The 56,018-nt window shown below is 69.9% G+C and carries 54 protein-coding genes (2 of these 54 only partly in view); 31 read left to right on the plus strand and 23 right to left on the minus strand.

The genetic code is table 11. The features are described from left to right. The 5 genes from ACXIZN_RS07530 to ACXIZN_RS07550 form a co-directional block, all read left to right on the plus strand. Positions 1-717 carry the 3' portion of a TlyA family RNA methyltransferase gene (locus tag ACXIZN_RS07530; protein ID WP_457953238.1) on the plus strand. It extends 99 nt beyond the left edge of the window, so 717 of the gene's 816 nt are visible here — the last part of the coding sequence; its start codon lies beyond the left edge, outside the window; its stop codon occupies positions 715-717. Beyond that, positions 714-1,625 (plus strand): NAD kinase, encoded by a 912-nt coding sequence (locus ACXIZN_RS07535; RefSeq protein ID WP_219150964.1) that lies wholly within the window; start codon positions 714-716, stop codon positions 1,623-1,625. Before ACXIZN_RS07530 ends, ACXIZN_RS07535 begins: the two co-directional genes overlap by 4 nt. A gap of 104 nt (positions 1,626-1,729) precedes the next feature. Further along, positions 1,730-3,526 carry a DNA repair protein RecN gene (recN, locus tag ACXIZN_RS07540; RefSeq protein WP_457953239.1) on the plus strand — a complete coding sequence of 599 codons (1,797 nt, stop codon included), beginning with the start codon at positions 1,730-1,732 and terminating at the stop codon, positions 3,524-3,526. 263 nt (positions 3,527-3,789) lie between these two features. Continuing rightward, complete coding sequence (gene steA, locus ACXIZN_RS07545) at positions 3,790-4,974, plus strand: putative cytokinetic ring protein SteA (protein WP_126736744.1); 1,185 nt, start codon at positions 3,790-3,792, stop codon at positions 4,972-4,974. Then, complete coding sequence (locus tag ACXIZN_RS07550) at positions 4,971-5,918, plus strand: copper transporter (protein ID WP_457953240.1); 948 nt, start codon at positions 4,971-4,973, stop codon at positions 5,916-5,918. The genes steA and ACXIZN_RS07550 overlap by 4 nt, the downstream gene beginning before the upstream one ends. Before the next feature lie 63 nt (positions 5,919-5,981). Here ACXIZN_RS07550 and ACXIZN_RS07555 read toward each other — a convergent pair whose 3' ends face one another. Together ACXIZN_RS07555 and ACXIZN_RS07560 are read right to left on the minus strand one after the other, a co-directional pair. Beyond that, entirely contained in the window at positions 5,982-6,692 is a 711-nt protein-coding gene (locus tag ACXIZN_RS07555) for an aspartate/glutamate racemase family protein (RefSeq protein ID WP_457953241.1), read from the minus strand. After that, complete coding sequence (locus ACXIZN_RS07560; RefSeq protein WP_457953242.1) at positions 6,692-8,134, minus strand: NCS1 family nucleobase:cation symporter-1; 1,443 nt, start codon at positions 8,132-8,134, stop codon at positions 6,692-6,694. Before ACXIZN_RS07560 ends, ACXIZN_RS07555 begins: the two co-directional genes overlap by 1 nt. 148 nt (positions 8,135-8,282) lie before the next feature. Between ACXIZN_RS07560 and ACXIZN_RS07565 the strand changes: the two genes are divergently transcribed. After that, positions 8,283-8,960: a GntR family transcriptional regulator gene (locus ACXIZN_RS07565; protein ID WP_457953243.1), complete on the plus strand. Its 678-nt coding sequence runs from the start codon at positions 8,283-8,285 to the stop codon at positions 8,958-8,960. Positions 8,961-8,983: 23 nt separating this feature from the next. Next, positions 8,984-9,919: an aminoglycoside phosphotransferase family protein gene (locus ACXIZN_RS07570; protein WP_257485879.1), complete on the plus strand. Its 936-nt coding sequence runs from the start codon at positions 8,984-8,986 to the stop codon at positions 9,917-9,919. Here ACXIZN_RS07570 and aroA read toward each other — a convergent pair. Next, a complete protein-coding gene (gene aroA, locus ACXIZN_RS07575) occupies positions 9,916-11,205 on the minus strand; it encodes a 3-phosphoshikimate 1-carboxyvinyltransferase (protein ID WP_457953244.1) in 1,290 nt (429 codons plus the stop codon). The two genes, ACXIZN_RS07570 and aroA, sit on opposite strands and share 4 nt — an antisense overlap. Positions 11,206-11,293: 88 nt before the next feature. On the opposite strand from aroA, the gene ACXIZN_RS07580 reads away from it, so the two are divergent. Together ACXIZN_RS07580 and ACXIZN_RS07585 are read left to right on the plus strand one after the other, a co-directional pair. After that, positions 11,294-12,994 carry a CTP synthase gene (locus ACXIZN_RS07580; RefSeq protein ID WP_257485881.1) on the plus strand — a complete coding sequence of 567 codons (1,701 nt, stop codon included), beginning with the start codon at positions 11,294-11,296 and terminating at the stop codon, positions 12,992-12,994. After that, on the plus strand, positions 12,991-13,617 hold the full coding sequence (locus ACXIZN_RS07585) for an NUDIX domain-containing protein (RefSeq protein WP_457953245.1): 627 nt from the start codon (positions 12,991-12,993) through the stop codon (positions 13,615-13,617). Before ACXIZN_RS07580 ends, ACXIZN_RS07585 begins: the two co-directional genes overlap by 4 nt. Before the next feature lie 174 nt (positions 13,618-13,791). Here ACXIZN_RS07585 and ACXIZN_RS07590 read toward each other — a convergent pair whose 3' ends face one another. Beyond that, the gene (locus ACXIZN_RS07590; protein WP_457953246.1) at positions 13,792-14,277 is read right to left on the minus strand and encodes a DUF1707 domain-containing protein; all 486 of its coding nucleotides are present in this window, start codon (positions 14,275-14,277) and stop codon (positions 13,792-13,794) included. A 117-nt stretch (positions 14,278-14,394) separates the two neighbouring features. Between ACXIZN_RS07590 and xerD the strand changes: the two genes are divergently transcribed. The 7 genes from xerD to ACXIZN_RS07625 all read left to right on the plus strand — a co-directional run bounded on the left by xerD (position 14,395) and on the right by ACXIZN_RS07625 (position 21,150). Next, on the plus strand, positions 14,395-15,297 hold the full coding sequence (gene xerD, locus ACXIZN_RS07595) for a site-specific tyrosine recombinase XerD (RefSeq protein WP_192742434.1): 903 nt from the start codon (positions 14,395-14,397) through the stop codon (positions 15,295-15,297). 92 nt (positions 15,298-15,389) lie between these two features. Beyond that, entirely contained in the window at positions 15,390-16,406 is a 1,017-nt protein-coding gene (locus ACXIZN_RS07600; RefSeq protein ID WP_126736754.1) for a ParA family protein, read from the plus strand. Then, positions 16,403-16,828 carry a hypothetical protein gene (locus tag ACXIZN_RS07605; protein ID WP_034322300.1) on the plus strand — a complete coding sequence of 142 codons (426 nt, stop codon included), beginning with the start codon at positions 16,403-16,405 and terminating at the stop codon, positions 16,826-16,828. The genes ACXIZN_RS07600 and ACXIZN_RS07605 overlap by 4 nt, the downstream gene beginning before the upstream one ends. Beyond that, the gene (locus ACXIZN_RS07610; protein ID WP_457953247.1) at positions 16,828-17,763 is read left to right on the plus strand and encodes a segregation and condensation protein A; all 936 of its coding nucleotides are present in this window, start codon (positions 16,828-16,830) and stop codon (positions 17,761-17,763) included. Before ACXIZN_RS07605 ends, ACXIZN_RS07610 begins: the two co-directional genes overlap by 1 nt. Beyond that, positions 17,760-18,446, plus strand: a complete 687-nt coding sequence (gene scpB / locus ACXIZN_RS07615) for an SMC-Scp complex subunit ScpB (RefSeq protein ID WP_457953248.1) — start codon at positions 17,760-17,762, stop codon at positions 18,444-18,446. The genes ACXIZN_RS07610 and scpB overlap by 4 nt, the downstream gene beginning before the upstream one ends. After that, complete coding sequence (locus ACXIZN_RS07620) at positions 18,436-19,188, plus strand: pseudouridine synthase (RefSeq protein WP_005153474.1); 753 nt, start codon at positions 18,436-18,438, stop codon at positions 19,186-19,188. Before scpB ends, ACXIZN_RS07620 begins: the two co-directional genes overlap by 11 nt. Before the next feature lie 93 nt (positions 19,189-19,281). Then, positions 19,282-21,150, plus strand: a complete 1,869-nt coding sequence (locus tag ACXIZN_RS07625) for a Xaa-Pro dipeptidyl-peptidase (RefSeq protein WP_457960473.1) — start codon at positions 19,282-19,284, stop codon at positions 21,148-21,150. A gap of 60 nt (positions 21,151-21,210) precedes the next feature. On the opposite strand, the gene ACXIZN_RS07630 is transcribed toward ACXIZN_RS07625, so the two are convergent. Then, a complete protein-coding gene (locus ACXIZN_RS07630) occupies positions 21,211-22,044 on the minus strand; it encodes a class I SAM-dependent methyltransferase (RefSeq protein ID WP_457953249.1) in 834 nt (277 codons plus the stop codon). 68 nt (positions 22,045-22,112) lie between these two features. Between ACXIZN_RS07630 and ACXIZN_RS07635 the strand changes: the two genes are divergently transcribed. Beyond that, positions 22,113-22,742, plus strand: a complete 630-nt coding sequence (locus ACXIZN_RS07635) for a TetR/AcrR family transcriptional regulator (RefSeq protein ID WP_457953250.1) — start codon at positions 22,113-22,115, stop codon at positions 22,740-22,742. Between the two features lie 64 nt (positions 22,743-22,806). On the opposite strand, the gene ACXIZN_RS07640 is transcribed toward ACXIZN_RS07635, so the two are convergent. From ACXIZN_RS07640 to ACXIZN_RS07650, 3 genes are read right to left on the minus strand one after another with little or no spacing between them, the layout of a single operon-like run. Further along, a complete protein-coding gene (locus ACXIZN_RS07640; protein ID WP_457953251.1) occupies positions 22,807-24,003 on the minus strand; it encodes a cation:proton antiporter in 1,197 nt (398 codons plus the stop codon). A 6-nt stretch (positions 24,004-24,009) separates the two neighbouring features. After that, the gene (locus ACXIZN_RS07645; RefSeq protein WP_457953252.1) at positions 24,010-24,492 is read right to left on the minus strand and encodes a cation:proton antiporter regulatory subunit; all 483 of its coding nucleotides are present in this window, start codon (positions 24,490-24,492) and stop codon (positions 24,010-24,012) included. 15 nt (positions 24,493-24,507) lie between these two features. Then, positions 24,508-24,900, minus strand: a complete 393-nt coding sequence (locus ACXIZN_RS07650; RefSeq protein ID WP_457953253.1) for a DUF4267 domain-containing protein — start codon at positions 24,898-24,900, stop codon at positions 24,508-24,510. Positions 24,901-24,991: 91 nt separating this feature from the next. On the opposite strand from ACXIZN_RS07650, the gene ACXIZN_RS07655 reads away from it, so the two are divergent. The 8 genes from ACXIZN_RS07655 to ACXIZN_RS07690 all read left to right on the plus strand — a co-directional run bounded on the left by ACXIZN_RS07655 (position 24,992) and on the right by ACXIZN_RS07690 (position 35,655). Next, positions 24,992-25,570, plus strand: a complete 579-nt coding sequence (locus ACXIZN_RS07655; protein WP_457953254.1) for a TetR/AcrR family transcriptional regulator — start codon at positions 24,992-24,994, stop codon at positions 25,568-25,570. 92 nt (positions 25,571-25,662) lie between these two features. Next, positions 25,663-26,367 (plus strand): (d)CMP kinase, encoded by a 705-nt coding sequence (gene cmk / locus ACXIZN_RS07660; RefSeq protein ID WP_457960474.1) that lies wholly within the window; start codon positions 25,663-25,665, stop codon positions 26,365-26,367. Next, a complete protein-coding gene (locus ACXIZN_RS07665) occupies positions 26,364-27,032 on the plus strand; it encodes a lysophospholipid acyltransferase family protein (RefSeq protein WP_457953255.1) in 669 nt (222 codons plus the stop codon). Before cmk ends, ACXIZN_RS07665 begins: the two co-directional genes overlap by 4 nt. A gap of 4 nt (positions 27,033-27,036) precedes the next feature. After that, positions 27,037-28,518: a ribosome biogenesis GTPase Der gene (gene der, locus ACXIZN_RS07670; RefSeq protein ID WP_378437381.1), complete on the plus strand. Its 1,482-nt coding sequence runs from the start codon at positions 27,037-27,039 to the stop codon at positions 28,516-28,518. Positions 28,519-28,764: 246 nt separating this feature from the next. Further along, positions 28,765-32,667, plus strand: coding sequence for a Pls/PosA family non-ribosomal peptide synthetase (locus ACXIZN_RS07675; protein ID WP_457953256.1), 3,903 nt, complete (start codon positions 28,765-28,767; stop codon positions 32,665-32,667). A gap of 20 nt (positions 32,668-32,687) precedes the next feature. Then, positions 32,688-34,094, plus strand: coding sequence for a M1 family metallopeptidase (locus ACXIZN_RS07680; RefSeq protein WP_457953257.1), 1,407 nt, complete (start codon positions 32,688-32,690; stop codon positions 34,092-34,094). Positions 34,095-34,303: 209 nt separating this feature from the next. Continuing rightward, on the plus strand, positions 34,304-35,290 hold the full coding sequence (locus ACXIZN_RS07685; RefSeq protein WP_457953258.1) for a hypothetical protein: 987 nt from the start codon (positions 34,304-34,306) through the stop codon (positions 35,288-35,290). Between the two features lie 74 nt (positions 35,291-35,364). Further along, a complete protein-coding gene (locus ACXIZN_RS07690) occupies positions 35,365-35,655 on the plus strand; it encodes a hypothetical protein (RefSeq protein ID WP_457953259.1) in 291 nt (96 codons plus the stop codon). Here the strand turns inward: ACXIZN_RS07690 and ACXIZN_RS07695 are convergent. The 9 genes from ACXIZN_RS07695 to ACXIZN_RS07735 are packed head-to-tail and all read right to left on the minus strand — an operon-like array spanning position 35,652 to position 44,590. Next, entirely contained in the window at positions 35,652-36,839 is a 1,188-nt protein-coding gene (locus ACXIZN_RS07695; protein ID WP_457953260.1) for an acyltransferase domain-containing protein, read from the minus strand. The two genes, ACXIZN_RS07690 and ACXIZN_RS07695, sit on opposite strands and share 4 nt — an antisense overlap. Before the next feature lie 19 nt (positions 36,840-36,858). Beyond that, the gene (locus ACXIZN_RS07700; RefSeq protein ID WP_457953261.1) at positions 36,859-38,475 is read right to left on the minus strand and encodes a (2,3-dihydroxybenzoyl)adenylate synthase; all 1,617 of its coding nucleotides are present in this window, start codon (positions 38,473-38,475) and stop codon (positions 36,859-36,861) included. A 5-nt stretch (positions 38,476-38,480) separates the two neighbouring features. Beyond that, positions 38,481-38,738 (minus strand): acyl carrier protein, encoded by a 258-nt coding sequence (locus ACXIZN_RS07705; RefSeq protein WP_457953262.1) that lies wholly within the window; start codon positions 38,736-38,738, stop codon positions 38,481-38,483. Between the two features lie 41 nt (positions 38,739-38,779). Next, a complete protein-coding gene (locus tag ACXIZN_RS07710; RefSeq protein WP_457953263.1) occupies positions 38,780-39,706 on the minus strand; it encodes a beta-ketoacyl synthase N-terminal-like domain-containing protein in 927 nt (308 codons plus the stop codon). Next, positions 39,703-40,830, minus strand: coding sequence for a beta-ketoacyl synthase N-terminal-like domain-containing protein (locus ACXIZN_RS07715; protein ID WP_457953264.1), 1,128 nt, complete (start codon positions 40,828-40,830; stop codon positions 39,703-39,705). The genes ACXIZN_RS07710 and ACXIZN_RS07715 overlap by 4 nt, the downstream gene beginning before the upstream one ends. Before the next feature lie 25 nt (positions 40,831-40,855). After that, positions 40,856-41,998, minus strand: coding sequence for an N-methyl-L-tryptophan oxidase (solA, locus tag ACXIZN_RS07720; RefSeq protein ID WP_457953265.1), 1,143 nt, complete (start codon positions 41,996-41,998; stop codon positions 40,856-40,858). Further along, positions 41,991-43,052, minus strand: a complete 1,062-nt coding sequence (locus tag ACXIZN_RS07725; protein WP_457953266.1) for an LLM class flavin-dependent oxidoreductase — start codon at positions 43,050-43,052, stop codon at positions 41,991-41,993. Before ACXIZN_RS07725 ends, solA begins: the two co-directional genes overlap by 8 nt. Before the next feature lie 31 nt (positions 43,053-43,083). Beyond that, positions 43,084-43,281, minus strand: coding sequence for a tautomerase family protein (locus tag ACXIZN_RS07730; protein WP_457953267.1), 198 nt, complete (start codon positions 43,279-43,281; stop codon positions 43,084-43,086). A 37-nt stretch (positions 43,282-43,318) separates the two neighbouring features. Beyond that, entirely contained in the window at positions 43,319-44,590 is a 1,272-nt protein-coding gene (locus ACXIZN_RS07735; protein WP_457953268.1) for a DegT/DnrJ/EryC1/StrS family aminotransferase, read from the minus strand. A 272-nt stretch (positions 44,591-44,862) separates the two neighbouring features. On the opposite strand from ACXIZN_RS07735, the gene ACXIZN_RS07740 reads away from it, so the two are divergent. Beyond that, positions 44,863-45,858, plus strand: a complete 996-nt coding sequence (locus tag ACXIZN_RS07740) for an ABC transporter substrate-binding protein (protein ID WP_457953269.1) — start codon at positions 44,863-44,865, stop codon at positions 45,856-45,858. Positions 45,859-45,866: 8 nt separating this feature from the next. Here the strand turns inward: ACXIZN_RS07740 and ACXIZN_RS07745 are convergent, their stop codons facing one another. Genes ACXIZN_RS07745 through ACXIZN_RS07755 form a run of 3 tightly spaced genes read right to left on the minus strand, consistent with a single transcriptional unit; the run spans position 45,867 to position 49,149 of the window. Then, the gene (locus ACXIZN_RS07745; protein WP_457953270.1) at positions 45,867-47,534 is read right to left on the minus strand and encodes an MFS transporter; all 1,668 of its coding nucleotides are present in this window, start codon (positions 47,532-47,534) and stop codon (positions 45,867-45,869) included. Beyond that, positions 47,531-47,737, minus strand: a complete 207-nt coding sequence (locus tag ACXIZN_RS07750; RefSeq protein ID WP_257485901.1) for a hypothetical protein — start codon at positions 47,735-47,737, stop codon at positions 47,531-47,533. Before ACXIZN_RS07750 ends, ACXIZN_RS07745 begins: the two co-directional genes overlap by 4 nt. Beyond that, complete coding sequence (locus ACXIZN_RS07755; RefSeq protein WP_457960475.1) at positions 47,734-49,149, minus strand: amidase; 1,416 nt, start codon at positions 49,147-49,149, stop codon at positions 47,734-47,736. Before ACXIZN_RS07755 ends, ACXIZN_RS07750 begins: the two co-directional genes overlap by 4 nt. A 333-nt stretch (positions 49,150-49,482) precedes the next feature. On the opposite strand from ACXIZN_RS07755, the gene ACXIZN_RS07760 reads away from it, so the two are divergent. The 5 genes from ACXIZN_RS07760 (at position 49,483) to asnB (ending at position 54,311) form a co-directional block, all read left to right on the plus strand. Next, positions 49,483-50,508, plus strand: coding sequence for a pyridoxal-phosphate dependent enzyme (locus ACXIZN_RS07760; protein WP_457953271.1), 1,026 nt, complete (start codon positions 49,483-49,485; stop codon positions 50,506-50,508). A gap of 1 nt (position 50,509) precedes the next feature. Beyond that, entirely contained in the window at positions 50,510-51,103 is a 594-nt protein-coding gene (gene epsC, locus ACXIZN_RS07765; protein ID WP_457953272.1) for a serine O-acetyltransferase EpsC, read from the plus strand. Further along, on the plus strand, positions 51,060-51,638 hold the full coding sequence (locus tag ACXIZN_RS07770) for a cupin domain-containing protein (RefSeq protein ID WP_257485905.1): 579 nt from the start codon (positions 51,060-51,062) through the stop codon (positions 51,636-51,638). The genes epsC and ACXIZN_RS07770 overlap by 44 nt, the downstream gene beginning before the upstream one ends. Positions 51,639-51,834: 196 nt before the next feature. Beyond that, positions 51,835-52,446: a mycothiol-dependent nitroreductase Rv2466c family protein gene (locus ACXIZN_RS07775; RefSeq protein ID WP_457953273.1), complete on the plus strand. Its 612-nt coding sequence runs from the start codon at positions 51,835-51,837 to the stop codon at positions 52,444-52,446. Positions 52,447-52,469: 23 nt separating this feature from the next. Further along, positions 52,470-54,311, plus strand: a complete 1,842-nt coding sequence (gene asnB / locus ACXIZN_RS07780; RefSeq protein WP_457953274.1) for an asparagine synthase (glutamine-hydrolyzing) — start codon at positions 52,470-52,472, stop codon at positions 54,309-54,311. Between the two features lie 15 nt (positions 54,312-54,326). Here asnB and ACXIZN_RS07785 read toward each other — a convergent pair whose 3' ends face one another. The 3 genes from ACXIZN_RS07785 to ACXIZN_RS07795 all read right to left on the minus strand — a co-directional run. Next, positions 54,327-55,058 (minus strand): FadR/GntR family transcriptional regulator, encoded by a 732-nt coding sequence (locus ACXIZN_RS07785; protein WP_457953275.1) that lies wholly within the window; start codon positions 55,056-55,058, stop codon positions 54,327-54,329. Between the two features lie 129 nt (positions 55,059-55,187). Continuing rightward, positions 55,188-55,928 (minus strand): metal-dependent transcriptional regulator, encoded by a 741-nt coding sequence (locus ACXIZN_RS07790; protein WP_457953276.1) that lies wholly within the window; start codon positions 55,926-55,928, stop codon positions 55,188-55,190. 35 nt (positions 55,929-55,963) lie between these two features. Beyond that, positions 55,964-56,018, minus strand: partial view of a MerR family transcriptional regulator gene (locus tag ACXIZN_RS07795; protein ID WP_457953277.1) — the 3' portion only. The gene runs 335 nt beyond the window's last position; 55 of the gene's 390 nt are visible here — the last part of the coding sequence; its start codon lies off the right edge, out of view — the gene reads right to left on this strand; its stop codon occupies positions 55,964-55,966.

A 56,018-nucleotide genomic window follows, 5' to 3' on the forward strand; every position in this document is an offset into this window, starting at 1 on the left:
GTGCGCGGCATGGTGGCCACCAAACCCGCGACCGGGGTCGAGTCCGGCGCGCCGATCGTGGTGCGAGACGGCGACGATCCCGGCTGGGCCTCCCGCGGCGCGCACAAACTGCTCGGCGCGCTCGAAGCCTTCACTCCGCAAGGTCTTTCCACCGAGGGAAAACGCTGTCTCGACGCGGGCGCCTCGACCGGTGGCTTCACCGATGTCCTGCTGCGCAACGGCGCCGCCACGGTGATCGCCGCCGACGTGGGCCGCGGCCTGCTGGACTGGCGCCTGCGCACCGACGACCGCGTGGTCGTCCTTGACAAGACGAACGTCCGCAACCTGACCCCGGAAGATCTCGGCGGGCAGGTCGACCTCGTGGTCGGGGACCTCTCGTTCATCTCGCTCAAACTCGTACTGCCCGCGCTGGCCGCCTGCGCGCGGGACGGCGCGGATCTGGTGCCGATGGTGAAACCGCAGTTCGAGGTGGGCAAGGACCGGCTCGGCAGCGGCGGCGTCGTCCGCGATCCGGAACTGCGCGCCGAATCGGTGCTCGGTGTGCTCGCCGAGGCCGAAAAGCTGGGCCTGAGCCTGCGCGGCGTCGTGGCGAGCCCGCTTCCCGGGCCGTCGGGGAACGTCGAATACTTCGTCTGGCTTACCCGCGGGGCGGGGGAGACCGCCGGCACCGACGCCGAGCGGCTCGTCCGGACCGCAGTCCTGGAGGGACCCCAATGAGCGATCGCGAGGTGCTGCTCGTCGTGCACCCGGACCGGGACGCGACCCGGGACGCGGCACGCGAGGTTTCGGCCCGTTTCGCCAAGGCGGGTGTGCGGCTCCGGGTCCTCGACGAAGACGTCCGGGAGATGCTGGAAGCCGACGGCGGGATCGGCGCCCCCTGCACGGTCATGGCGCCGGAGCAGGATCCGGCCGCCGGCACCGAGCTGGTGTTCGTGCTCGGCGGCGACGGCACGTTGCTGCGGGCCGCGGAGCTGGCCAGGCCGAACGGTGTCCCGGTCCTCGGTGTGAACCTCGGCCGGGTCGGCTTCCTGGCGGAGGCCGATTCGGACAAGCTCGCCGACACCGTCCAGCGTGCCGTCGACGGCGACTACCAGGTCGAAGAGCGGATGACCGTCGACGTCGTCGTGACCGTCGACGGCGAGGAGACCGTCCACACCTGGGCGCTCAACGAGGCCAGTGTCGAGAAGAGCTCACGTGAGCGCGTCCTGGACGCCCTCATCGAGGTCGACGGAAGGCCCGTGTCGTCCTTCGGCTGCGACGGCGTCCTGTGCGCCACTCCGACCGGCTCGACGGCGTACGCGTTCTCCGCGGGCGGGCCGATCATCTGGCCGGACGTCCAGGCCCTGCTGGTGGTCCCGAGCAACGCGCACGCGATGTTCTCCCGGCCACTGGTCGTCTCGCGGGACTCGGAGATCACCGTCGCCATCGATCCGGACGGTTCGCCCGCCGTCCTGACCTGCGACGGATCGCGGACCTTCGATCTTCCCGCCGGCGCGGCCGTGCGGGTCACCTGCGGCCGGGTGCCGGTGCGCCTGGTCCGGTTGTGGGAAGGCCCGTTCACCGACCGGCTGGTGCACAAGTTCTCGTTGCCGATCAAGGGCTGGCGGGAGCGACACGCCCGCTGACGGATGTCGTGAAGGGGCCGCTGAGGACAACTTTCGTCGTCAAGGCCCCTTTCATGACGTGCCGGGTGCGGGAATGGTCGGGGTGGGCCGCTACGGTGGGCGTCGTGCTGGCCGAGATGCGCATCCAGGGCCTCGGAGTCATCGAGGACGCCCTGCTGGAACTGCACGCGGGCTTCACCGTCGTCACCGGTGAGACGGGTGCGGGCAAGACCATGGTCGTCAGCGGGTTGCACCTGCTCTCCGGCGGCCGAGCCGAAGTGTCCAAGGTGCGGACCGGAATGCTGAAGGCCTTCGTGGAAGGCCGATTCGAGCTGGGCGGCGCCGAGGGTGCCACCCGGATCGTCACCGACGCCGGGGCGGAGGTCGACGAGGACGGCAGCGTCATCGCGCTGCGCGCGGTCTCGGTCGACGGCCGGTCCCGTGCCCACCTCGGTGGCCGTTCGGTGCCGGTCGGGGTACTGGCCGACCTGTCCGAACAACTGATCGCAGTCCACGGGCAGAACGATCAGCTGCGGCTGCTGCGGCCCGCCGAGCAGCGCGCGGTGATCGACCGGTTCGCCGGCGAGGCCGTCACCGAACCGCTCGAGCGCTACCGCGCGGTCCGGGACGAGTGGCTCGCCGTCGTCGCCGAGCTGACCGAGCGCTCTACCCGCTCCCGCGAGATGGCGCAGCAGGCCGACCTGTTGCGCCACGGCCTCGCCGAGATCGACGCCGTCGCGCCGGAACCCGGAGAGGACACCGAGCTCACCGAGCAGATCAAACGGCTCGCCGCGGTCGACGAACTGCGGTCGGCGGCCAGCGCGGCGCACGCCGCCGTCGCCGGTTCGCCGGACGGGGATCCGGACGCGCCCGGCGCGCTGGGGCTGATCGGGGAGGCGAGCCGCCACCTGACGGGTTCCGAAGACGCCGTGCTGCGTGAACTCGGGCCCCGGCTGGACGAGGCTTCGGTGCTGCTGTCCGAAGTGGGCACCGAGCTGGGCAGCTACCTCGAAACGCTCGACGCAGACCCGGCGCTCCTGGAGAAGGTGCTCGCGCGCCAGGCGGATCTGAAGCGGCTCACGCGCAAATACGCGGCCGATGTGGACGGCGTGCTCGCGTGGGCCGACGACGCCCGCCGCCGGATGTCCACGATGGACACCTCCGAAGAGGCGCTGGCCGAACTGGCCAAGCGCCGCGACGAACTCGCCGTCACGCTGGCGGAACACGCGCTCACGTTGTCGGAGGCGCGGGTCGAGGCCGCCGCCGAGCTCGCCGAGGCGATCACCGCCGAAATGTCCGGGCTCGCCATGGGACAGGCCGAGATCGAGATCACCGTCGAGCGGCGCACCGTGGACGAGAGCGACGCGCACGCGGTGAAGGTCGACGGCAGGCTCGTGCACGCCGGGCCCGACGGTGTCGACGATGTCGAGCTGCTGCTGCGGGCGCACAACGGCGCGCCGCCGCTTCCGGTGCACAAGGCCGCTTCCGGTGGTGAGCTTTCCCGCGTGATGCTGGCGATCGAGGTCGTCCTCGCGCACGCGGACACCGTGCAGACACTGGTGTTCGACGAGGTCGACGCCGGGGTCGGCGGCCGGGCCGCGGTCGAGATCGGCAGGCGGCTCGCGCGGCTGGCGCGCAGTCACCAGGTCCTGGTGGTCACGCATCTGCCGCAGGTGGCCGCGTTCGCCGACCAGCATCTGGTGGTGGACAAGGGCACCAGCGGCGGAGTCACCCGCAGTGGGGTGCGTGTGCTCGAACAATCCGAGCGGGTCGTCGAGCTCGCCCGCATGCTCGCCGGAATGGAAAGCACCGAGACCGGCCGGGCGCACGCGGAGGAATTGCTCGCCGTGGCCGAGGCCGACAAGAGCGCGCCGGACAAGCCCAAGGCCCGTCGCGGCGGAAAGCGAAAGAAGGCGAAGTAAGCTCCGCCTGCGTGAGTCCGTGAAGGCCTCCTTCCCTACCTTCAGGGTGGTGAAGGAGGCCTTCACTACTTCTCACGCTCTGGCCGGGCCGAGGTACTCAGGTGAGGGTTGCGAAAGCCACTTTCGCAACGCTGACGGTTGCGAAAGTGGCTTTCGCGACGTTCGTGGCGGGAGACCGCGGCCGAACCGGTGTGGGTTAATCGGCGTGTTTCCATCGGCGTGGCGGACACGGAAGGCCGCGCGAATTTGTCACTATCGGTCGCATGAAGCTCACCGGCTTGCTCTCGCGTAACCAAGAGACCCTCCCCGGGATCACCGGCGTCGCCAGGGTCGACCGGCGTACGCGCGAGCTGCTCCGCCGGCTGAGCCCTGGCGACATCGTCGTCCTCGACCAGCTCGACCTGGACCGGTCGACGGCCGATGCCTTGGTGGAGGCCGAAGTCGCGGCGGTGGTGAACGCCTCGCCGTCGATCTCCGGCCGTTTCCCCAACCTGGGCCCGGAGATCCTGCTCGAGGCCGGGATCCCGCTGGTCGATTCGGTCGGCGGCGAACTGCTGCGCAAGGTCAAGGACGGCACGAAACTCCGCCTGCACGAAGGCGTCGTCTACATCGGAGAGCGGCAGCTCGGCTCGGGTGTCCAGCAGACGCGGGAAAGCGTCGCGGACCAGATGATCGAGGCCAAGGCCGGGATGTCCACCCAGCTCGAGGCGTTCTCCGCGAACACGATCGAATTCCTCCGCCGGGAACGCAGCCTCATCCTCGACGGTGTCGGTGTCCCGGAGATCCGCGTTCCGCTCAAGGACCGGCACGCCCTCGTGGTCGCGGGCGGCAACGGGCACGCCGAAGACCTCAAGAAGCTGAAGAAGTACATCGGCGAGCACCGGCCGGTGCTGATCGGTGTCGACGCCGGCGCCGACACCCTGCGCGCGCAGGGGTACCAGCCGGACGTCATCGTCGGCGACCCGCACGGGATCGGCGCGGAGACGCTGCGCAGCGGCGGCGAGGTCGTGGTCCCGGCGCAGCCGGACGGGCACGCGCCGGGCGTCGAGCGCATCCAGGACCTCGGGATCGGCGCGGTCACCTTCCCCGCGACGGGCAACGCCGAGGACCTGGCGCTGCTGCTGGCCGACGCGCACGAGGCGAGCCTGGTGGTCACCGTCGGTTTCCAGGCGACCCTGCGGGAGTTCCTCGACCACGGCCGGTCCGGTTCGAACCCGTCGACGTTCCTCACCAGGCTCAAGCTCGGCACGAAACTGGTCGACGGCAAGGCGGTCGCGACCCTGCACCGCAGCCGGGTGTCCATCGGCGCGATCGTCCTGCTGGTCGTCGCGACCCTGGTGGCCGTCGGGGCCGCGCTGCTGGTGTCCGACGTGGGTTCGGTCTATCTCGACTGGATTCGCGACACCTGGAACTCGTTCATCGCCTGGGGCAAGGGACTCTTCACGTGATTTCACTGCGGTACCACATCGTTTCCATCGCCGCCTGCTTCCTGGCGCTCGCCATCGGGGTGGTGCTCGGGTCCACGGCGCTGAACGGTGCGCTGCTTTCGGGTCTGGCCGGCCAGAAGGAGGATCTGGGTTCCCAGGTCGCGGATCTGGAAGCGCAGCGCAACACGCTCAACGCCAGGCTCGGCGACGCGGACGCGTTCGCCGGCGCGATGGGGCCGAAGGTCGTCGCCGGGCAGCTGGACAAGCGTTCGGTGGTACTGGTGACCACAGAGGACGCGAAGCCGGCGGACCGTGACGCGCTCAAGCAGCTCGTCGGTCAGTCCGGTGCCGCCGTCACCGGGGAGATCCAGCTGACCGAGGCGTTCTCGGACCCGATGCGCTCCGATCAGCTGCGTGACGTCGTGTCGCGTCTGCAGCCCGCCGGTGTCCAGTTCCCGACCGCGGGTGACCCCGGCACCCTCGCGGGCGCGCTGATCGGCTCGGTCGCGTTGCTGAACAAGGACAACGCGCAGCCGCAGTCCACGCCGGTGGAGCTGGCGGCCGCGCTCGGCGGGCTCACCGACGGCGGTTTCCTGAAGACCGGCGGGGAGGTGAAGCCCGCGCAGCTCGCGATCGTGCTCACCGGTTCGAAGTACACCGGTGACGGCGCCGGTGACCGTGCCTCGACCATCGCGCGGTTCGCCGCGCAGCTGGACCGCTCCGGCGCGGGCACCGTGCTGGCCGGGGGCGCGGGATCCGCCGACGGCACCGGCGCGATCGGCGTCGTCCGCGCCGACACCTCGTCGACCTCGATCCTGTCCACTGTGGACAACGCGGAGACCGCGGCGGGCCGGGTCACCACGATCTTGGCGCTGCGCGAGCAGCTCGAAGGCGGTGCGGGCCGCTACGGCATCGCGGGCAACGCCCAGGCACCTGCCCCCGGTATCGCCGCCGACGGCAACTAGCCCCCTTACGCATTTAGTCCTCTGGATGCGGTACTTGCGTGTGCAACTACCGCATCCAGAGGACTAAATGCGGGGCCAGAGACGGGTTTTCGGGAGCGGGCGGGCGTAGGAGCCGACCCGGCTGGTCTTGAGGCCGAGAGCGACAAGGGATTCGGCGAGGCGGACGGCGGCGGCGACGCCGTCGATCACCGGGATGTCCAGCATCGCCGAGATCCGTCGATCGAGTCCCGTCATTCCCGCGCAGCCGAGGACGAGGACTTCCGCTCCCGCGTCGCGGGCGCGCCGTCCGGCGGTCAGCAGCGCGGATTCCGTCCGGCGCTCGTCGGTCAGTTCGAGCACGCCGAGCCCGGCACCGAGGACGCCGACGCAGTTCTGTGCGACGCCCGCGGCGTGCAGGCTGTCTTCGATGAGCCCGCACGTCCGGTCCAATGTGGTCACGACGCCGTAGCGTCTTCCCAGCAGACAGGCCAGATGCGCGGCGGCCTCGGTGATGTCGACGACCGGGACGTCGAGCAGTTCCCGCGCGCCTTCCCGTCCGTGCTCGCCGAAACCGGCCATCACGAGCGCGTCGAACGGCTCGTCCAGCCCGTTGAGAAGGTCGAGGACGGCCGCGGCGCTGAGAAAGCTGTCCAGCCAGCCTTCCGCGGATTCCGGGCCCCACAAAGGGGTTCTGGCCAGGATTTCGGTGCCGGGACTCGCCGCGGCGCGGGCGCCGGCCTCGATCTCCTTCGTCATCGCCTCGGTGGTGTTGCAGTTGGTCACCAGGATCCGCATCACACGACCCGCTGCTTGCGCGTCACCACGAAATAGAGGGCCGCGGCGGATGCGGTGCCGATGAACCAGGAGTACGGCGCGGCGGGGGCGAAGAACGGCACCAGCGCGATGATCGCGGACAACGCCGCCGTGGGCAGGAAGGTGATCATCGCGCGCGGGTTGAACCCGCGTTTGTAGTGGTACGGCGAATCGGGTCCGGCCACGAACAGCTTGTCCACGTCGATCCGGCCGCGTTTGACCAGGTAGTAGTCGACGATCATGATGCCGAACAGCGGGCCGAGGAAGGCGCCGAGGCCACCGAGGAAATAGTTGACCACCGCGGGGGAGGAGTACAGCTTCCACGGCAGCACGCACAACGCCGCTACCGCGCTGATCATCCCGCCGATGGTGAAGGTGATCCGTTTCGGCCAGATGTTGGCCAGGTCGTAGGCGGGGGAGACGAAGTTCGCGACGATGTTCACGCCCATGGTGGCGATCGCGAAGGTCAGCGCTCCGATGATCAGCACGGGGGTGTTGTCGATGCGGGCCAGCAGTTCGGCGGGGTCGGTGATGGCTTCGCCGAACACCTGGAGGCTGCCCGCGGTCACCAGCACCGACAGCAGCGCGAACGCCGTCGAGTTGATCGGCAGACCCCAGAAGTTGCCGCGTCGCACCGTTTTCTGGTTCGGGGCGAACCGCGAGAAGTCGCAGAAGTTGAGCATCAGGGTGCCGTAGATGGACAGGATCAGGCCGACCGCGCCGAACCACTGCCGTACTTGCTCCCCTGTGGACAGTGCCTTCGGGTTGCTGGTCAAGGAGATGTTCCAGTCGGCGGCGGCGAGGATCCACACGGCGAGCGCGATCATCACGACCCAGATACCGGGACCGCACCAGTCCTGGAACTTGCGCACGGCCTCCATACCGCGGGTGAGCACGAGCGCCTGGGCGAGCCACAGCGCGATGAAGCAGATCCAGCCGAGGGCGTGCAGGCCGAGGAAACCCACTTCCGTCAACGGTTTCAGGCCCGGATCGATCGCGAGCACGAGCAGCGTGATGGCGACGGAGGCGAGGTAGGTCTGGATGCCGTACCAGAAGATCGCGATGATCGCGCGGATCAGCGCGGGCAGGTTCGCGCCGAAGGTGCCGAAGCTGATGCGGGCGACGACGGGGAAGGGGACGCCGGTCTTCTGGCCGATCCGGCCCATCAGGTTCATGCCGAAGTAGATGAGCACGAAGCCGGTCAGCAGCGCGGTGAACACCTGCCAGGCCGAGAGCCCGAGGACGAACAGGCCCGCCGCGAAGGTGTAGTTGCCGAGGTTGTGCACGTCCGACATCCACAGCGCGAAGATGTCGTAGACCTTCCAGCGGCGTTCCTTCGCCGGGGCGAGGTCTTCGTTCCAGAGCCGGGGATCGGCGTTCTCGGTGGTAGGCGCTTCGGACCGGGTTGCTGGTGCGGCGGTCATGCGGGCCTCCGATCGACGGGGACGTCCGGTCGATTTGGTATCCCAAAATTTGGCATCCCAAATATCACCCCGCAGTGGCCCGTCGTCAAGGTTTCTGCCGATAAACTCGGTGTTACAAGCTGTTACAGCGGTGGTGAAGGGGGCTCAGGTGGCCGAGGAAGGACCGCGTCAGCCGCTGGCCGCGACCCGGCAACGGGTCCGCGACGAGCTGCGTGAACGTATCCTCGCCGGACGGCTGAAGCCGGGGGACAGGTTGGTCGAACGCGAACTCGCCGAAGACCTCGGCGTCTCCCGGGTCCCGGTGCGCGAGGCCATCCGGAGCCTGGAGGCCGAAGGTTTCCTCGCCGTCCAGTCGCCGCGGCGCATCGTCGTGCGCCAGCTGGCCAAGGCCGACGTCGAGGAACTGTTCGACGTCCGCGAGGCGCTCGAAGGACTCGCCGCCGGCCTGGCCGCCGAACGGGCGGGCAAAGCGGAACTCCGCGCGCTCGAACGGCTGCTCACCGACGCCGCCCGCGCGACCGAAAGCGGCGACCCGGCCCGGATCACCCTGCTCAACACCCGCTTCCACGACCAGATCGTGGCGGTCGCCGGCAATGTGCTGCTGCACGAGATCCTCCGCCCGCTCGAAGGCAGGCTGCGCTGGCTGACCAGCCAAAACGAACACTGGGGCGAACTGCTCGACGAGCACCGCCGCCTCTACGACGCGATCGCGTCGGGTGACGCCGACCGCGCGCGGGCCCACGCCGTCGAGCATGTGCGGGTGAACCGGGAGGTCACGCTGAAGGCGCTGTTCCCCGAAGACGGCGGAGAACGCTCCGCCGGGTGAACCGGACATGCCAGACTCGCGACATGATCACCGACGAACAACGGGCCGCCCGCACCGCGCGGGCGGTGGCCGCCGCGGTATCCGCGGGCCGCGACCTCGGACTGTCCTTCGACGAGCCGGAAATCCTGTACGACGTCTTCTCGGTCATCGTGCGCTTGTCACCCCTGCCGGTGGTAGTGCGCGTGCCGACCGTGCTGCCGCGCACGACCACGCTCGAGACGCAGCTGATCGACCAGCGGCGTGAGCTGGCCGTCACCGGCTGGCTCGCGAGCCGCGGCCACCCGGTCGTCCCGCCGAGCCCGCTCGTACCCGCGGAACCCGTACAGCGCGACGGTTTCTCGATGACGTTCTGGCAGTTCGTCGAGCACGACAAGGAAGCCGAGATCAGCCCCGAACGCGGGGCGGGGATCGTCGCCCGGTTGCACGCCGCCCTCCGCGAGTACGACGGCGACCTGGCCTTCATGGGCGGTCTGATCCCGTTCGTCCCCGACGGCCTCGACCAGCTCGCGGACCGCCCGGATCTGCTGGAACCGGCCGACCTGGACCGGGCCCGGCGCGAATGGGACGTCCTCCGGCCGTTGTTCGAGTCGGAAGCGGCGTTCACCCGGGCCTTCCCCGGCGCGACGGTCCAGCCGGTACACGGTGACGCCCCCGGGTACAACCTGATCGCCACGCCGGACGGCGAACTCTGCTCGGACTTCGAACTCGTCAACCGTGCCCCGATCGAACTGGATCTCCCGGCCATGGGAGCCGAGGGCGTCGCGGCCTACAACGCCGCCGCCGAGCAGCTCGGGCTGCGCGAGGCGGACGAACGAGTACTGAAGGCACTGGGCGCGCTGGCCATGCTTCAAGGGGTGGCCTGCTTGGCGATGGCGCCGGAGCTGCCGATGCTGCTGGAAGGTTTGAAGCCGATGATCGAACAGTGGCGGGAGACCCCGTTCGCCGGCGGGCTCGCCTAGGCGACGAGCATCGAGGTCCAGGCCTCGGCGAATCCGGGGAAGGTCTTCCCGACCGTCCCCGGATTCTCCACCTCGACCCCTTCGACCTTGAGGCCGAGCACCGCGGCCGCCATCACCAGCCGGTGGTCGTCGTAGGTGCGGAACTTCCCGCCGTGCAGCGGCGCCGGCGTGATGCGCAGCCCGTCCTCGGTCTCGCGGACGTCGCCGCCGAGCGACGACAGTTCGGTGGCCAGCGCGGTCAGCCGGTCGGTCTCGTGGCCGCGAAGATGCGCCACCCCGGAGATGACCGACGGTCCCTCGGCGAAGCACAGCAGCGCCGCGATCACCGGCGTCAGCTCGCCGACGTCGTGCAGATCCAGCTCGACGCCGGGAATCGTGCCGCTGCCGGTGACCGTCAGGCCCGCCGCGTCGAGTTCGGCGGTGGCACCCAGTACGGGCGCCAGGCTGCGCAGCCAGTCCCCGGGTTGCGTCGTCCGCTGCGGCCAGCCCGCGACGCGCACCGTGCCGCCGGTCGCGATCGCGGCGGCGACGAACGGCGCCGCCGTCGAAAGATCCGGCTCGACGATGTACTCGGGGCAGGAAAGCCGTGTCGGGGCGACGTGGAACTCGGCGCCCTCGCGGTCCACAGTGGCCCCGAACCGGCGGAGCATCTCGACGGTCATGGCGATATGCGGCTCGCTCGGCACCTGGCCGCCCACGAGGCGCACGGTGACGCCCTGCTGGAACGACGGCCCGGCGAGCAGCAGCGCCGACAGGAACTGGCTCGACGCCGAGGCGTCCAGGTCGACCCTGCCGCCCCGCAAGCCGCCTTCGCCGTGGACGGTGAAGGGCGGCGCGTCGCGGCGGTCGTCGTCGATGCGGGCGCCGAGGTCGCGCAGCGCCTTCAGCAGCGGCCCGATCGGACGGCGGCGGATCGCCTCGTCGCCGTCGAACAGCGCCGGGCCCGTGCCCAGTGCGGCGAGCGCGGGGGTGAACCGGGCGACCGTGCCCGCGTTGCCGAGTTCCACCCGGACTGTCTCGTCGGGATGGACGCGGCCGGGGCCGAGCGGGTGCACGAGGTAGCCGCCGATGCTGCCCTGCGAGTGGGCGCCGAGGGCGTAGATGGCGCCGAGCATCAGGCGCGCGTCCCGGGAGTCGAGCGGGGTTCGCACCCGCGTCGGCGCGCTGGCGAGCGCGGCGAGGACGTAGGCCCGGTTGGTGATCGACTTCGAACCGGGGACGCGGATGTCCGCGTCGAGCGGGCCTTCCGCGACCGGTGCGGTCCAGGTGTCGTGCGCGTCTGTCACGTCGCGAGGGTAGCGGTTTTCCACTCCATCGGACGCTTGCGGCGTGGCCGGTGAGCGCCCCGGCGGGCGTGCGATAAGGTGGAAGCCCGTGGGACTTCAGTCGCGGGCTACCAAGTATGTCTTTGTCACCGGAGGCGTTGCCTCCTCTCTGGGTAAGGGACTCACGGCTTCCAGCCTGGGTCAGCTCCTTACCGCACGTGGGCTCCGGGTCACGATGCAGAAGCTGGATCCGTACCTCAACGTCGATCCGGGCACGATGAACCCGTTCCAGCACGGTGAGGTGTTCGTCACCGACGACGGCGCCGAGACCGATCTGGACATCGGGCACTACGAGCGTTTTCTCGACCGGGCTCTCGACGGCAAGGCGAACGTCACCACCGGGCAGGTGTACTCCGAGGTCATCGCCAAGGAGCGCCGCGGTGAGTACCTCGGCGACACCGTGCAGGTCATCCCGCACATCACCGACGAGATCAAGGCGAGGATCACCGCCGCGGCGGGCGCCGACGAGGACGGGAACAGCCCGGACGTCGTGATCACCGAGGTCGGCGGCACCGTCGGCGACATCGAGTCGCTGCCGTTCCTGGAGGCCTGCCGTCAGGTCCGCCACGACGTCGGCCGCGACCAGTGCTTCTTCCTCCACGTCTCCCTGGTCCCGTACCTCGCCCCGTCGGGTGAGCTGAAGACCAAGCCGACCCAGCACTCGGTCGCCGCGCTGCGCAACATCGGTATCCAGCCCGACGCGCTCGTCTGCCGCGCCGACCGCGAGCTGCCGGAGGACCTCAAGCGCAAGATCGGCCTGATGTGCGACGTCGACACCGAAGCCGTCATCGCCTGCCCCGACGCGCCGTCGATCTACGACATCCCGAAGGTGCTGCACCGTGAGGCGCTCGACGCCTACGTGGTGCGCCGTCTCGGGCTGCCGTTCCGCGACGTCGACTGGACCGTGTGGGGCGACCTGCTCGACCGCGTGCACAACCCGTCGGAGACGGTGCGGGTCGCGCTCGTCGGCAAGTACATCGACCTGCCGGACGCGTACCTGTCGGTCACCGAGGCGCTGCGCGCGGGCGGGTTCGCCCACCGCGCCAAGGTCCAGATCTCCTGGGTCCCCTCGGACTCCTGCGAGACCCCGGCGGGTGCGGCCGCGGCGCTGTCCGATGTGGACGGTGTGCTGGTGCCGGGCGGCTTCGGCGTCCGCGGTATCGAGGGCAAGGTCGGCGCCATCGCCTACGCCCGCACCCACGGGCTGCCGCTGCTGGGCCTGTGCCTCGGCCTGCAGTGCATGGTGATCGACGCGGCGCGGAACCTGGCGGGTATCAAGGACGCGAACTCGGCCGAGTTCGAGGACGGCCCGAACCCGGTCATCTCCACGATGGCCGACCAGCGTGACGTCGTCGCCGGCGAGCGTGACATGGGCGGCACGATGCGGCTCGGCGCCTACGTCGCCAAGCTCAAGCCGGGTTCGCAGGTCGCGAAGGCGTACGGCAGCACCGAGGTCTCCGAGCGGCACCGCCACCGCTACGAGGTCAACAACGCCTACCGCAAGCGCCTTTCCGACGCCGGTCTGGTGTTCTCGGGCACCTCGCCCGACGACCACCTGGTCGAGTTCGTGGAGCTGCCCGCCGACAAGCACCCGTTCTTCGTCGGCACCCAGGCGCACCCGGAGCTCAAGAGTCGCCCGACCCGCCCGCACCCGCTGTTCAGCGCGTTCGTGAAGGCCGTCGTCGACCGTAAGGTCGCCGAGCGGCTGCCGGTCGAGCTGCCCGAAACCGCCCAGACGGCGGCCCGGTGAGCGAGCCCGGTAAGCACGAGTTCACCGTCGCGTCCACAAAGGACGTCCACATCGGACGGGTGGTGGGGCTGCGGGTCGACGAGGTCGTGATGCCCGGCGGCGGCACCGCCCGCCGGGAGGTCGTCGAGCACCTCGGCGCGGTCGCCGTCGTCGCGCTCGACTCGGACGGCATGGTGACGCTGATCCACCAGTACCGCCACCCGATCGGGCGGCGGCTGTGGGAACTGCCCGCCGGGCTGATCGACAAGGCGGGGGAGGACCCCGTCGAGGCGGCCAAACGCGAGCTGGTCGAGGAGGTCGGGCTCAGCGCCGAGCGCTGGGAGACCCTGGTCGACGTCGCGGCGTCGCCCGGCTTCACCGACGAGGTCGTCCGCGTCTACCTCGCCCGCGAGCTGTCCGAAGTGGACAGGGAGGTCCTCGGCGACGAGGAGGCGGATCTCGTCATGCGGAAGTTCCCGCTCGCCGAGGCGGTGCGGATGGCGCTGGCGGGTGAGCTGGTGAACGGGTCGACCGTCGGTGGCGTGCTCGCCGCGCACGCGGTGCTTTCGGGCGCGGCTTCGTCGCGGCCGGTCGACGCTCCTTGGGAGGACAGGCCGACGAAGTTCGCTTCGCGCGGTCTCTGACGCCCTTCGCTCGCTTGAGCGGTCCGTTGCTTGCGAAGTAACGGACCGCTCAGGGCATTTCGGGACGGGAGAGGCGAGGGTGTCGCGAAAGCCACTTTCGGGACATCAGACGTCGCGAAAGTGGCTTTCGCGACATGCACGCCGGCACGGCAGCCATTCGCGGAGCAGAGGCGGTCAGTCGCGGAGACGGCGGCCCTGCGCGTCGGTGCCGCCGTTCGCCAGCAGCACGATCCCGTCGACAATCGGCCAGACCGCCCCGACGCCGCAGGTGACCAGCACGACCGCCAGCTGGCCGATGGCGAGACCGACATGGCCGGTGTAGAAGCGCCCGATCCCGAACGGCAGCACGATCTGCAGCACCCCGGCGGCGATCTTCGACTTCGGCGAGTACGGCGCGACCGCGGCGGGCTGCTGGTACACGGGCACGAACGGCGGCGGGTCGAACCGCGGCGCCAGTGACTTCGGGTGCGGCGCGGGCAGGTCCTGGAACAGCGGCCGGAGTTCGCCGAGCGTCACGGCCTCGTACGCGGCGAGGACGCGGCCTTCGTACTCGTCGGGCGTGATCCTTCCCTGGCTGTAGTGATCGGCGAGCAGCCGTGCCGCCTCCTCGCGCTCGGCGGTGCCGACACGCATTTCGTCCGGGTCCGGTTGCTGGGACATGCTCCCAAGGTAGCCCGTTTCACACCTGCGACGCGTACGCGCGGCGATCCCCCGAACGGGTCGCGATCGTCCTAGAGTGTCCGTGTGTCACGGGCCGGCGGTACCGGAGTCGCCCAGGTGGTCGCCGCATACCTCGACCATCTGGTGGTCGAGCGCGGAACCGCGAGGAACACCCTCGACAGCTACTCCCGCGACCTGCGCCGGTACACCGCGTACCTCGGCGCCGCCGATGTCGAGCGCTTCAGCGACGTCACCTCGGCGCACATCACCTCGTTCGGCGCGGCGCTGCGCGAAGGCGACGAAGAGCATCGGCCGCTCGCCGCGTCGTCGGCGGCCCGCGCGCTGGTCGCGGTGCGGGGGCTGCACAAGTTCGCGCACGCCGACGGCATCACCGAGAACGACCCGGCCCGCGAGGTCCGCCCGCCCGCCGCGGCCAAACGGCTGCCCAAGGCGCTGCCGGTGGGCGACGTGCTGAAACTGCTGGAAACCCCACCGCCCGAGGGCGAACGCCCGCTGCGGGACCGGGCACTGCTGGAACTGCTCTACTCCACCGGCGCGCGGATCTCCGAGGCCGTCGGGCTCGACGTCGACGACATCGACGACGCCGAACGCACCGTGCTGCTCGACGGCAAAGGCGGCAAACAGCGCATCGTGCCGATCGGCCGTCCCGCGCTGGAAGCGGTGCACGCGTACCTCGTCCGCGCGCGGCCGGCGCTCGCCACCCACGGCCGGGGTACGCCGGCGATGTTCCTGAACGCCCGCGGCTCCAGGCTTTCCCGGCAGAGCGCGTGGCAGGTTCTCAAGGACACCGCGGAATCCGCGGGGATCACGGCGGGCGTCTCCCCGCACACGCTGCGCCATTCCTTCGCCACGCACCTTCTCGAAGGCGGCGCCGACGTCCGCGTCGTGCAGGAACTCCTCGGTCACGCTTCGGTGACCACCACCCAGGTGTACACGCTGGTCACGGTCAACACGCTCCGCGAGGTTTACGCCACAGCACATCCCCGCGCGCTGGGCTAATCGACCCGGTCGGTCCCGGCGTGCCTCGTTGGCTCGACTCCCGGATCGCGCATAGGCTGCCGAGGATCCTGCCGAAGAGGAGCTTTCGCGTTATGTCGACACCGAACGAGCCGGCGAAGCCGTCCGCGTCCGCCGGTTCGGCTGCCGCGAGCCTCAGCCAGGTGACCATCGCAACCCCCGCCGAACACGACGGCGACGAACCGTCGGAGGACACGATCTCTTCCCGCGGCCGCAAGGCCAAGCGCGCCAAAGAAACCAAGCAGCAAGAACTCGAGAGGGACGGGATCGGCCCCACGGGCCGTCCGTACCGCGAGATCCCCGATCCGCCGCCGTTGGACCGGCACGGTCCCGCACTGGTGATGGCCATGTGCAACCAGAAGGGCGGGGTCGGCAAGACCACCTCGACCATCAACCTCGGCGCGGCGCTGGCCGAATGCGGCCGCCGGGTGCTGCTGGTCGACTTCGACCCACAGGGCGCGCTCTCGGTCGGCCTCGGCATTCAGCCGCACGAGCTGGACCAGACGGTCTACAACGTCATCATGGAGCGCTCGGTCGCCATCACCGACGTCATCCGGAAGACCAGGGTGGACGGCGTCGACCTGCTGCCGAGCAACATCGACCTGTCCGCGGCCGAGGTCCAGTTGGTCGCAGAGGTAGGGCGCGAACACACTTTGTTACGGGTCCTTCGTCCGGTCATGAACGACTACGACTATGTTCTTGTCGACTGCCAGCCCTCGCTAGGCCTGCTGACGGTGAACGCACTGACCGCCGCGGACGGTGTGATCATCCCGCTGGAGTGCGAGTTCTTCAGTCTGCGAGGCGTAGCGCTCCTGATCGACACCATCGAGAAGGTGCAGGAACGCCTCAACCCCAAACTGGACATCACCGGGATTCTCGCCACCATGTACGACCCGAGAACCCTGCACTCGAAGGAGGTCATGGCGAGAGTGGTGGAGGCATTCGGCGACACCGTGTTCGACACGGTGATCAACCGCACCGTGCGGTTCCCCGAGACGACGGTCGCGGGCGAGCCGATCACGACCTGGGCTCCCAAATCAGCGGGCGCGGCGGCCTATCGCGCGCTTGCCCGTGAGGTGATCGCTCGGTGAGCAGGCGAGCTTCCCTGCCCGGAGCGTCCGAACTTTTCAGGATCACCTCCAGCCCCGCCCTCGATCTCCCGCCCGCGCCCGAGCAGCCCGCCCCCTCGAAGGGGAACGGCAACGGGAACGGTTCCGGGAACGAGACGGGGAACGCGCACAAGGAACAGCTGGCCCGTGCCGCGCGCAGCGGGTCGGGGCGGACCAAACACGACGCGAAGATCACCGTCTACGTCTCCGGCGACGAACTGCTGGCGATGGAGCAGGCCAGGCTCAACCTCCGGGCGAAGCACGGTCTCGTCCTCGATCGCGGCAGGCTGGTCCGCGAGGCGGTGGCCGTGCTGCTGGCCGACTTCGACGCGGCGGGCGAGGACTCGGTCCTCGTCCAGCGTCTGCGGGCGGGCAGCGAGGACGGAAAAGAGACCGAGAGCTGATGGACGACCCGGCCGCGGCTGCTCCCAGCGGCTCAGAGCCGGTCGAGCGGACAGAGGCAGACGAGACCCCCGCCGTGCACGAGACCGTGCACGGCGGGATGGTCCCCGAAGGACTGGCCAGTGAAGAGCTGAGCACGTCCAAGTTCAAGGTGAACCTGTCGAACTTCCAGGGTCCCTTCGATCTGCTGCTCCAGCTGATCTCGCAGCACCAGCTCGACGTCACCGAAGTCGCGTTGCATCAGGTCACGGACGATTTCATCGCCTACACCCGTGCGCTCGGCACGGAGTGGAACCTCGACGAGACGACCGAGTTCCTGGTCATCGCGGCGACCCTGCTCGATCTCAAGGCGGCACGGTTGCTGCCCGCCGCCGAGGTGGAGAGCGAAGACGACCTCGCTCTGCTCGAAGCACGAGACCTGCTGTTCGCGCGCGTGCTGCAGTATCGCGCGTACAAGCAGGTCGCGGCGCTGTTCGGCGAGCTGGAGGCCGGCGCGCTGCGACGGTATCCGCGGTCGGTCGCGCTCGAAGAGCGGTTCATGGGTCTGCTGCCCGAGGTGATGCTCGGTGTCGACCCGGCGAAGTTCGCCGAGATCGCGGTCGCGGTCTTCAAACCGAAGCCGCCGCCGACGGTGTCGATCGCGCACATCCACATGGGCCGGGTCTCGGTGCGCGAACACGCCGCGCTGCTGCGGCTCAAGCTGGCGGAACTGGGCGAAGCGACCTTCGGTGAGCTGGTCGACGACTGCGAGCACACCGTCGAGATCGTGGCGCGGTTCCTCGCGCTGCTGGAGCTGTACCGGGAGGCCACGGTCCAGTTCGAGCAGCTGGAGGCGCTCGCCGAACTGCACGTGCGCTGGACCGGCGGGTCCGTGGAGGAGGCGTCGGTGGCGGCCGAACACGATCGCGCCGCCGCTGAGGACGAGGAGTACGGGTGAGCCCGGAGAACACCGAAGAGACCGATAAGACCGTGGAGACGCCGGAGACGGCCGAGGCCCCCGCCGTCGAGCCGGAGTCCGAGGCGGAGCCGCCTGCCGACGAGGGGCTCGTCGCGGCGGGCGACGGCGACTATCCCGACGTCACCTCCGACGAGGCGCTCGAAGCGGCCCTGGAGGCGTTGCTCCTGGTCGTCGACTCGCCGATCAACGAGGAATCCCTCGCCGACACGGTCGGCCAGCCCGTGTCGCGGGTGACCGTGGCGCTGCGCACGATGGCGCAGAAGTTCACCGAGCGGACCAGCGGAATCGACCTGCGCCGAGTCGGCGAAGGGTGGCGGTTCTACACTAGGGACGTCTATGCCCCGTTCGTGGAGAAGCTTCTGCTCGACGGCCAGCGTTCCAAGCTGACGCGAGCCGCACTGGAGAGCCTCGCCGTGATCGCCTATCGGCAGCCGGTGACCAGGGCCAGGGTCGCCGCCGTCCGAGGGGTGAACGTGGACGGGGTGATCAGGACGCTGCTGGCGCGCGGCCTGATCGAGGAGATGGGGACCGACCCCGAAACCACAGGCACGCTGTACGTGACGACCGAGCTGTTCCTGGAGCGACTGGGCCTCTCGTCCCTGGCCGACCTTCCGCCCATCGCTCCGTTGCTACCCGAAGTGGACACCATCGATGACATCTGACCCGCATCCCGACGGCATTCGGCTGCAGAAGGTCCTTTCGCAGGCGGGCGTCGCCTCGCGGCGCGCGGCCGAGGACCTGATCGTGCGCGGTCGCGTGAGCGTGGACGGCAAGGTGGTCACCGAACTCGGCCGCCGGGTCGATCCGGACAACTCCGTGATCCACGTCGACGGCACCCGCGTCCAGGTCCGCGAGGACCTCGTCTACCTCCTGCTGAACAAGCCCAAGGGCGTGCACAGCACGATGAGCGACGACCGCGGCCGTCCGTGCGTCGGCGACTACCTGCGCGGCCGGTACGAGGAGACACCCGGCATCGTGCACGTCGGCAGGCTCGACGAGAACACCGAAGGCCTCCTGCTGCTCACCAACGACGGCGACCTCGGCCACCGGCTGATGCACCCGTCGTTCCGTGTGCTGAAGACCTACTTCGCCGAGGTCGAGGGCATCGTCCCGCGCGGGCTCGGCAAGGAGCTGCGGGCCGGTTTCGAGCTGCCGGACGGCATCGTCAAGGTCGACCAGTTCCGCGTCAAGGACATGCTGGCCGGGCGCACCCAGATCGAACTGGTCATCCACGAGGGCCGCAAGCACATCGTGCGGCGGCTGATGGCGGCCACCGGGCACCCGGTGCGCAAGCTGGTCCGGACCGCGCTCGGCGACGTCCAGCTCGGCGCCCAGCGCTCGGGCTCGATCCGGCGGCTGAACCGCGGCGAGGTCGGTTCGCTGTACCGCGCCGTCGATCTGTAAGACTTTCCGCTCTACTGCGCAGGTGATCACCGCGTTTAGCTCTCCCTGACGGGCTTTCAGCCGACGGGGAAGGGCTCAACGGTGAAAACAGTTGTGCTGGCAGGGATCTTGGCGGTCGCCGCGGCCGTGGTCGCGGCACCGCAGGCCGCGGCGAAACCGCGGGGCAGCGAACCGGTCTACGACTTCGCCAAGGCCGTCCGCGAGACGGCTTGGGTGGACATCGGGCTCGACGGCGATGGCGACGGCCGTTCGGACCGGGTCGCCGCGGACATCATCCGGCCGAAGGAACCGGCGGCGCAGGGCAAGAAGGTCCCGGTCATCATGGACGCGAGCCCGTACTACTCGTGCTGCGGACGGGGAAACGAGAGCGAGCTCAAGACCTACGACTCGGCGGGCAGGCCGGTCGGGTTCCCGCTCTACTACGACAACTTCTTCGTCCCGCGCGGGTACGCCGTGGTCCTGGTGGATCTGGCCGGTACCAACAAGTCCCGCGGCTGCACCGACGTCGGCGGGCCGTCGGACGTCAATTCGGCGCGCAAGGTCGTCGACTGGCTGAACGGCCGCGCGAACGGCTACACGACGGCGACCGGTCCGGCCAGGACGAACGCGACCTGGTCGACGGGCGCGGTCGGCATGATCGGGAAGTCCTACGACGGCACGGTGGCCAACGGCGTCGCCGCGACCGGCGTCGAGGGGCTCAAGACCATCGTGCCGATCGGCGCCATCAGCTCCTGGTACGACTACTACCGTTCCGACGGCGCGAACCTGCGCCAGGGGAGCCCGGCGGGGCTCGCGCAGACCGTCTCGCGGCGCAACGGCGGGCAGAACTGCGCTGCGGCGAATCAGAAGCTCACCGAGGGCGCGACCTCGAACGGTGACTACAACGCGTTCTGGCTCGACCGGGACCACGTGCAGAGCGCTTCGAAAGTGAAGGCCAGCGTGCTCGCTTCGCACGGCCTCGGTGACCTCAACGTCAAAACGATCAACTTCGGGCAGTGGTGGGAAGCGCTGAACGTCGAGCGCAAGATCTGGCTGACGCAGGCAGGCCACGTCGATCCGTTCGACTACCGGCGGTCGGCGTGGGTCGACACCCTGCACAAGTGGTTCGACCACTACCTGCTCGGCGTGGACAACGGTATCGAGAAGACCCCGGGCGCGAGTGTGGAACGCGAGCCCGACGTCTGGGTGGACCAGCCGGCGTGGCCCGCGGGCAGCGCCGTCACCCTGCGCCCCGCGGCCGGGAGCACGCCGGGTGTCGGCACGCTCGGTACGACCGCTGGGACGGGCACGGTGTCGTTCACGGACTCGTCGGGCCAGTCCTCGAACAGTTGGGCCGCGAGGCCGACGGAGACCGCGAGCGGGCGCGTGCTGTTCAGCACCGGCGCGCTCGCGAAGGACCTGCACGTCTCCGGGACGGCGAAGGTGACCGTGACCGCGACGCCGTCGACGCCCACCGCGCGGCTCTCGGCGGTCCTGGTCGACTACGGCCCGGCGACGATCCGGAACTACACCGGGCCGAAGGAAGGCATCAAGAACGAGCTGACCCAGTCGTGCTGGGGCGCGAGCGCGCCCGGGAACGACGCCTGCTACCTGGACACGAGCACCGACGCGGTCTCGGTGGGGCTGAACATCATCAGCCGCGGGTGGGCGGATCTGGCCAACCACCGTTCGCTGAGCCAGGAATCGCCGCTGACGCCGGGGCAGCCGTACACGATGACCTTCCGGCTGGCGAGTACGGACCATGTCGTGCCGGCGGGGCATCAGCTCGCGCTGATCATCGGCGGGACGGACGGCTCGTTCATCTCCGGTCCGGCGCAGTACCCGAAGATCACGGTGGACCTGGGCAAGACCTCGCTGGCGCTGCCTGTCGCGGGCGCGGGACCGTCGGCGGTTCCGGCTCCGCTTCCGGCGGCTCCGGCGCAGATCGCTCCGGCGACCGTATCGGGGCTCGAACGCGGCTAGGCCTTGATGCCGAACGGTCCGTTTCTGGCGAATTCCGCGAGGAACGGACCGTTCGCGGCGTCAACGCCCGGCGGTCACCATCCACACCCCGCCGGGGATCCGCACTCCCCGCGGAGTCTCGAATTCGCCGAGTGCCTCCCGGACCCGGTCACGGAGGCTCGCGACGGAGGCCGTGCCCACATCGCGCAGGTTGTGCCGGATGGGGGCCATCGAGAAGACGAAATCCGTCGCGTCGCGGGTGTCCGCCCCGAAGCCCATTTCCGCGTCCACCGGGCTGATGTCGATGTCGCGGAAGCCCGCCGCCGTGAGCACTTCGGTGATCCGGTCGGACGCGAGCAGTGAACCCATCCCGCGTGCGGCGGGGGAGGGCTCGCGGAGGTAGGGCGCGAGCGCCGCCGTCGCGCGGGCGTAGGCGCTGTCGACGTCGCCGGACCGTGGTCCCACGAAGGCCAGCCGCCCGTCCGGGGCCATCGCTTCGCGAAGATGCGTGAACGCCGCGACCAGGTCGGCGAAGAACATCACGCCACCCCGGCTGATGACGACGTCGAAGCCGGGCCCGTCGAACGGGTGCACCTGCGCGTCGCCCTGCTTGAACGCGATGTTGGTGATTCCCTCCGCCGCCGCGTCCAGACGAGCCCTTTCCAGCTGTGGGGCCGAAAGGTCGATACCCAGAGCGTGCCCGCTTCCGGCCTTCTTCGCGGATATCCGGGTCGTGAGCCCGGTGCCGCAGCCCACGTCCAGGACGGCGTGGCCGTCACGGATGTCCGCCGCGGCGAAAAGCGGCGCGTCGAAGGCTTCCATCATCCCGTTGTAGCGGTCCGGACGATCCGCCCAGAGCCTGCCTTCCCAGCCGTTCCACGCCTCGGCCTGTTGCTGATTGACGATCGCCGTCATCCGGCCACCCCATCCCGTCGTTACTAGAGTTGGACTCTAGTGGTTAACTCTAGAGATAGACTCCAGTCATGAGTGGTGTCAAGGGCGCCCGATCCGAGCGGGCCGCGGAAACCCGGCGGCGGATCATCACGGCCGCCACGGAGCTCTTCCTCGCCGACGGCTACGGCGCGACCACGCTTCAACAGGTCGCGGACCGGGCGGGAGTCGCGGTCCAGACCATCTACTTCACCTTCCGCAACAAGCCGGCGTTGCTGAAGGAACTGGTCGACGTCGCGATCGCCGGTGACGACGGTCCACTGGCGACGATGGAGCGGCCGTGGTTCGCGCGGGTGGTGGACGCGCCGGACGCGCGTGAGGCGCTCAACGCTCTGGTCGTGGGCTGCCGGGCCGTGCTCGAACGGGTCGCCGCCGTCACGGACATGGTCCGAACCGCGCTCGCGGCTCATCCCGAGCTGCGCGAATTGTGGCCGGAGCAAGAGGATCCGCGCCACGTCGTGCACGCGACGGCGGCGAAGGTCCTGATGGGGAAACCGGGCGCTGTCACCGGTCTCGACGCAGGCAAGGCGGCGGACGTCCTCTACGCGCTCCTGAGCCCGGAGCTGTTTCTGATCTTCACCCGGGACCGCGCCTGGCCGCTGGACGTGTGGGAGCGCTGGGCGGAGGACACGTTGGCCGCCCAGTTGCTCGAACAGGGCTAGGTGAACGCAAGGGACGGTCCTTCCTTGCGGAATTCGCAAGGAAGGACCGTCCCTGGCGTGGGGTTCAGCCGGTCTGGGAAGCGGCGGTCTTCGAGCCGAAGGGCTTACGCTGCAGCGCGCGGGCCACCGGTTCGACGATCCGCGCGGCCGTCGGGCCGAGGATCGCCATCAGGAGCACGTACGCCGTCGCGAGTGCGGCGAGTTCGCCGGTCACGGCGCCCGCCGCCACCGCCAGCCCGGCGATGACGATCGAGAACTCGCCTCGTGCGACCAACGCGGCCCCGGCACGGGCCCGGCCCATCTTCCCGATGCCTTGTCTCCGCGCGGCCCACCAGCCGGTGCCGACCTTCGTGAGCGTGGTCGCGACCGCCAGGACGACCGCCCAGCCGAGCACGGGCGGGATCGACGCGGGATTCGTGTTGAGGCCGAACACGACGAAGAACACGGCGGCGAAGAGGTCCCGCAGCGGTTCGAGCATGTGCGTCGCGTTCTCCGCCGTCGAACCCGAGATCGCGATGCCGAGCAGGAACGCGCCGACCGCGGCCGAAACCTGCATCGCCGAAGCCAGGCCGGCGACCAGCAGGGCCGCGCCGAGGACCTTGAGGAGGAACACCTCGCGGTCCGGGCTGTCCACCGCCGCGGAGACGTACCGGCCGAACTTCAGCGCGATCACCAGGACGACGGTGATGACCATCAGCGAGATCCCGACCGCCTTCAGGCCGCCGAGGAAGCTGACCCCGCCGAGCACCGCGGTGAGGATCGGCAGGTACAGCGCCATCACCAGGTCCTCGAACACCAGGATCGACAGCACCACCGGGGTTTCCCGGTTACCGAGCCTTCCCAGGTCGCCGAGGACCTTCGCGATGATCCCGGACGACGAGATGTAGGTGACGCCCGCCATCACGATCGCGCCGATCGGCCCCCAGCCGAGGATGAGCGCGACGATCGCGCCGGGCGCGGCGTTGAGCACGATGTCCACGAGACCCGCCACCCACGAGCGTTTCAGCCCGGTGAACAGCTCGGCCGCCGAGTACTCCAGGCCCAGCAGGAGCAGCAGGAGGACGACGCCGATCTCGCTGGCGAGGTGGGTGAAGTCGCCGATGTCGCCGAGCGGGATGAGCCCGCCCTGCCCGAAGCACAGGCCACCGATCAGGTACAGCGGGATCGGGGACATCCCGATCTTCCCGGCGAGACGGCCCAACGCGCCCAGCCCGAAGAAGACCGCCCCGAGTTCGATCAGGGACAGTGCGGTGTGATCCATCCGCGATCAGCCGTACTTCAAGATCTTGACGGCGGCCTCGAGACCTTCGGAGGTGCCGACCGCGACGAGGACGTCGCCCGCGGTGAGATTGAAGTCCGGCGTGGGGGAGGGGTGGACCTGCCCGGCCCGCATCACCGCGACGACCGAGACGCTCGTGCGCGACCGCATGGCCGTGTCACCGAGCGTCCGGCCGTCGAACGGCGACGACGCCTTGACCGGTAGCTGCTTGGTGTTGATGCCGGGCAGGTCCCGGTGCTCTTCGGTGAGCTGGGCGACCAGCTGGGGCGCGCCGAGCAGGTTGCCCAGCGCGCCCGCTTCGTCGGTGGTGAGCGGAAGTGAGGCGAGGCAGGCGTCGGGATCGTCCGTTTTGGACACGATCAGCTCGACGTGCCCGTCGCGATGGGTCACCACGCCTACGCGGCGGCCGTTGCGGGTGGCGAAGTCCTTGCGGACGCCTATTCCGGGGAGCGGGGTCACTTCGACGTTCACGATGTCAACAGTAACTCACCGTTCGTTCCGCTTCGGGCGGATCAGGAACAGCGCCGAGATCCCGAGCATCAGGGCACATGTCGCGCCGTGGATGCCGAGGGCGGCGCCAACGGATCCGTTGTGGGTCAACACGATCAGCATGTCGCCGAACGGGATGAAGGCCATCGCGAGCATCGCCCAGCCCAGTGCGCGGGCGTTCCGGAACAGGAGCAGCGCGAGCACCACGAGCGCCGTACCGATGTCGCGGACGCCCTTGACGGCGAGGATCGGGTCGCCCTCCGACGGCATCACCGGCAGCCCGAATCCGCCCGTCTGGGTCGCCGGGAAGAACACGTAGCCGCTCCCGAAGTAGAGGACGAAGAGCACGAGGGCGGCGGACAGGACGTAAGCGATCTTGATTCTGGTCATGGTCTCCGACTCCAAGAGCTAGCGGTGCTAGGAACGAGACGGACACTAGCGCTAGCGCTGCTAGCTTGTCTAGCGGTGCTAGCATATTCGTATGGTCACCAATCCCCGGCGCGAGCGGGACCGCTCGCAACGTGAACAGCTGATCGTCACGACCGCCCGCGAGATCGCCGAAGAGGAGGGCTGGGACGCGGTCACCACGCGACGGCTGGCGGCGAAGATCGAGTACAGCCAGCCCGTGCTCTACAGCCATTTCTCCGGCAAGGGGGCGATCATGGCGGCCGCGGCGCTCGAGGGCTGCACCGAAATGGCCGTCCACATGCGGAAAGGGGCCGGGGTGGCGGAGGGGCCGCGGGACGCGCTGCTGCGGCTGGCCGAGAACTACTTCGACTTCGCCGACCGCAAACCCGCGCTGTACGACGCGATCTTCACCCTCGCCAGTGAACTGAGTTTCGCCAGCCCGGACAGTCCGGCGCCGCTGAAGGACGCGTTCGGCGCGCTGTTCGAAGTCGTGGGCCTGGTCGCCGGCGAATACGACCCGGCCCTCTACACCGAGACCTTCTGGGCGGCTTTGCACGGCCTGGTCACTCTCGAGCGCAGCCGGCGGCTTCCGGCGCCCGCGCGCGCGGAACGGATCGGCATGCTCGTCGACCGGTTCGCCGTGGGCGGCTGAGGCGTGTCGCGCGCCACCAGGCAGAATGGTCGTCGATCAGATGAGCGACGAATGAGCTGAGGAGAGTTTCGGTGACGGGAGCCCTGCGTGGTGTGGTCGCGATGGACGGCCCGTCCGGAACCGGGAAATCCACGGTTTCGCGGAAGCTCGCGACGAAGCTCGGCGCCGGCTACCTCGACACCGGCGCGATGTACCGCATGGTCACCCTCGCCGTCCTGCGCGCCGGCACCGACCTGACCGACGCGGACGCGATCGCCGACGTCGCCCGGAAGGCCGAATTCGGCATCGGCACCAGCCCTGACGAAGCGACCGTGACCCTGGCGGGTGAAGACGTCGCCGCCGAGATCCGCGGCGCGGACGTCACCACCGCGGTCTCGCCGGTTTCGGCCGTCCCGGCGGTCCGCGAACTGCTGGTCACCCGGCAGCGCGAGATCATCGCCGAGGTGCTCGGCCGGGTCGGCGGCATCGTGGTCGAAGGCCGCGACATCGGCACCGTCGTCTCGCCGGACGCCCCGCTCAAGATCTTCCTCACCGCTTCGGCCGAGGTCCGCGCCGCGCGTCGCAGCGCGCAGGACTCCGCGGCCGGTCGCGAGTCCACCCATGCCGTCGCGAAGGCGGCGGTGGAACGGCGCGACCATCTGGACTCCACGCGGGCGGCGTCGCCCCTGCGCGCGGCCGAAGACGCCGTCGAGGTGGACACTTCGGCGCTCAACATCGACCAGGTGATCGTCGCGCTGGCGGAACTGGCACTGCAGCGCGGGCTCCTCGAAGGCTGCCCCGCCGAGGCCGCCAGGTGAGCGCGAAGGGACTGCCCGAAGGCGCGAGCGGCCCGATCCACACCTTCGGCAGGGGGATCTCGAAGTTCATCGTCCGGCCCGCCTTCCGGGTCCGGGTCCACGGTGGCGAGCGGGTGCCGCCGTCGGGTCCGGTGGTGTTCATCGCCAACCACAGCTCGATGGTGGAACCGCAGCTGCTGTTCGGAATGTTGTCGCGCCGCACGGCGTTCCTGGTCAAGGAGGAACTCTTCCGGGGGTTCGTCGGCTGGTTCTTCCCGAAACTGGGCCAGATCCCGGTGAAACGGGGTGCGGTGGACCGCAAACCGCTGATGATGGCGGTCAAGGTGCTCGAGGACGGCGGTGCGGTGGGGATCTTCCCCGAAGGCACCCGCGGCCTCGGTGACGCCGAAAACTTCGAGCGCGGCGCGGCCTTCCTGGTCCGCGCCGGGAACGCGACCGTGGTTCCGGTCGCCACTCGGGGGACGTACAAACCCGCCGGCGCCAAGAGGCGTTGGCGGCCACGCGTCGACATCATGGTCGGCGAACCTTTCACTCCCGCGATCGGGAAGGGAAGGACAGGGCTGGAGGAGGGAACCGAGCGGCTTCGCATCGCGCTCGCGGACCTCGTGAAGGCACTGGACGAATGGCGCTTGGAGCACGGGCTCCAAGACACGCGACAGGATTGAGTAGATGACAGAGCTAGATGGAGTCGGCGAGATCGACGGCTCCTGGTCCGACGAGTCCGAATTCACCGCGCTCGACGCGCAGATCGCCGCGGGCGAGGCCGAGGAGGAGGCGCAGCTCGCGCAGCCGGTCCTCGCCGTCGTCGGCAGGCCGAACGTTGGCAAGTCGACCCTGGTCAACCGCATCCTCGGCCGCCGCGAGGCGGTCGTGCAGGACGTCCCCGGCGTGACCAGGGACCGTGTCGCCTACGACGCCTTCTGGGCGGGCCGCCGGTTCACGCTGGTGGACACGGGCGGCTGGGAGCCGGACGCGACCGGGCTGCAGGCCTCCGTCGCCGCGCAGGCCGAGATGGCGATGGCCACCGCCGACGCGGTGCTGCTGGTCATCGACGCCAGTGTCGGCGCGACGGCCACCGACGAGGCGGTCTCCAAGGTTTTGCGCCGGTCGAAGAAGCCGGTGCTGCTCGCCGCCAACAAGGTCGACGACGACCGTCTGCTCGCCGACACCGCGTCGCTGTGGTCGCTCGGCCTCGGCGAGCCGTACCCGGTCAGCGCGCTGCACGGGCGCAGCTCGGGCGACCTGCTCGACGCCATCGTCAAGGCGCTGCCGGAGATGCCGCGCGACGGTGACCGCGCCACCACCGGCCCGCGCCGCGTCGCGCTGGTCGGCAAGCCGAACGTGGGCAAGTCGAGCCTGCTCAACAAGCTGTCCGGCGAGGAGCGGTCCGTCGTGGACTCGGTCGCCGGCACCACCGTCGACCCGGTCGACTCGCTGGTCGAGCTGGACGGCGAGACCTGGCGGTTCGTCGACACGGCGGGCCTGCGCAAGCGGGTCAACTCGGCCAACGGCGCGGAGTACTACGCGTCGCTGCGGACCAAGACCGCGATCGACGCGGCCGAGGTCGCGATCGTGCTGCTGGACGCCGCGGAACCGCTTTCCGAGCAGGACCTGCGGGTGCTGACCATGGTCGTCGAGGCGGGCCGCGCCTGTGTGCTCGCCTTCAACAAATGGGACCTCGTCGACGAGGACCGCCGTCACGCCATGGTCCGTGAACTGGACCGCGGCCTGGTGCGGGTGCCGTGGGCGGACAAGGTCAACATCTCGGCGCTCACCGGCCGCTCGGTGCGCAAGCTCGCGCCCGCGCTGCGGACCGCGCTGAAGTCGTGGGACCAGCGTGTCCCCACCGGCCAGCTGAACGGCTGGCTCGCGGACCTCATCGCCGCGACCCCGCCGCCGGTGCGCGGTGGCAAGCAGCCGAAGGTGCTGTTCGCGACCCAGGCCGGTATCCGGCCGCCGACGCTGGTCCTGTTCACCACCGGCTTCCTCGAGGCGGGCTACCGGCGGTTCATCGAACGGAAGTTCCGTGAGCGGTTCGGTTTCGAAGGCACACCCGTCCGGGTGAATGTCCGGGTCCGCGAAAAGAAGCAAAGGCCCAAGGCGGGCGGAAAAGCGGCCGGAAAGTCGGCGGGTAAACCGAAAGCGCGTTGATTTCTCACGATGTAGGTGAATAGTTCACTGGGTGGACACGCCGATGACCTCGGGTTTCGGCGTGTCCGCCGGTGAGGTTCGACACTCTGCCGAGACCCTCCCGAGATATGTCGTTCACCTGCGGTAAAGTCATAGGTCTGCTAGCGGGCGCCTCATTCGGAGAGCGAGCCCGAATGACGCACTTCGCGAAAGGTGTGTGATGGGCTTGAGCGCCCATGGTTCCGTCCTGCCCGTGGTGACCGCCCGATGACACTGACCGCCGATTCCCGGCCGATCGCCTGTGTCGCCGACGTCACCGTCGCTCCCTCGCCCGCCCCCGTCGCCGACCGGGCCCTCTTCTGGTCCGGTCTCGGAGCCGGTGAGCGCACCTTGCTCGACATCCTCGCCGAGACCGCCGCCCGCCACCCCAACGCGGGTGCGATCGACGACGGCGAGACCACGCTGTCCTACCGCAAGCTCGTCGAGGAGATCGACGCCTACGGCCGCAAGCTGACCGCCAACGGGGTCGGCGTCGGCGACCGGGTCGGCGTCCGGATCTCCTCCGGCACCGCGGAACTCTACGTCGCGATCCTCGCCATCCTGTCCGTCGGCGCCGCCTACGTGCCGGTCGACGCGGACGACCCGGACGAGCGCGCCGAGCTGGTCTTCGGCGAGGCCGACGTCGCCGCCGTCGTCTCCGATGGCGGCGCGATCACCGTCGTGGGTTCGCCAGGTGGCGTCGAAGGCGTCCCCGCGCCGACCGACGACGCCTGGATCATCTTCACCTCCGGCTCGACCGGAAAGCCGAAGGGTGTCGCGGTTTCGCACGCCTCGGCCGCCGCGTTCGTCGACGCCGAAGCACAGCTGTTCCTCACCGAGGAGCCGATCGGCCCCGGTGACCGCGTGCTCGCGGGCCTGTCCGTCGCGTTCGACGCGTCATGTGAAGAGATGTGGCTCGCCTGGCGTCACGGCGCCTGCCTGGTCCCGGCGCCGCGTTCGCTCGTGCGCACCGGCGTCGACCTCGGCCCGTGGCTGGTCGCGCAGGGCATCACCGTCGTCTCGACCGTGCCGACGCTGGCCGCGCTGTGGCCCGCCGACGCGCTGGAAGACGTCCGCCTGCTGATCTTCGGCGGCGAAGCGTGCCCGCCGGAACTGGCCGAACGCGTCGCCGTCGAAGGCCGCGAAGTCTGGAACACCTACGGCCCGACCGAGGCCACCGTCGTCGCCTGCGCCGCGCAGATGACCGGCGAAGGCCCGGTCCGCATCGGCCTGCCGCTGGTGGGTTGGCAGCTCGCCGTCGTCAACGAGGCGGGTGAGCCGGTCGCGATGGGGGAGACCGGCGAACTGGTCATCGGCGGCGTCGGCCTGGCCCGCTACCTGGACCCGGAGAAGGACGCCGAGAAGTTCGCGCCGCTGCCCTCGCTGGGCTGGCGCCGCGCGTACCGCAGCGGTGACATGGTCCGCGCCGAAGCCGAGGGGCTGCTGTTCCTCGGCCGTCTCGACGAGCAGGTCAAGCTCGGCGGCCGCCGGATCGAGCTCGGCGAGGTCGACGCCGCGCTCCAGGCGCTTCCCGGAGTGCAGGGCGCCGCTGCCGCGGTCCGCCGCACCAAGGCGGGAAACCAGGTGCTCGTCGGGTACGTCGTGCCCGCCGAAGGCGTCGAGTTCGACCACGACGAGGCCGCGACCCGGCTGCGCGAGCAACTGCCCGCCGCGCTCGTCCCGCTGCTGGCGCTGATCGACGACCTGCCGACGCGCACCTCCGGCAAGGTCGACCGCAACGCGCTGCCCTGGCCGCTGTCCACTGTGGACGCCGCGAAATCCGGCCTGTCCCCGACGGAGAGCTGGCTCGCCGAAGGCTGGGCGGAGATCCTGGGCGTCTCGGTCGACAACCCGAAGGCCGACTTCTTCACCAACGGCGGCGGAAGCCTGACCGCCGCGCAGCTGATCGCGCGGATCCGCACCCGTCACCCGCAGGTGTCGGTGAGCGACATCTACGCCAACCCGAAGCTCGGCGCGCTCGCCTCGATGCTGGACGCGCTGAGCGGCGAGAAGACCGAACGCCGCGACATCGCGCCCACCCCGCGCAAGGCCGGGATCATCCAGTCGCTGCTGATGATCCCGCTGATGGGCCTGGTCGGCCTGCGCTGGACGACCATCGCGGCGACGCTGTCGAACGTGCTGGCGCTGGCCGGTTTCGCCTGGGCGCCGACGCTGCACTGGGCGTGGATCGCCGCCGCCTGGATCGCGTTGTTCAGCCCGGCGGGCCGGATCGCGATCTCCGCCACCGGCTCGCGGCTGCTGCTGCGCGGGGTCCGCCCCGGCAGTTACCCGCGCGGCGGGAGTGTCCACTTGCGACTGTGGACGGCGGAGAAGCTCGCCGAGTTCAGCGGCGCGGACAGTGTCGCGGGCGCTTCCTGGATGACGACGTACGCCAAGGCTCTCGGCGCGCGGATCGCGAAGGACGTCGATCTGCACTCCCCGCCGCCCGTCACCGGCATGCTGAAACTCGGCCGCGGCGCCGCCATCGAACCCGAGGTCGACCTGACCGGGCACTGGGTGGACGGCGATCTCGTGCACATCGGCAAGATCCGGATCGGCGCCGACGCGCGGATCGGCGCGCGCAGCACGCTTTTCCCCGGCGCGCGGATCGGCAAGGGCGCGGAGATCGCGGCCGGGTCGACCGTCCGCGGCAACGTGCCGGCCGGGCAGCGCTGGGCCGGTGCCCCCGCCGCCCGTGCCACGAAGGACTCGCTGAAGTGGCCGTCGAGCCGCCCGCCGCGCTCGCGGTTCTGGGCTTCGGTCTACGGCGCGACTTCGGTCGCTCTCGGTCTTCTGCCCGCTGTCGCCGCGCTTCCGGCGGTCGCGGTGCTCGGTTACGCGATCGCGGGGACGGCTTCGCTGGGCGCCGCGCTCGGCCAGGCGCTGCTGTTCACGCCGCTCGCGACCATCGCGTACTTCCTGTCCTACGCCCTGCTCGTGCTCGCCGGCGTCCGTTCGCTGAGCATCGGCATGGTCGAGGGCTATCACCCCGTGCACGGCCGCGTCGCGTGGCAGGTCTGGGCGACCGAGCGGCTGATGGGCATGGCGCGTGAAGGGCTGTTCCCCTTGTACGCCAGCCTGTTCACCCCGGTGTGGCTCCGGATGCTCGGGGCGAAGGTCGGCCGCAACGTCGAGGCGTCCACCGTTCTCGCGCTGCCGAAGATGACCCAGGTGGACAGTGGCGCGTTCCTCGCGGACGACACCATGGTCGCCACCTACGAACTCGGCCACGGCTGGCTGCACGTCGCGCCGGCGCGGATCGGCAAGCAGGCGTTCCTCGGCAACTCGGGGATGGCCGCGCCGGGGCGTTCGGTGCCGAAACGCGGTCTGGTCGGCGTGCTGTCGTCGGCCCCGCTCAAGGCGAAGAAGGGCTCGTCGTACCTCGGGATGCCGCCGCTGCCGGTCCGCCGGTCGGTCGGCGAGTCCGACACGAGCCGCACGTACACCCCGCCGCCGCGGCTGAAGGCGGCGCGTGCGCTCGTCGAACTGTGCCGCATCGTGCCGGTGATGTGCGGCGTCGCGCTGACCGTGCTGGTGTCCGCCGGGATCTTCGCGCTCGCGTCGTCCTTCGGTTTCGTGGTCGCGGTACTGCTCGGCGGGCCGCTGCTGCTCGCCGCCGGTGCCGTCGCCGCGCTGACCGCCACCGCGATGAAGTGGCTGCTGGTCGGCCGGTTCCGCGCGGTCGACCACCCGCTGTGGAGCTCCTTCGTCTGGCGTAACGAACTCGCCGACACCTTCGTCGAGGCGCTCGCCGTCCCGTGGCTGATCGGCTCGCTCGGCGGCACGCCGCTGCTGCCCGCGTGGCTGCGGACCATGGGCGTCAAGATCGGCCGCGGCGTGTGGCTGGAGACGTACTGGCTGCCCGAGTCGGATCTGGTGCGCCTCGGCGATGGCGCGACGATCAACCGCGGCTGCGTGGTGCAGACGCATCTGTTCCACGACCGGATCATGACGATGTCGCCGGTGACCCTGGACGAGGGGGCGACGCTCGGGCCGCACGGTATCGTGCTGCCTGGCGCGAGCATCGGCGCGCGGACGACCGTCGGACCGGGCTCCCTGGTGACCCGGGGCGACGCGGTTCCCGCCGATTCGCGCTGGCTGGGGAATCCCATCTCGGCCTGGACGAAGTAGGGACTGGGGGTCTTTCGCGGGTGATTTCGAAGGCCTCCGCGCAGCCCTCGCCCGGCGCGGACACCTCCGGCGACTCCTATCTGCCCCGTCACGGTAACGGCGGTTACCGGGTCCGGCACTACGATCTGGAGCTGGACTACAAGATCGGTCCCAACCGGCTGTCGGCCTCCGCGGCCATCACCGCGGAGGCGACGCAGGCGCTGTCGCGGTTCACACTCGACTTCGGCGATTTCCGGATCAACCGGGTACTGGTCAACGGGAAACCGGCCAAGTACCTGCGGCGCGCGCACAAACTGCAGGTGAAGCCGGCGAAGTCGCTGGCGCCCGGCAGCGAGTTCGTGGTCGAGGTCCACTACGTCGGCAACCCGCGGCCCCTTCCCAGGCTGTGGGGCGACATCGGCTGGGACGAACTGACCGACGGTTCGCTCGTCGCGAGCCAGCCGGTCGGGGCGCCGTCGTGGTTCCCGTGCAACGACCACCCGTCGGACAAGGCGACCTACCGCGTCGCGCTGACGACGTCTTCGCCGTACCTCGTGGCCGTCACCGGGAACCTGGTGGCGCGGCACGAGCGCGCGAGCACCACGAAGTGGGTCTTCGAACGTCCCGAACCGACGGCGACGTACCTCATGAGTGTCCAAATAGGACGGTATGACGACGTCGAGCTCGTCTCCGGTCCCCAGCCCGGCTGGTTCTCGCAACCATCCGTCGAGGCGTTCCGGATCAACCTCGACGGCGGCTCGGTGGTCACCTCCGTCCCGCAACGGGCCGCCGTGCCGCCGCGCCTGCGCCGGGCGTTCGCGCGCGATTTCGGGCGGCAGGGCCGGATCATGGACTCGCTGCAACGACTGTTCGGGCCGTACCCCTTCGGCGAGTACGTCGTCGTCGTCACCGACGACGACCTCGACGACCCGATCGAAGCGCAGGGCATGTCGATCTTCGGCGCCAACCACGTCGACGGGCGGCGCACCCACGAACGGCTCGTCGTGCACGAACTGGCACACCAGTGGTTCGGCAACAGCCTGACCGTCGCCGACTGGCGGCACATCTGGCTCAACGAAGGCTTCGCGACCTACGCGGAATGGCTCTGGTCCGAGGAATCCGGCGAGCAGAGCGCGCACGAGTGGGCGAAGACCTGGCACGCGCGGATGAAGGTGAAGCCCGCGGATCTCCGTCTCTCCGACCCCGGCGTGGCGCGGATGTTCGACGAGCGGGTGTACAAACGCGGCGGCCTTCTGCTGCACGCCTTGCGTCGCACCGTCGGCGACGCGGTGTTCTTCCCGATGGTGAAGGCGTGGGCGGTGGAGAACCGGCACGGTCTGGTGACCACCGCGGCTTTCGTGGCGCTTGCCGAACGCTTCGCCGGCCGGTCGCTGGGTTCCTTCTTCGATGCTTGGCTGGACGCTCCGGCGCTGCCTCCGCTTCCCTGACGCGCTTCGCTGGCCCGGTTCGCTTCGCTGCCCGGCCGTCGCTTCGCTGGCTCAACCGTCCTGAAGGGCACCTTTGAGACGATCAACGTCTCGAAGGTGCCCTTCAGGACATCCGGCAGTTGTCCACAGTGGTGCTGATGTGGCGAGTTGTCCACAGGCCGCCGGAAAGGTACTGGCGCCCGGGTGGTCGGGTCGCTGACGATCATGGGGTGAAAATCGGAGAATGGGCCGACGATCCCGAGCGGCTCTACCGGCACAGCCGCGGCGGTGTGATCACCGTCGCGCGGCTCATGGAACTCGGCGTTCCCGCCAGAACGTGCTACCGGCGCTGTCAGCCGGGGCGTCCCTGGCAGCGATTGCTGCCGGGTGTGTTGCTGCTCGGCACGGGCGAGCCCAGCTATCGGCAGCTGGTCGACGCCGCGTTGTCGTACGGCGGCCGGGACGCGGTGGTGACCGGCGCGGCGGGCTGCCGTCGCGCAGGCCTGCGCGCGGTGCCCGCCGGTCCGGCGCGTGTGCATCTCCTGGTCCCGCATGAACACAGAGCTCTCAGTTCCGGCTTCGTGATCGTCGAGCGCACGACACGGATGCCGAGTCCGCTTCTCGAGGACGGCGTCCCGGTGGCCCCGCTCGCGCGAGCCGTGCTCGACTTGTGCCGGAGACTTCGCTCGCCGACGACGGTTTCCGCCTTGCTCACCGAGGCGGTGCAGTCGGGTGGGCTGAGCCCGGCGGCCCTGCTGGAGGAACTCGATGCGGGTAGCAGCCGCGGCACAGCGATCCCGCGAGTGGCACTTCAGCGCATCACTGCCGGGGCTCGGTCGGTCGCGGAGATGGACGCGATGACCGTCTGGCGGCTCTCCGGCCTGCCCGAACCGAGCTGGAACCACGAACTCCGCGACGAAGCCCAACGATATGTCGCCAAGCCCGACGGCTACTTCGAGGAGGCCGGACTGGCCTGGGAGATCGACTCGTACGAATTCCACTTCACGAAACAGGACTACGCGAAGACCTTGGAGCGAAACGCCAGATACGCCGCGGCCGGGATCGCCGTGCTGCAAACCCTGCCCGGCCGGCTCCGGTCGGAACCCGAAGAAGTCGCCAAAGAGCTTCGCGCGGCGCACGAGGCGGCTGCCGCGCGACCTCGGCCACGCGTCCGGGTAGTGCGTCCTGAAGGAGGCCTTCGGGACAGCGCGGCTTAGGAGTGCCCAGGAAATCGGTAGCCGGCGCTCCAACCGGCTGGCTATGGATTTCCGATGCCGAAAGGGGAGTGGTGATGGAGCGGAAAAGCTTGCAGGAGAAGAAGCGGCTCAGTTACGCCCGTGATCGCCGCAACCGCTACGGCGAGAACGACAAGTCGTCCCGTAAGAACATCCCGCGGCACAAGAGGCGCGTGAACCGGGCGAACCGGCACCGTGATCAGCAATTCCTGGATGGTGCCCGAGGCCGGGTGGACATCGAGCGTGCCGCCGCTGCCGAGGAGGGACTCCTAAAAGTCCGGCCTCAGCGCTGGAAGAAATCGCCTGGGGTGGCGCTGGGCCTGCGCGTCGCGCGGGATGAACGCTAGAACCGCACCGGAGCGCCCGCGCAGTGCAGAGCACCGACCTGCGTCCGGAAACGCAGCAGCGCGTCACCTCCCCGGCGGATGCTGGACAGCACCGCCACCTTTCCGGCGCCCGCGTTCTCCCGTAGCGCGTGGGCCAGCAACGGGTGGGGTGAGATCTCGACGAAGGCGCGGTGGCCGTCATCGAGGGCGGCCCGCACCGCGGCGCTGAAGCGGACGGGACGGCGCAGGTTCGCGGTCCAGTAGGCGGCGTCGAAGGCGGCAGCGGATCTCGGGTCGGGGAGGACGGTCGAGTAGACGGGAACCCGTGCGGATCTGGGGCGCAACGCGGACAGTTCGGTGCTCAGGTCGGCCAGGATCGGTTCCACCTGAGGTGAATGCGACGCGACCTCGACCGGGACGAGTTTGGCCATCAGGTCTCTCGCGGCCCAGCGGTCCACCAGCGTGCGCACCCGCTCCCGCCCGCCGGCGACGACCGTCGACGTCGGGCCCGAGTGCGCGGCGACGGTCACTTCGGGCACGTCGGCGAGCTCGGTTTCGACCGTGTCCCACGGTAGGGCGACCATCGCCATCGCGCCGGTGCCGGAGACGCGGCGCAGCAGCCGGGAGCGTCGGCAGATCACCGCCACACCGTCCTCTGTGGACAGTGCGCCCGCGACCACGGCCGCCGCCGTCTCGCCCATGGAGTGGCCGATCACGGCGGCCGGTCCGGCGCCGTGCGCCCGCCAGGCCGCCGCCAGGCCGAGCTGCATGGCGAACAGCGAGGGCTGGACCTGTTCGATCCCTTCCGCTGTCCCGGAAAGCGCGTCGTACAGGGAAAAACCCGCTTCGGCGGAGATCAGCGGCGCCAGGTGATCGATCTCCTCGGCGAAGGCGGGTTCCCCGTCGAGCAGTGTCTTGCCCATCCCGGTCCATTGTGAACCGTGGCCGGAGAACACCCAGACCGCGTTCCCGGCCGAGACCGCCTCGCCGACGGCGGCGCCGGTGGCGGGTTCCCCGTCGGCGACCGCGCGGAGGCGGCCGGTCACCGAGTCCCGGTCCTCTCCGACGACGACGGCACGCCAAGGGCCGTGCCGCCGTCCGGCGAGTTCGGCGGCGAGGGCGGGTAGCGGATCGTGCCGGTCCGCGAGGGTGGCGGCTTCGGCCGCCAGTCCCTCGGGTGACTCGGCCGAGAACGGGAAGAACATCGTTTCCTCCAACCGGGATTCAGCCGAGGTACCGGCGGGCCAGTGCCTTCTTGTCGATTTTGCCGACCGCCGTCGACGGCAGTTCGTCGACGACCGCGACCCGGTCCGGGACCTTGTACGCGGCGACACCGCGGTCACGGAAGAAGGCCTGGAGTGTGCTCGTGGACGGCGGTTCGCCCGAGCACACCAGGAACGCCACCGATCGCTCGCCGAGCACGGTGTCCGCTTCGGGCAGCAAGGCCGCGGACAACACGCCCGGGCAGGCCAGCAGATGGCCTTCGACCTCGGTCGCGTCGATCTTCTGCCCGCCGCGGTTGATCTGGTCCTTCGCCCGGCCGACGACGTTGAGATGACCGGTCGGGAGCCGCTGGACCAGGTCGCCGGTGCGGTAGAAACCGTCCGCGGTGAAGGCCCGCGCGTTGTGCTCGGCGGCGCGGAAATAGCCGCGCAGGGTGTACGGCCCGCGGGTGAGCAGTTCGCCGGTCTCGCCGGGGCCGACCTCGGCGTCGTCCTGGCCGACCACGCGGATCTCGTCGTCCGCGGAGATCGGCCTGCCCTGGGTGGTGTGCACGAGTTCGTCCGGATCGTCGAGCCTGGTCAGGCACAGCAGTCCCTCGGCCATGCCGAACACCTGCTGCAGACGGCAGTCGAAGGTCTTGGTGACCGCGGCCGCCAGGTCGTCGGCGAGCCGGGCGCTGCCGACCTGGAGGACACGGAGGCTCGAAAGATCCGTGTCACCGTGTTCGAACTCCGCGAGCCAGTGCGGCACCAGCGGAGGGTTGATGGCCGCGATCGTGACGCCTTCGCGGGCGATCAGATCGAACGACGTCCGCGCACCTGGAGAGGGAGCGAGCACGACCCGCCCGCCGGCCTGGAGGACACCGAGCATCCCCGGGCAGCTCATCGTGTAGTTGAACGCGATGGGCAGCACGGCGAGGTACACCGAGTCCTCGGTCAGCTCGCAGAGTTCCGCGGCCCGCCGGGAGTTGTAGGCGAAGTCGTCGTGCGTCCGCGGCACCAGCTTCGGCATACCCGTGGTGCCGCCGGAAAGCAGCAGCAGGGCGAGGTCGCCCGCGCCCGGCGGATCGACGGGATCGGGTGCCGGCTCGTTGTCGAGCAGCTCCGCCAGCGAGAGGAAACCGTCGTGTCCGCCGGGGTCCCCGGCGACGATCACGTGCCGGATGCCGGCGTCGGCGCGGACGCGCGCGGCGAGTTCGCGGTAGTCGAACCGGGCGTGCCGATCCGGGATGACGTACGCGACGGCCTCGGCCATCGCCGCCAGGTGCGCGATCTCGTTGCGGCGATGGGCGGGCATCGCGTGGATGGGCACGATCCCGAGCCGCGTCAGCGCGAACCACAGCAGCACGAACTCGGCGCGGTTCGGCAGCTGCACGATCACCTTGTCGCCGCGTTTCAGCCCGAGCCCGGTGAGCCCGGCCGTCAGGCGCCGCACGGCGGTGTCGAGTGCCGCGTAGGTCCACCGGCGGTCGCCGTCGACCAGCGCGACCCGGTCGGCGTACCGGACCGCCCAGCCGGCGAGCTGTTCACCGAAGGTCTCGCCCTGCCAGTGGCCGACGCCGCGGTATCGACGGGCGTCCTCTTCGGGCCACCCCGGCCAGTCCCCGTTCTGTGGCATCCCGCTCAGCCCTTCTGCCCGGCGAGGACCAGCTGGTGGATCTCGCCGAGCGTCTCCACCTCGCTGATCGCCGCGTCGCCCACCCGGATGCCGTAGCGCTGCAGGATCCGCGCCGCGACTTCGAGCAGCAGGAGCGAATCGACGCCGAGGTCTTCGACGAGGTTCGCCTCGTCGGTCACCTCCGCGGGCTCGACCTCCAGTACCCGGGCCACCAGCGTCCGCAGGTCTTCCAGTTCCGGCTCGATCAGCTTGTTCGCGGTCATGAAGGCCCCTTCTTTCGTCTGTGTTCCCCGATTTCGGTCGTTCACGGCTGTTCCGCGCCCGGTCCGGCGAACGCCATCGCGGCCGCCGCCGCACCCGGCAGGCCGCAGGACACGGCGAGCGCGCTGCCTCCGCCGCCGTCGATGCGCGCGCTCGCGGCGGCGCACTGCAGGACGCCGAGCGCCCCCGACTGACGTCCGGCCCAAGCCGAAAGGTCGAGCACCTCACCCGGCCGGATCCCCGGCTCTGCCAGTGTCGCGACGGTTTCGCCCGGGACGGCCGAGGCCGCCGCCCGCGCGGTCCCGGCCCGCCGGTACTCGCCGAGCACGAGCCGGACGCGGGCACCGCGACGGCGGGCCGCCCCGGCGGATTCGAGCACGACCGCGGCGGCCGCGTCGGGCCAGTTCGCCTCGCCGTTGTCGGCGAGAAGCTTTCGTACATAACGGTTGTCGGGTTCGACACCGGTGACGACGACCGCGTCCGCCCGGTCGTGCCGGATCAGCCGCCGCGCCCACTGCAAGGCGTCGAGGCCGCTGGTCGGCCCGTTCGACAGCGTCAGGTTCGGCGCGCGCAGCCCGTGGTCGATGGCGACCCAGCCCGCGGACACGTTGCTGGAGGTGTTCGGCAGCCCGGTCGGCGGCAGCAGGCTCGCGGACTCTTCGGCGATCGTGTCCAGGAACGAGCAGATGCTGTCCAGATTCCCGGTGTTCGTGCTGACCACGGTCGCCGTCCGGAGCGATTCCCCGCGATACGAACCGTCCTCGCCGAGCAGCCCCGCGTCGCCCAGCGCCGTGGTGGCCGCGCGGGAAGCCAGCCGTGAGGCCCGGTCGCGGTGCCGGAGCCGCCTGCCGCGCAACCCGGTCTCCGGATCGAAACCGTCCTCGTGGCGCCGGTACGGCTCCAGCAGGTCGGCAGGCCCGCGCAGACCGTCGACGGCGATCCCCGTCCCGGTCACGACCACGGCGGTCACGACGCCGCCTCCAGGATCGCCACGGCGTTGATCCCGCTGAGCCCGAAGGCGTCGACCTGCGCGATCCGGAACTCGCCGTCGCGCGGTTCGCCGCGGACGAGGTCCAGCCCCTCGGCCTCGTCCATCGGCTCGGCCAGCCCGAGGATCGGTGGTGCCAGCCGTTTCCGCAGGGAGATCGCGGCGACGATCAGGCTCAGCAGCCCGGAGCCGCCCAGTGTGTGCCCGGTGGACGCCTTGATCGCGGTGAGCGCCGGTTTCGCGCCGGCGAACACGTCGTGCAGCATCCCGGTCTCGACCAGGTCGTTGCGAACGGTTCCGGTGCCGTGCAACACGATCAGGTCGATCTGGTCCGGGCCGATCCCGGCGCGGTCGTGCGCCTGCCGCACCACCCTCGCGACGCTGCCCGGCTCCGGCACCGTCGGATGGTCGGCGTCGCAGTTGAGCGCGACCGACCGGAGCCGGGCCGCGACCGGCCCGCCGTGCCCCGGTCTGCGGAGCACCACCGCCGACGCGCCCTCGCCCATCATCATCCCGTGCCGTTCCTTCGCGAAGGGCCGCACCTCGCCCGGTACGCCGCTCTGGACCCGGTCGAAGATGCCGAAGGTGGCTTCGGTCAGGCCGTCGGTCCCGGCCACGACGACGGTGTCGTATTCGCCGTCCGCGATCAGGTCGGCCGCCAGGCCGAGTACGGTCAGCGATGCCGCGCAGGCGTTCGCGAAGGTATGCGTTTCCACCGTGCCGAACCGTTCGCGGATCGCCGTGCCGAAATGCAGGTCGGCGAAATCCGCGGCCGCTTCGCCGCGCCACCACAGCTCCATCGTGCGCTGTTCCCGGTGTGTCGTGCCGACCAGTACCGGGCAGTCCTCCGGCAGCTCGGTCAGCCCGGCGCCTTCGAGCGCCTGCGTGATCGCGTCGATCAGCCAGTTCGTCGATCGGCCGGGTTCGTCCTCGCCGGGAGTGGGCCGGTCGTCGATCTCGTAGGCCGTCCGCGACCGGAACTTCGTCGTGTCGTAGACCCGCAGCGGCCCCAGTCCGCTTCTCCCGGCGCACAGCGCGTCGTGGATCGTTTCGGGGTCGCGGCCGATGCTCGAGACGGCGCCGATTCCGCAGATGTCGAGGTCCACGGCTTTCCTCCAGAAGATGCTCGCGTCAGCGGAATCGCTTGACGTCCATGAACGAGAAGTCGAGCCGCGGTTCGTGGCCGGTGGCCAGATCCGCGAGCAGTTCGCCGATCCCGGTGGCGTGTTTGAACCCGTGCGCGTTGTCGCCGCCGGCGACGATCACGTCCGGCGCTTCGGGCAGCGAGCCGAGCACGAACTGCCCGTCCGGGGTGAGCGTCAGCATGCACACCGCCACCCGCGAGGGTTCCGGACGCAGCCCGGGCAGATGACCGGCGAGCACGTCGCGCAACGCCGTCCAGTCGGCCGGGGTCACCGAACGGTCGGTGTCCAGCGGATCGAACGGGACCGCGGTGGCGCCGAACTGCTCCAAGCCGAGTTTGACGTCGTACGGCGGATCCGCGCCGCAGCCCCACAGCACCGTCCCGCCGTCGAGTTCCCGCATGAACACCGGGAACTCCGCCAGCCGGAAGCGGTCGGCGCCGCCGTCGGGCCGGAACCAGGTGACCGGCATCCGCACCACCCGGAGCTCCGGCAAAGGGGTCATGAACGGGAGCCACGATCCGGTCGCCACCACCACGCGCCGCGCCCGCCAGGTCCGTGCGGCGCTGTGCACGAGCACGCCGTCGCCGGTCGGGTGGAACCCGGTGACCTCGGTCCCGGTGAAGACCTGTGCTCCCGCGGTTTCCGCCGCGTCGAGCGCGGCCCTGATCGACTCCTCCGGCCGGAGGAGTCCGGCGGACGGCTCCCAGACGCCGATGTCGTCCGCGGCCAGCGCGGTGTGCTGGGGGAAACGGGCGGCGAGCTGCGCGCGGCCGAGCCGTTCGACCTCGATGCCGTGTTCCTTCGCGGCGGCCAGCGTCCCCCCTGCCACCGCCGAATCCGGCGCGCCGATCAGGAGCCCGCCGTACCGGTGCAGCAGCGGTCTCCCAGCCTGGCGCCCGAGCTTTTCCCACAGTTCGGCGGATCTGCGGGCCAGCGGCACCAGGCCGGGATGCTCCAGGCAGGTGATCCGGAACATCCGGCTGCCGCCGTGTGACGCGCCGAGCGAGTGGCCGCGGCCGTGGCGTTCGACGCCGATCGCCCGGACACCTCGGCTCGCGAGCTGCCACAGGGCCATCGAGCCCCAAGCGCCCAGCCCGACCACGACGACGTCGGCGTCCGGCTCAAGCATCGAAGCGGGGGATCACGCCGGTGGTGAACAGGTCGAGCGCGCGGACCGCGTGCTCGTGGTCGAGATAGCCGGGGTTCAGCTGCACACTCACCGAAAGGTCGCTGCCGAAATTCTCCGCGATCCAGCCGATCTGCCCGGCGACGTCGTCCGGGGTCCCGGCGAGAACCTTGTTCTGCGCCAAAGACTTCTCGAAGTCGTACGCGCGGACCTTCTCGATGAGCTTCTCGTAACCCTGATACGCGCCCGACGTGGTCGACGCCCACGAGGCGATCGCGCCGCTCATCTGCTCGATGTAGTTGTTCTCGAACTTCTCGCCCCAGGCCAGCGCGGTCGCCCGGTCCTCGGCGAGATAGCAGGTGTACTTGATCTGGATCCGGCCGTCCTCGGGGCGTCGTCCCGATGCCGCCCACGCGGTGCGGTAGCCCTCGATCATCTCGGTCAGCGTCTCCTGGCTGACGATCGACGGAACGACCTGGAGGTGATGGCCGGCGGCGCCCGCGGCGGCGCACGACTCCGGATTCGAGGCGGAGGCGACGAAGAAGGGCGGATACGGCTGCTGCACCGGCCGGGGCAGCAGCGTCACGGGGCCGAAGCTGTGGAACTCACCCTCGATCTTGACGTCCACTTCGGACAGAAGACGGCGGCAGGCGTCGACACCTTCGTCGAAGCGGCGCCGGCTTTCGTCCATCGGGACGCCGAACCAGTCGAACTCGTCCGGCAGGAAGCCGCGGCCGAATCCGGCGTCCAGCCGCCCGCCGGAGAGGTTGTCCAGCATGGCGAGTTTGCCCGCCAGCTTGAGCGGATGGAGGAACGCGGGGATCACCGCGCCGGTCGTGATCCGGATCCGTTCGGTCCTCGCCGCGATCGCGGCGAGCAGTGTCACCGGGTCGGGACTGTAGCCACCGTAAGGGGATCCGTGGTGCTCGACGGTCTGGACGTGTTCGAGCCCCGCGCGATCGGCCCGTTCGGCCAGATCGATGACTTCGCGGTAGTAGTCACCCGCCGTTTTGCGGTCGGGGGAGAAGACGGGGAAGAAGTTCAAGCCGAATTTCACCAGTACTCCCAGCTGTTCGGAAGGGTGCCGGTCAGGAAGGCCGTGGCGCGGCGGGTTTTCCGCCGAGGCCCCAGCGGTGTGCGGGTACCGGGTCCAGTACCACCCACACGTGTTCACGGATGTCTTCGCCGTAGGTTCCGGTCACCGCGTCGGTGATCGCGGCGATCAGTTTCGGCTCGGTCTCTTCGGTGAGACGGCTTTCCAGGATCTGGACATGGATGTAGGGCATGACGGAACTCGCTCCGATCTTTTCGGGCGGGATCAGCTCAGCTGTGGCTCAGCACGGCTCGCCTGCCGAAGACCTCGTTGAGGCTGCTCCGGAGCGCGGAACACAGGAGCGCGACCTGGGTGTCGGTCAGATTGGGATGACACGGGAGGTTCACGTGCTCGGAGAACCAGAGCCGTTCCGCTGTCGGGCATTCCCCGGGGCCGTGTCCCCGGGACTGCCATTCCGGCGTGAGGTGCAGGGGGAAGTACCGCAACTGGATCTCGACGCCGCGGCGGTCGAGCGCGCGGATGAGCGCGTGGCGGGCATCATCGCCTTCGGTGACGAAGAAGGTGTAGAGATGGTACGAATGTTCGTCGCCCGGATCGACGAAAGGCAGCCGGATCTGCGGGTAGCCACCGAGCACTTCGTCGAGTTTGGCCGCGATCACGCGCCGCCTTCGTACCAGCGACGGCAGTTTCCGCAGCTGAACGGTGCCGACGGCGCAGGCGACCTCGGAAAGCGTCGCGTTCGTTCCGGCGCCGTGGATCCCGGCGACCGATTCCCGGTACACCGCTTCGGAGAATTTCATCCAGGGCAGGGTTTCCGGCGGGGAACCGAGGATCCCGCTGACCGGGCCGGCGACCATGTCGACCTCGTTCGACCGGATCCGGTCCACCCGGACGGCCCAGTCGTCGCGGTCGAAGGTGATCATGCCGCCTTCGCCGAGGGTGGTGATGTTCTTGGAGGAATGGAAACTGAACGTGCCGATGTCGCCGAGGGAACCGGGCCGCCGTCCGCGATAGGCCGATCCGAGCGCGTGCGCGCAGTCTTCGAGCACCAGTACGTCGTTCCGCGCCGCGATCGCGCAGATCTTCGCCATATCGGCCGGGTTCCCGCCGTAGTGCACGAGGATGATCGCCCTGGTCCGCGGGGTGATCAACGCCTCCAGCTTGCCGGGATCGAGGTTGAGCGTCCCGGGATCGATGTCACAGAACCGGACGATCGCGGGCGAATCCAGCAGCGGCTGGATCGACGCCTGGAACGTCTGGGTGGTCGCGATCACCTCGTCGCCTGGCTGGAGGTCGAGCAGCCGGATGGCGATCTCCAGCGCGACCGTGCCGCTGGTCACCGACAACGCGTGACGAGACCCGGTGTACGCGGCGAACTGGGCTTCGAACCGGTCTCGCCACGGCCCCGCGGTCAACGCGAGATCGTTCTGCAGAACCGTTCTGAGCACTGCGAAATCTTCTTCGTCGACAACGGATCCCCGTCGTGCGGAAGGAATCTGATATCGGGGCTTGGTACTTTCGGCGGCCTCGTTCACTTGCACCCCCAAGTGCGTGGATGACGAACGTCGAAAACATGCAGCCGCCGAAGCCCGGAACCCGACCGTCGCTGCATCGGCTCGAACAGTGAGCCTTTCGCAAGGGAAGCACGCCCGATTGCGGGCAGGATTCAACCTAACAGCAGACGTATGACTAGCGCAACAACCGATGTTTTGGCAGCCTTACCTAAGTAGGTCGCGCTTGCCCGTCGCTTCGGTGCCGCGTCGGTGTGATCCGGGAAACCTCCGTTCAGTGTCCGACTTCGTGGAGTGCGCAGATGCAGGTGAAGGACCTATCCGGCAGGCCGGGCCGTCGTGTCTTCCTGGCGGGTGCGGCCGGTTTCGTACTCGCCGGATGCGCGCCCGGAAGGGCGGGCGACACCGCCCCATCGGGCGGGTTTTCGGTGACACTGGAAGGAAAGCTCGGTCCCACGGTGCTGGATCGCTTGCCCTCCAGGGTGATCGCCCTCGGTTTCGGGCAGGACGCCGACGCCGCCGTGGCGCTCGGTGTCGTCCCGGTGGCCATGCAGGAGGGAACGTCGACACCGGACAGGATCCAGCCGTGGATCGCGCCACGGCTCGGCGCCGCCCGCCCCGAACTGGTACGGGCGGGACCGGACCGCCCACTGGAACACTTCGCCGCCCTGCGGCCGGATCTCTTCCTCGCCGTCGGCGACTACTACCTCGAAACCGGTTACCAGCGGCTCGCCGAGATCGCGCCCGTGCTGGGCTACGTCGCCGGGCCGAATCTCGATCCGTGGCAGGAGACCACCCGGCGGATCGGCCGGGCGCTCGGCAAGGAGCCCGCGGCGGAACAGCTGATCAGCGGCACGCTGGACAAGATCACCACGGCCAGGGACACCGCGCGACTCGCGGGGAGGACGTTCAGCTGCAGCTCGGTGAGCGGCGGGGGACAGGTATACACCAAGAACACGCCGGAGGACGTGCTGGCGGTTTCGTTGGCGCAGTTCGGTTTGCGCCTCTCGGACAAGGTCACGCAGCTGCGCTCCACGACGACGAAGGGAGTCGCCGCGGTCGGCCCGGAGCGGCTCGACCTGCTCGACGCGGACATCATGCTGGTCAGCTACGAATCGGTCCAGCAGCGGCAGGCGTTCGAGGCCGAGCCGCTTTTCGCGCGGCTTCCCGCGGTACGCCGGGGTTCCTATCTGCCGATCGATAAGGCCGAAGCGCAAGCACTGGCGTTCCCGTCGGCGCTCGCCCTCGCGTACACCGCCGAGCGGATCGTGCCGCGGCTCGCCGCGGCGGCACGATGACGCGCGGCTCACGAACCCGCCTGCCCGACGACGACGTCGTGCCGCACCGGCGTGTCGTCGGCCACGATCCGCCCGACCGACGGCTGATGGCTGGGCGCGGTGCAGATGACCAGATGCGGCCCCGGTGCCGTTGGCGCCGCGTGATACCAGCCGGTCTCGTCGGTGACGGTGCGGACGACGCGGCCGCCGTCCGGATTCACCAGCAGCACCACCGCGCCGGGCACCGGGTCGCCGTCGAGTCCCCGGACCCGGCCGGTGGCGGCCGCGAGCCGTTCCGCGGTCCGCGGCGGCAGGACGAGCATGCCGACGACGGCCGCGGCTGCCACGCAGCCCGCCGAGACGGCGAACGCGAAGGCGTACCCGTGCGCGAGTCCTTCGTGTTCCGAAGACCCGCCGCCGGCGGCGGCCGCGGCGATCGTGGTCAGCACGGCCAAACCGATCGCGCCGCTGGTCTGCCGCACGGTGTTGAGCACGGCGGCGGCCACCCCGCCCGAGGTGGTGGGCACGCCGCTGGTCGCCGCCACCGTCAACGGGGTGAACGCCGACGCGGTACCGAAACCGAAGACCACGCTCGGCAGGACGATCATCGCCACGGAGGAACCGTCAGTGCCCAGCGAGGCCGCCACTCCGGCGAGACCGGCCGCCCCGAGGAGGCAGCCCAGCGCGGCCGCGCGACGGGCACCGAGCCGGATGGTGAGCGGGCCGGCGGCCTTGGCGCCGGCGAACATCGCCAGCCCGGCGGGCAGGAAACCGAGCCCGGCGGCGAGCGGGCCTGCCCCGTGCACGTACTGCAGGGCGAACGAGATCAGCACGGGAGCACCGAAGAAACCCAGGCCCAGCAGGAACATCACCAGATTCGCCCCACGGACCGCGCGATGCCGGAACAGGCTCAGCGGTACCAGCGGAGCCGCCGCCCAGCGCGCCTGGTGCACCAGGAAGAGCCCGCACAACAGGATTCCCGCGACCAGCGGGCCGGACACTTCCGGCGCGTTCCAGCTCATCGTCTCGGACTCCATCACCGCGTACACGACACCGGTCAGCCCGGCCGTCGCCAGGGCGGCGCCGACGACGTCCAGGCGATACGCCGGGCCTGGCCGGGACCCGCCGGGCAGCAAGGCCAAGGTGCCGGCGACCGCGACGAGCCCCAAGGGCACGTTGACGAAGAAGACCCAGCGCCAGCCCGCGAACTCGGTCAGGAGGCCACCGGTCAGCGGGCCCGACGCGGCGCCGACGGCACCGATCGCGCTCCACGTGCTCAGCGCGCGGGCACGCCTCGGCCCCGCCGGGAAGGTGTCGGTGAGCAGGGACAACGTCGCGGGCATCAGCAGCGCGCCGCCGACGCCCTGACCGGCGCGCGCGGCCAGCAGGAGCGCCGGATCCGCGGCCAGCCCGGCGAGGAGGCTCGCCCCCGCGAACAGGCCCATCCCGGCGAGCAGCACCCGGCGCCGTCCGAAGACGTCCGCGCACCGGCCGCCGAGCAGCAGACAGCCCGCGAACGCGAGCGTGTACGCGTTGACCGCCCACGGCAGCGTCGCGGTGGAGAAGCCGAGATCGGCGCGGATCCGGGGCAGGGTGACCGAGACGATCGTGGCGTCCAGCACCACCACGAACGAACCGAGGCAGGCCAGCGCGAGCACCAGGTGGTCGCGACGGCGGGCGGGAGAAGACGTGTTCATGAAACCTTTCCTGTTCCTGCCGCGGCTTCGTCGCCCGTCCGGAAGCCGAGGACGGGCAGCGCGTGGCGAGCCGCGGGGAGGTCGTACAAAGCGTCGATCGCGGCCCGCTGCCAGGAATAGCGCGCGGCCAGCCCGGCGATCTCGGGTTCGGTGGCGGGCAGGGTCGCGGCCGCGAGCAGAACGCGGATCTCCGGCTCGCTCATGCCGGCTCCGGCGGGGTCCGCAGATGCCAGCCGGTGGCCGTCTGGAAGGCGTCGCCCGCTTCCAGCAGTTCCGTTTCGCCGTGCACCGGTCCGGCCAGCTGCAGCGACAGCGGCAGACCGTCGGCGGTGAACCCCATGGGCAGCGCCAAGACGGGATTGGCGAGCCCGTTCCAGTACGGCGTGTGGATGACGCCGAAGAGCTCCTCGTTCTCCGGTAGCCCGGCGGGGGAGAGCAGCGACTCGAACCGGGGCGCGCCGACGGACGCCGTCGGGCAGACGACGAGGTCCACTTCGGTGAAGAGCTCGTCGACCGCTCGCTGCGCGACCCGCCGCACGCGCTGGGCCTGGACGTAGTCGGCGCCGGTGACGAGCGCGCCGGTGGCCAGCAGGCCGCGGGTCCCGCGGCTGAAGTCGAGCCACCGATGGCACAGTTCCGCGCGGTGGTGGGCGAGCGCCTCGCTGGCGACGGTCACCAGGACGGCCGTCACCAGCTCGGCCGGATACGGCAGCGTGACCTCGCTCAGCCGCGCGCCGAGCCCGGCCAGCACCGCGAGCGCCTCGGCGAAGACGCCGTCCAACGCGGGATCGCGGCCGGGCGGGAAGTGGTGGTCGCGGACGACACCGATCCGCAGCCCGGTGAGATCACCACGGAACACGGGGCGCGGTACCGGCCGGGCCGCGGAGTCGGGATCGGCCGGATCCGGCCCGGCGAGCACCTCGAGCACCGCCGCGCAGTCCCGTACGGAACGGGCCAGCGGGCCGATCCGGTCGAGGCTGTAGCCCAGCGGCACGCAACCGGTCCTCGGCACCCGGCCGTACCCGGGCATGAGGCCGGTGACCCCGCAGAACGCCGCGGGCACCCGGATGCTGCCCGCGGTGTCCGAGCCGATCCCGGCGAGGAACATCCCGGTCGCGACGCCGATCCCGGCGCCCGAACTCGAGCCGCCCGCCCAGCGCCCGGTGCGCCACGGATTGCGGGGGATCGGGAAGGGATGCCGCTGTTCCGGCATCCCGCAGGCGAACTCCATGGTGGTCGTCTTGCCGGTGAGCACCGCGCCCGCCGCCTTGAGCCGGGTGGCGACCGTCGCGTCCGTTCCCGCCAGCCAGCCGCGGTCGTGCACGAGGCTCTGCGCCGTCGTCGCGGCTTCGGCGGTGGCGATGATGTCCTTGACGCCGATCGGGATCCCGTGCAGCGGCCCGCGGTCCAGCCCGGCGGCGAGTTCGGCGTCCGCCCGTCTCGCCGCGGTGAACGCGGTCTCGTCGAGGCGGGTGAGATAGGCGCCGTAAACCGCGTCGCCGCGGTCCGCGGCGGCCATCGCCGCCTCGGTCAGGCCGATGCTGGTGACCGTGCCGTCCCGCAGGGCCGCCGCGGTGGCGGTGAGGGTGCGCGGGAGCGGGAACGTGGTGCCGATGTCAGCCTCCGATCCATCAGATGTGGTTAGCCTAACCTTGGCTCCTCAACCCGGGTTGAGGTCAACTCGGGCGAAGCGGACCACCTGTTCGTGTCGCCCATCGGGCAAGCGGATGACTGAACGTCTGATGTTCGACAGAGCAGGTGTTTACTTGCTAGCCTGAACCAGGTTCCGCGCGCGGCCGTCAAGCCGGCGGCCCTGTCCCGCGGACCACCGGTACGAGCGTTTTCCGCCACCGGAGAATCCGGATCCGCCGCCGAAGGGGATCCGCACCCGAACACCACGCCGCGCTGATCGTCGCGCTGCTCGAGTGGCGCCTGGGGAAGGACTCGCATGACCGATACCGCTCAGCCAGAGATCGCTCTCACTGTGGAAGAACCGCTCACCGAGGCGCCGGATCACTCGATCGCGCTGAGCAGGCATCCCGGCCTGCGGGAGTTCGCCGGACGGCTCGGCGACACCCCGCTGGTCGAGGTCCCCGGCCCGCCGGGCGGCGCGAAAGTGCTGGCGAAGTACGAATTCGCCAACCCGTTCGGCTCGGTGAAGGACCGCACCGCGTTCGCGCTGGTCTGCCGGGCGATCACCGCGCACACCGGGCCGGAGCCGCTGAAACTGCTGGACGCCTCCGCCGGGAACATGGCCCGTGCGCTCGCCGGGCTCGGCGAACTGGCCGGGATCCCGACCCGGCTCGTGGTCCCGTCCGTCATCCCGCCGAGCCTGCTGACCGCGATGGAGAAGACGGGCGCGGAGATCGAACTCGCCGACGCGGCGGGCGGCCTGCTCGGGATGATCAAGGTGTGCGAGAAGATCGCCGCCGAAGACCCATCGCTCACCCCGCTCGTGCAACACCGGAACACGGCTAACGTCGCGGCCCACGAATTCGGTACCGGCAAAGAGATCCTGGACCAGCTCGGCGAGCATCGGCCCGCCGCATGGGTCGGTGCGATCGGCACCGGCGGCACGCTGGCCGGGGTCCACCGCGCGTTGCGCACGCGGTGGCCGGACCTCGTGGTCGCCGGGGTCACGCCGTCGGAAATGCCGTACGGCACCGAGCGGGCACCGCATTCCGAGCCGCGGTTCGCCGGGGCGGGCGGGTTCGGCAACGGGCTGCGTCAGCCCTTCGTCGACACCCAGCTTCCCGGCGCCGAACACTTGCACGTCACCTACGCCGAATCCCTGCGGGGAATGGTGGAGTACCGGAAGCTGACCGGTACCTCGATCGGCGCTTCCGCCGCGGCCGCTTGGCTGAGCGCGAAGAAGGTCGCCGAACGGTTCGGCCCCGGCCAGGTCGTCGTGACCCTGTTCGCCGACGCCGGTCCCGAGGAGGATTGGGTCAAGGCCGAGCAGATGGCCGGATGACATGCGGCGGTCCCTCATCAGGTTGCGTGAGGACCTCGCGACCACAATGGACAAAGACCCGTCGGTGACCTCGCGCCTGGAGGCGCTCTGCCATCCCGCCCTGCCGGCGGTCTGGAGTCACCGGCTCGCGCACCGGCTGCATCGCCGCGGCCACCGGATCCTCGCCCGGCTGCTGTCGAACGCGGCGAAAATCCTTACCGGGGTGGAAATCCATCCCGGTGCCCGGATCGGCAGGCGCTTCTTCATCGACCACGGGCACGGCGTCGTGATCGGCGAAACCGCCGTCATCGGCGACGACGTGACCCTCTATCAGCAGGTGACGCTGGGCGCCATCGGCTTCTGGCGCGACAACGCCAGGGCCGAGGGCGAGGCCCGGCATCCGCGTATCGGCGACCGGGTGGTCGTCGGCGCCAAAGCGACGGTGCTCGGCCCCGTGACCATCGGGGACGGCGTCGTGGTTCCCGCACACAGCCTCGTGCTCACCACCATCGAATCCGGAAGCAACGGGAAAACCCCAGTGATCGACCGACGTTCGAAGATCGGAGACGGGAATGTCCAGCGACCTCATGGCCAGTATCCGGTTCAGCGAGAATGACCTCCGCGCCCGGGTCGCCAGGTTCACCGACCTGGCCGGGACGGACGGCGGCGCCCCGGACACGGTGCTCGCGGGCTGCGCGCGGGTGATGTTCAACGTGATCGGCTTCCGGCCGCCGGAGCGGAACGGCGCCGACGACGAGCAGGTGATCTCCCCGATCGGCGCGAAGAGTTCGGGGAACGCGCCGATCGACATCGCCGAGGGATTCAACCTCGCCTACATCAAGGCCACGCCCGGGAACGGCACGATCCTGCACAACCACGACACGAACGAGACGTTCATCCCCTTGAGCGGCACCTGGCGGTTCCGCTGCAACGACGAGGACGACCTGTACGTCGACCTCGGCCCGTTCGACGTGATCTCCCTGCCCGCCGGGCTCCAGCGCCGGTTCACCAACCTTGCGGCCGCTCCGGGGACGGAGGAGAGCCTGATGATCGTCATCGTGGCGGGGGACCGCCCGAAGTCGGTCATCTACCCGGAAGTACTCGAGGCCGCGCGCACCGAAGGCGCCTACACCCCGGCTTCCTTCGCCTAGTGAGGGTGGCTCTCGCTGAACCCGTGGCCGAGGTGCGCGTCGCGAAAGCCACTTTCGCGACGTTCGGTGTCCCGAAAGTGGCCTTCGCGACACCGCCGCCCCCTCGGCCACGGCCGCGACCACCCCGGCAGGCACGCCCCGCCAGTCCGGTCCCCAAACCAGCGAACCCGCCTTGTCTCCAGAAACGAGGACAGCGATGACCGAAACCTCCGTCCGGGCCGACCTGTGGTTCGACCCGATCTGCCCGTGGGCGTGGCAGACCTCGCGTTGGCTGCTCGAAGCGGCCGAAGTGCGCGAGATCGACCTGCGCTTCCACCTGATGAGCCTCGCCGTGCTGAACGAAGGCCACCAGTTGCCCGAGAAGTACGAAGTGATGATGCGCGAAGGCTGGTACCTCTCGCGGGTCATCGCGGCCGCCGCCCGTGACCACGGCGAGAAGGTCGTCGAACCCCTTTACACCGAGATGGGCACCCGCATCCATCCCGGCGGGAACGAGGACTACCGCGAGGTCACCGGTCTGGCCCTCGAAGCGGCCGGGCTCCCCGCCGGACTGGCCGAGGCCGGAACGGACACGGCGCTCGACGCAACGATCCGCACGAGCCACGACGAGGCGATGACCGCGATCGGGCCCGACCTCGGCACGCCGGTCGTGCGGATCGACGGCAGCGCCTGCTTCGGCCCGGTGCTCGCCCAGGTCCCGCGCGGTGAGGCCGCGGGCCGGATCTTCGACGGCGTCCGGGCGCTCACCGGATTCGAGTATTTCTTCGAGCTGAAGCGGACGCGGACCACCGAACCCGTTTTCGGCTGACACCACGGTTACTGGGAGGCGAAATGTGCGGAATCACCGGCTGGGTGTCGTTCGAGGACGACCTGCGGAGCCAGCGACCGATCCTCGACGCGATGACGGCGACGATGTCCTGCCGCGGTCCGGACGCCGGAGGTGCCTGGCTGGACCGCCACGCCGCGCTCGGGCATCGCAGGCTCGCGGTGATCGACCTGCCCGGCGGTGTGCAGCCGATGTCGGCCGGTACCCCGGCCGGTGAGGTGGCGCTGGTCTACAGCGGGGAGGTCTACAACTACACCGAGCTCCGGAAGGAACTGCGGGACAAGGGGCACCGGTTCCACACCGACAGCGACACCGAGGTGGTTCTGCGCGGTTACCTGGAATGGGAAGCGGGGGTCGCGGACCGGCTGAACGGCATGTACGCCTTCGCCGTCTGGGACTCCCGCACCGCGAAGCTGGTGCTGATCCGGGATCGCATGGGCGTGAAACCCCTCTACTATCAGGCGACCCCCGGCGGCGTGCTGTTCGGTTCGGAGCCGAAGGCGATCCTGGCGAACCCGCGGGCGCCGCGTGTCGTCGACGCGGACGGCCTGCGCGAACTGGTCGCGTTCACCAAGAAACCCGGCTGGTCGCTGTGGAAGGACATGCACGAGGTCGAACCGGGGACGATCGTCACCGTCGACGACCGCGGGATCCGTTCGCGCACCTACTGGCGGCTGCGGACCGCTCCGCACACCGACGATCAGGACGCGACGGTGGCGCGGGTCGGCGAGCTGATGACCGACATCGTGCACCGCCAGCTGGTCTCCGACGTGCCGAGGTGCGTTCTGCTCTCGGGCGGGCTGGATTCGAGCGCGGTCACCGGGATCGCGGCGTCGCGGCTCGCGGAGTCGGGGGAGCCGCTGCGCACGTTCTCGGTCGACTACGCCGGGCAGGAGGAGAACTTCCGCCCGGACGAGATGCGCGACGCCCCCGATTCGCCGTTCATCCGCGACGTCGTCGATCTCGTCGGTTCGGTGCACGAGAACGTCGTGCTGGACCCCGCCGAGCTCACCGATCCCGACGTGCGCCGGGCCTGCGTCGCGGCGCGGGACATGCCGTCCGGGCTCGGCGACGTCGACCTCTCGCTCTATCTGTTGTTCAAGGCGATCCGGCGGCAGTCCACTGTGGCCTTGTCGGGCGAGGCGGCGGACGAGGTGTTCGGCGGCTACCGGTGGTTCTTCGAAGAGGAATCCCGTACCACCGACATGTTCCCGTGGCTGGTGTTCCGCAACGCGGTCACCAGTGACCGGGAGAACCTGCTCCGCCGTGACGTCCGCGAAGCGCTCGACGTGCCCGCTTATGCCGCCGACGAGTACGCCTCCGCGGTCGCGGAGGTCGAGCAACTCCCGGGGGACGACGCCCTCGAACAACGGATGCGGGTGATCTGTCACCAGAACCTGACCAGGTGGGTCCGGGTGTTGCTCGACCGCAAGGACCGGATGTCGATGGCCGTGGGGCTGGAGGTCCGGGTCCCGTTCTGCGATCACCGGCTCGTCGAGTACGTCTACAACACCCCGTGGGCGTTCAAGAACTTCGACGGCAGGGAGAAGAGCCTGTTGCGGCAGGCGACGAAGCATCTTCTGCCGACCTCGGTCACCGAGCGGTTGAAGAGCCCGTATCCGTCCACTCAGGACATCGGATACGCGGTCGCGCTTCAGTCACAGGCGAAACAGGTGCTCGCGGACCTCGACTCGCCGGTTTTCCAGCTGGTGAACCGGGACTGGGTGTACGACGCCGTCCAGGCGGACGCGGCGACGTTGACCGGCCAGACGCGACACGGCCTGGACCGGGTTCTGGATCTCCATCATTGGTTCGATCTGTACCGGCCGGCCATCCGTCTCGGCTGACCCGGCCAGGTGCGCTCAACGGCGCTTCGGTGTGCTTTTCCTCTTGCGGGAAGCGGTTTTGTTCTGTGCCTTGGTCAGCACCGCGACGGCGGCGTCGATGATCACCGCGACGGCCCGTTCGGCGCGGTCGGCGTCGCCGTCGGTGATGGCCTCGGCGAGGGTGTCGTGATCCGGGAAGTCGATGTGCTCGCGGCGCAGCTCGGCCATCACCGTCGCCACCCCGCTGCTGAGCGCGTAACTGAGGCCCTCCCACAATTCGATCAGGACCGCGTTGTGCGTGGCGGCGATGATCGCGGCGTGGAATTCGTTGTCCGCGGCGAGGAAAGCGTCTTCGTCCCCGGCGTCGCGTGCTTCGTGCTGGGCGGCGAGGGCCGTGGTGATCCGGGCGATGTCTTCGGCGTTCCGGCGTTCCGCCGCGGTCCTGGCGGCCTGGCGCTCGATGCTGTTGCGGACTTCGAGTACTTCGAGAACGTTCGCGGCGCGGGTTCGCCGCAGCAGGGCCGCGGACAGCCCGTGCCGTGCCCTCACGTAAGTGCCGTCGCCGCGGCGAGGCTCCAGCAACCCGGCGTGCTCAAGGGCGCGGACGGCTTCACGGACCGTGCTGCGTCCGACGCCGAGCTGTTCGACCAGCTCCTGTTCCGGCGGGATACGGGAGCCGACCGGCCATTCGCCGGTCTCGATCAGTTCCTCGAACTGGTCGACCACAGTGGACGAGAGTCTCGCTGTACTGGCCGCTCGAAGTGGCATGGCGGTCTCCCTCCTTCGGCCCCCGGAGCTGGACATCAGATCGGCAGATCATATGACATCTTACTGCCTGGCTCGGCTGGAACGCGCACGCCTGTTCGAAAAACGATATGCAATGCGCGAAAGAACGGCTCAGCGACCGGCGACGCAGCGGGTGCGCGCCGGGACCGGGGAAATCGGTGCGGGGGGATCGCAGACGATCATCTTCGACGCCTGGTTTCGCTCGAGGAGCACGGTCGCCGTGGCCGTACGCGCTTCGAGCCGTCGTCCGTCGGCCGGGGTGAGCGTCATCCGCGCGCCAGGGGTGAGGCCCGCGGCCAGAAGCGTTCCGAGGAACGCGGAATCGTCCTGGATCCGTTCGCTGATCCGGTGCAGCCGGACCTCGTGCCCTCCTGCATGGGTGGCGGGCCGCATCCCCGGCGGCGCCGGCACCGGGGCGAGGCCGGACAGGCCGAGAAAGGCCAAACCGGGAATCGGCCCGCCGTACGGGCTGAACCGCGGCCCGCCGCAGAGTTCGAAGATCCGGCGCGCGGCGGCGTCGGACATCACGTGTTCCCAGCGGCAGGCCTCGTCGTGCAGCCGGACCCAGTCCAGCCCGATCACCCGATAGAGCAGCGTTTCCGCGAGGCGGTGCTTGCACATCACCCGCACCGCGATCCGCCGCCCTTCCGGCGAAAGCTCCAGCCGCCGGTCCTCCGCGACCAGGAGGAGGCCGTCACGCTGGAGGCGGGCCACGGTCTGGCTGACCGTCGGCGGGCTCTGCTCGAGCCGGTCCGCGATCCGGGCGCGCAACGGGACGACACCGTCCTCTTCCAGCTCGTAGGCTGCTTTGAGGTACATCTCGGTGGTGTCGATCAGGCCACGGGCGGTCATACTCCGGTAGCCTGCCCCCTCAACCCGGCTTGAGGTCAAGCGCCCGGCAGCTCCACTGTGGACCGGAACTCCGGGCAGCGTTCCAGTGTG

The organism is Amycolatopsis sp. TRM77291 (assembly GCF_054166285.1).

Bases quoted from the DNA above. Each gene is read 5' to 3' on its own strand.
- ACXIZN_RS07535 (WP_219150964.1), top strand. From the start codon at position 714: ATGAGCGATCGCGAGGTGCTGCTCGTCGTGCACCCGGACCGGGACGCG.
- steA (WP_126736744.1), top strand. From the start codon at position 3,790: ATGAAGCTCACCGGCTTGCTCTCGCGTAACCAAGAGACCCTCCCCGGG.
- ACXIZN_RS07555 (WP_457953241.1), bottom strand. From the start codon at position 6,692: ATGCGGATCCTGGTGACCAACTGCAACACCACCGAGGCGATGACGAAG.
- ACXIZN_RS07560 (WP_457953242.1), bottom strand. From the start codon at position 8,134: ATGACCGCCGCACCAGCAACCCGGTCCGAAGCGCCTACCACCGAGAAC.
- ACXIZN_RS07570 (WP_257485879.1), top strand. From the start codon at position 8,984: ATGATCACCGACGAACAACGGGCCGCCCGCACCGCGCGGGCGGTGGCC.
- ACXIZN_RS07590 (WP_457953246.1), bottom strand. From the start codon at position 14,277: ATGTCCCAGCAACCGGACCCGGACGAAATGCGTGTCGGCACCGCCGAG.
- ACXIZN_RS07600 (WP_126736754.1), top strand. From the start codon at position 15,390: ATGTCGACACCGAACGAGCCGGCGAAGCCGTCCGCGTCCGCCGGTTCG.
- ACXIZN_RS07610 (WP_457953247.1), top strand. From the start codon at position 16,828: ATGGACGACCCGGCCGCGGCTGCTCCCAGCGGCTCAGAGCCGGTCGAG.
- ACXIZN_RS07620 (WP_005153474.1), top strand. From the start codon at position 18,436: ATGACATCTGACCCGCATCCCGACGGCATTCGGCTGCAGAAGGTCCTT.
- ACXIZN_RS07630 (WP_457953249.1), bottom strand. From the start codon at position 22,044: ATGACGGCGATCGTCAATCAGCAACAGGCCGAGGCGTGGAACGGCTGG.
- ACXIZN_RS07635 (WP_457953250.1), top strand. From the start codon at position 22,113: ATGAGTGGTGTCAAGGGCGCCCGATCCGAGCGGGCCGCGGAAACCCGG.
- ACXIZN_RS07640 (WP_457953251.1), bottom strand. From the start codon at position 24,003: ATGGATCACACCGCACTGTCCCTGATCGAACTCGGGGCGGTCTTCTTC.
- ACXIZN_RS07650 (WP_457953253.1), bottom strand. From the start codon at position 24,900: ATGACCAGAATCAAGATCGCTTACGTCCTGTCCGCCGCCCTCGTGCTC.
- ACXIZN_RS07655 (WP_457953254.1), top strand. From the start codon at position 24,992: ATGGTCACCAATCCCCGGCGCGAGCGGGACCGCTCGCAACGTGAACAG.
- der (WP_378437381.1), top strand. From the start codon at position 27,037: ATGACAGAGCTAGATGGAGTCGGCGAGATCGACGGCTCCTGGTCCGAC.
- ACXIZN_RS07675 (WP_457953256.1), top strand. From the start codon at position 28,765: ATGACACTGACCGCCGATTCCCGGCCGATCGCCTGTGTCGCCGACGTC.
- ACXIZN_RS07690 (WP_457953259.1), top strand. From the start codon at position 35,365: ATGGAGCGGAAAAGCTTGCAGGAGAAGAAGCGGCTCAGTTACGCCCGT.
- ACXIZN_RS07695 (WP_457953260.1), bottom strand. From the start codon at position 36,839: ATGTTCTTCCCGTTCTCGGCCGAGTCACCCGAGGGACTGGCGGCCGAA.
- ACXIZN_RS07700 (WP_457953261.1), bottom strand. From the start codon at position 38,475: ATGCCACAGAACGGGGACTGGCCGGGGTGGCCCGAAGAGGACGCCCGT.
- ACXIZN_RS07705 (WP_457953262.1), bottom strand. From the start codon at position 38,738: ATGACCGCGAACAAGCTGATCGAGCCGGAACTGGAAGACCTGCGGACG.
- solA (WP_457953265.1), bottom strand. From the start codon at position 41,998: ATGCTTGAGCCGGACGCCGACGTCGTCGTGGTCGGGCTGGGCGCTTGG.
- ACXIZN_RS07730 (WP_457953267.1), bottom strand. From the start codon at position 43,281: ATGCCCTACATCCATGTCCAGATCCTGGAAAGCCGTCTCACCGAAGAG.
- ACXIZN_RS07740 (WP_457953269.1), top strand. From the start codon at position 44,863: ATGCAGGTGAAGGACCTATCCGGCAGGCCGGGCCGTCGTGTCTTCCTG.
- ACXIZN_RS07745 (WP_457953270.1), bottom strand. From the start codon at position 47,534: ATGAACACGTCTTCTCCCGCCCGCCGTCGCGACCACCTGGTGCTCGCG.
- ACXIZN_RS07750 (WP_257485901.1), bottom strand. From the start codon at position 47,737: ATGAGCGAGCCGGAGATCCGCGTTCTGCTCGCGGCCGCGACCCTGCCC.
- ACXIZN_RS07760 (WP_457953271.1), top strand. From the start codon at position 49,483: ATGACCGATACCGCTCAGCCAGAGATCGCTCTCACTGTGGAAGAACCG.
- epsC (WP_457953272.1), top strand. From the start codon at position 50,510: ATGCGGCGGTCCCTCATCAGGTTGCGTGAGGACCTCGCGACCACAATG.
- ACXIZN_RS07770 (WP_257485905.1), top strand. From the start codon at position 51,060: ATGTCCAGCGACCTCATGGCCAGTATCCGGTTCAGCGAGAATGACCTC.
- ACXIZN_RS07775 (WP_457953273.1), top strand. From the start codon at position 51,835: ATGACCGAAACCTCCGTCCGGGCCGACCTGTGGTTCGACCCGATCTGC.
- asnB (WP_457953274.1), top strand. From the start codon at position 52,470: ATGTGCGGAATCACCGGCTGGGTGTCGTTCGAGGACGACCTGCGGAGC.
- ACXIZN_RS07785 (WP_457953275.1), bottom strand. From the start codon at position 55,058: ATGCCACTTCGAGCGGCCAGTACAGCGAGACTCTCGTCCACTGTGGTC.
- ACXIZN_RS07790 (WP_457953276.1), bottom strand. From the start codon at position 55,928: ATGACCGCCCGTGGCCTGATCGACACCACCGAGATGTACCTCAAAGCA.